The organism is Neorhodopirellula pilleata (assembly GCF_007859915.1).
Classification (GTDB): domain Bacteria; phylum Planctomycetota; class Planctomycetia; order Pirellulales; family Pirellulaceae; genus Rhodopirellula; species Rhodopirellula pilleata.
On the sequence record NZ_SJPM01000026.1, the window covers coordinates 1 to 41,248 of the forward strand.

Sequence of the window (41,248 nt, forward strand, 5' to 3'; positions counted from 1 at the left end):
GTAATCAGCGACGGCAGCGAGCTTGCCGACCACTTTGCGGCTCGCCCAGGAACCCACTACACGCGACAATCCAAGAAAGATAGGCTGCCTGCGATGACCTAGTCACCGATTAGTGTGCCTGCACCCCGAGTTTCGCCAGACGCGTATTCGGTCTTACCTTCAAGCCACTGAATTCGGTAATTACTGAAACCGGATAGCCGGTAAACGAGCGGCCGTCCGTGAAACTCCAACGCAAGGAAGCGTTCGGCTTGGAAACCTCGCAACAGCCAGTCACCGTCCAACGTCCTAAGCGCTGGGACGAACCGATGGACCCGCAGATGAATGATGCGGACGTCCAGTGGCTTCTTGCGCGGATGCCATTTGCGGGTTTGGACGCGGCGGCGTTTCCAAAATCCGTTCCCCTGAACGGCATCCTCAAAAATGATTGCCGGTTGCACCGTTTTGCACCGGGGCAGGTCATCGTCCGCGAGGGCGACTACGCCAACAGCGCGTTCTTGGTCCTCGACGGACACGCCGAACTGATTACTCGGCCGGTGGCTCCCGAAGTACTGGGTCGTCGAGAGGTTTCCAAACGCAGTTGGCCGGAAACCCTCTGGGGATTGTTGCGACCGACTGGCGTCGAAGAAGCCCGCCGGCCCGAAGACGTCACGCCGGGCGTGGAAATCCAGGACCGCGGCGCGGGCCACGCCGGAACTGCCGACCAGGCGAGCCAACCAACTTTGTTCCTACAAGACTTCGCCGGGCTTGTGCGTTCCGGCCAAACCGCACGACTCACCCCCGGCGAGATGTTTGGGGAAGTCGCCGCGATGCTACGCGGTCCACATGGGGCTACCGTGATTGCCGGCGACAATGCCGTCTTGTTGGAGATCCGTTTGCAGGGTCTCAAGATGTTGCAACGCGACGTCGAATTCGCCAAACGAATGGAAGACCACTATCGCAAACATTGGCTCGCGATTCACTTGCGAGAGATTCCGCTATTGCGGTTCGTTCCCGAATCCAATTTGCAAACCATCGTGCAACATACCGAATTGCGATCGTTCGGCCGGTTGGAATGGAACGCCGATTACAGCAAGGCCCGCAAACTTTCTCCGAGCGAGCAGATCGGGTCCGAGCCGGTCGTGGTCGCCGAAGGACGACATGTCACCGAACTGATCGTCGTCCGTAGCGGGTTCGGGCGCGTCTGCCAAAACTATGGTGCGGCCAAACGTACCACCGCCTACCTCGGTAAAGGACATGTCTTCGGACTCGACGAAATCACATTGAGCGTCGTCGGTGAAGGCGGCAGCGTTCCGTTGCAACATTCCTTGCAAGCGGTCGGCTTCTTGGACACGCTGCACATCCCCGTCGAAGTTTTTGCGCGAGAAGTGTTGCCCCACATCCGCCGCGATGAACTGCCGCCGACGGCAAAACGGGCGATGGAACTTTCCATCGCCAAGTCGAGCACCACGTCGCGGCGGGAACGACGCAACATCAAACGAGCCCAAGACGACAAGAAACTCGGGCTCCCTATCATCGCCGATCCATCGGCCCATTCGAAGACTTGGGATACGTTACCCGCCTCGACGGGAACTTCGTTCGAACCGACCGGGCTGCTTGAATTCATCGTCCAGAATCGTTTCAACAACGGTCGTCAAGCGATGATCATTGACTTGCACCGTTGCACCCGTTGCGACGAATGCGTTAAAGCCTGCGCCGATGTTCATGACGGGAACCCTCGGTTTGCCCGGATCGGACCGCGTCACGAGCGGTTGCAGTTCGTCCAGGCGTGCATGCACTGCACCGACCCGGTGTGCATGATCGGTTGCCCGACCGGAGCATTGCACCGCGATGAAGCCTCGGGGCTCGTGAACATCTCCGAAAACATCTGCATCGGTTGCGGCGTGTGTGCCAACGGTTGCCCGTACAACAACATTGAAATGGTCGAAGTCCGCGATCGGAAAGGTCGCCCCTATCTGGATGAGAAAACGAACCGTCCGATTACGAAGTCGACTAAATGCGACATGTGCAACAGCGTCCCGAGTGGTCCCGCATGTGCTGCGGCGTGCCCGCATGACGCGTTGGTGCGCATCGATTTGAATGAATCGCCGCCGTTGGAAGATTGGTTGCGGAGACGAGTATGAGCACGATCGAACGCCGCCGACCGGCCTCAGCGAAGAAACCGTTCCAATGGACCGAACCGCTTCAACGCGGTCTGGAGTGGATGATCGGTGCGGGAACTTCGTATTCGTTCCGACGTCGACGTTTCGTTTCACTGATATCGGTTGGATTATCACTGACCGTGATGTCGGCCATCGTCGCCTATGTCGACGCCATGATGTGGCATCGTGGTGTGATGACCGGATGGACGTTAATGGCGTGTTTGGTAATGTTGACCACGATCGGCGTTCGTCGTCGCGTTCCTGGTTTGCGATTGGGAACGATGAGCACTTGGACCCAAGTTCACATCTACACGGGGCTGTTCTCGATTGGGATGTTCTTGCTGCACACGCCGACGATATGGCGAGGTCGTTTCATTGCCGACGGTTATTTTGAAGGTTCGTTGAGCACGCTGTTTTGGTTCGTTAGCGGATCGGGAATCTATGGCTTGATTGCCAGTCGCCGTTTGCCGGTTCGTCTTTCGACCGTCGGCGAGCAAATCCGGTTTGACCAAATCCAATGGCGGCGACATCAGATCGCGGATCTGGCCACCGAAGAAATCAGCGAGCTGAAAAGCTTTGCCGCCATTACCGTGCTGGGCGAGTTCCACGAAAACTACTTGAATCGATTCTTTCAACGTCCGCCAACGCTGGCCTACCTCGTATTCCCCAATTCGGTCCGCCGTCGGCGGATGATGGCGGGATTGCTCGAACTGAATCGGTATCTCGACGAGGAGGGCAAGATTGCCAGCGGCCGGCTGGCCGGTTTGGTTCGGCATCGCGACGACTTGGACTATCAATACGCGCTGCAATTGCGTTTGCGGATGTGGGTATGGGTTCACGCGACCGCCTCAATTGCTTTGCTCGTAATGGCCATCATCCACGGCATCCTCGCGTTGAGGTTTCTAGGCACATGAGCCGCAACACAATCTCACCGCCGCCGCGCCAGACGATCCGCCTGGAACCTCCGCCGCGAATGGTCCGTCCGATCCGACGACGCCCTTGGATCATCGGGTTGCTGCTGGTGTTTGCAATCACGCTGATGATCGCATTGGGAACTCCGTTGGCACCGCACGTCGTCAAACCGGGGGACTTGTCATTGGCTCACTCGCAAATCCTCGAAGGCACACTCACTCAAGACCGCTGCGCGACATGCCACGATAACGTCTCTGCGGAAACCTGGAGCGGTATGCGAACGAGCGGGCACGCCGGGATTGATCAGGAAACGGCGTCGATGACGGACCGTTGCGTGCAATGCCATCATCAACGGATCGCACCCAAGGTCGCGAGATCCGCCCATAACCTATCCGTCGAGGATCGATTGCGACTGACGCAGCGACTTCATCGTGCGTTTCCCGTTCAAACCGATTCAAATCGCGACCGCCAACCCGATCCGTGGGTGACTCGCGTTTCAAATCAAGTCAGCGTTGTGGGCGGATGGATCGGTTGGGGCACGGAGACTTCGACGAATTCTCAAGACGACGTGGCTTGCAGCGTATGCCATCGCGAACATCATGGAGTCCACGCGAACCTGTCGGCCGTCACCGACGCGCAGTGCCAAACGTGCCACTCACGTCAGTTTGATTCGTTCGCCGACGGCCATCCTGAGTTCGACAACTACCCGGCATCGTCAGCCCGCACGATCGCGTTTGACCATGTTCGCCACGCCAATTTGCACTATCCCAAACAAGCAGAGTCGAACACAAACGCATCCTCTCAGTTTGATTGCCGCACCTGCCATCTCGTTACGACTGCACAAGTTCAATCGTCAAGCCCACTCACCGCATTGACTGCAGCGAGCGATCCGGTCGTCGGCACTTTGCCTTTCGAAACCGCCTGCGCTTCGTGCCACGACGAGAAACTCAAAGTCGCGATCTCGAACGGTCCCGCCCTGATTTCATTGCCCACATTTCCCACCGAAGTCACTCGGCAACTCGAAAGCTGGCCGGAAGCGGCAACCGGTTCACCCGATGGTGAATTATCCGGATGGATGAAACTGTTGCTCACAGCGCAGGACCCTGCGTTGGATTTAGAGGGGCTGACGAATCTCGGACGTGTCGACTGGCGATCACCCGAACGCCTCGATCAAGCTGTCCGTTTGGCTCGCGCGATTCGAACTTTCGCGATCGACTTGTCGGTCCAGGGCCAACCCTGGTTACGTGACCTCGCTGTCCGAGCTGGTGCCCGAGAAGCCGACGCGGTCCGGTTGGCCCGTTCGTTTCAACCGCAGTTAATGCGGGACGCTGTTAAAGAATGGTTCGGACAAGCAAGTACGTCGGCGGTCGATCGATTCTCGGCACGCCCCGAGTCCGACGCAGCTTCCAATGGTTCTCGGTTGATTATGACTGACGACTTGCTATTGGATGATTCAAGCGGCGGCGACGAACTTCTAGGCGATTGGTCCTCGACAGACGATCCACTTGTCGACGAGCCAATTGTCGACGATCCACTCATTGACCAGCCGCGCAAGAGCGATCCACTTGTTGACGATCCGCTGATCGATGATCCGCTGATGCCCGGGCCCCCTTCGGCCGGCGCTTCGCGGGATTGGCAAGCCGAAGTCGACCGTCGATTTGATCCGGCGAAAACCCAATCCTTCGGCGGTTGGTATCGTGACGATTTGACGTTGTCACTGCGGTATCGTGGGACCGGACATGCCGACGAGGTACTGCGGGTTTTGGTCGACTTGTCCCGCGTGGGTGACTTACAATCGCCTCAGGATGCTACGATCGCTTCGTGCATCGAATGTCATCAAAACGGAAGTTGGAAAGCGGAAGGAATCACCGGTTTACGAGACCGTTTGGCTAAGTTTACTCACCGGCCCCACTTGGATATTCGCGGCTTGCAAGATTGCCGGCACTGCCATAGCCTCGCCTCACCTTCGGTTGAGGTGGCTTCGAAGGAACCTTCCCTTTCGATCACTCAGGTCTCCACTCAACCGCGTCCCCATGGTGTAGTTGACTTTGCACCATTGCAAAAGGCGGCTTGTGTGACCTGCCACACGTCCACAGCAGCGGGCGATCATTGCACAACTTGTCACCGCTATCATGTCGGCGAAGTTCCTTAGAGCCCAGTGCTCCGTCAAAATTTAATTTTAGGGTATCAGCAACGTGGCTCGACAGTCCTCCGTCGAGAATCACGGTGGGGACCACCGTGCCACGTTTTTAGCCAACCCTCATTCTAAATCTTGGCGAAGCACTAAGGAACAGATTTCTTTAGCTCCATCGAGGACCAACCGCGACCGTAGGGGTGGTTGGGATCAAGTTGCTCGATTCGGTTGATGCTGAGGAGATTGAAATAATCGGATACGTCTATGCATGACAAACGAAGGCCGTCATTCTCGCGATCCCAATGCAACGCATAATCTGGGCTAAGCTGCCAATCCTCAGCCGTCAGCCCGACTCGACTGAGATCGGTGATGCGTTCGGGCATCTTGCCTTCTTGGATCTGATATTGCCGGACCGCGATCGCGGCGATTGTCCATTTGCGATCAAAAGCCGCTTGCGTGATCTGCTGTGAAATATTGCCGGGATAAAACTGTAGTCCGTTGACCGCATCTTGAGCGATGGCGAACGGAAATCCGAGTGGACTGAAGGAATGATCGGCCTTGCCGGACGTCCAGTCACGCTGCATCGCAATGGCCCTCTTGGAGTGTGCGAGTGTCCCGGCCGGCTGCAGCCTCATCGCGGCTTCGTATTGTTCAAGAACCTGCCAAACATGCGATGGTAGGATACCCAAAAGCGAGCCGTTGTCTTGGAAGTACTGGCGACGACGTTCAATCGCCAGTGAACCGTCCAAACCGTACCGCATGAATGCGCTTTCCATATGCCCTTGAAGTTGATTCTTCCATCGCTTCTGTGCATCGTATGGTTTAGCAACGATGGATCGTAGCTGCGACAATTGCTCGGCGTCCCACGATGGGTACTCGAGCGATTGGCGTAGTAGCGCGATATCCGGAATCTTTTCGTAGAGCTGGAGCGCCCGTCCATAGTCGCCGCTATGATAAGCCTTACGAAACAAACGGTGCTTGATTTCAATGAAAGCCGATGACCAGTATCGGCCTTGATAGTAGTGATCGCTCGAGACAAATAACGAGGGACGCCAAGTACTTTCAACACTATCGGTGATATCGGGAGCAAGATCGACTAAGACTTGATCCTGTCGGATCCGGTAGTCGACATAAGGCTTGGCTTCCCAAGGAACTTCCGGCGGCGCGACTTTATCAACACTGCGGACGTCACGATTCCACCAAGCTCCGAATCTCATGGCGGCTTGCTCGACCGAACGCAGTCGTCCAGACTCGTCGCGAGTATGATCGGACTCATAGTCGTTCAACGCCAACACCGAGTTGGTAATCAAGCCATCCTGTTGCCATCGAGTAACACGTTGATCGATCGCCGACGCGACACGGACTTGTCGCCAAGTTTCGGTCACGAACAAGATCCCCAACGCCGCGATGGGAGCGACCAGCCCGAGCCAGTACAGCGATTCTTTGAATGCGAGGTAGCGTTTCATGGGAGCGTCTGATTGGATGGTGGAGCGGTTTGGTTCTGAAGTTTGATCGCATCTTGTTCCCAGGCTGCATACCACTGGGAGCCCGGGTACTGGATCACGAAGTGCACATTGGCGGTATCCCGGGGATGGGCGGAGACGCGTAGTCGGTCGGCATAAGGACCGGCTTCAAACATCGCCGTTTTCCCGAAAAAGCACTGGTGTAGCCGCTGCCGCATCGCGAAGGTGGGTTGCCCCGATTCGCCGGCTTCGATCATTCGCAACAATGCATCGGTCACTTCCGATCCGGCCCGAGGGATCACCCACTCGATCTGGTAGACGGGCAGGTAATCAACAACGTCACCCAAGTCGTAGCCTCCCAAATGTGGCTCCTTCGCAATCGGTTTTCCGTTGTCGTTCAGTTCAACCTGACCTTCAACGAAGTATCGATACGACGCCAGCACGGCTCGACGCCGCGCTGCGTTGCGTGAGGTTTGATCAGCGACAAGACGGATGGCACGTTGAGCAAACTCGGTTTCCCAAAGTGACCGCATTTCCGGTTTGGCGTAAGCTTGAATCAGGTAAATCTCCAACGCATCCGCACCGCATTGATCGTTGATCCGGTAGCTCAAACGAAACCGTCCGACCATTTCGACTAGAAAATCTGACCAGATTGCGAAGTGGTTGACCGATTCGGCAGATGAATTGCCTGTGTTCGCGACCGCTTTTAGCCGGTGATACTCGGTCGATCCGATCATGGAATCGATATGATCGGCTCTTAAAGGCACCTCTGGATCGACCGGCAAAATCAAGTAGTCGCTCGGTACATCATCGATCGTCTGCAGGAAATCAACCATTTCTTGACCCGATCGTTTGTCGTCAAGAGAGCGTTCCGACCAATCGAGTTGTTCCACTCCGCGACTGGGAATGGAGCGAGGATGACGCGGCGGCCATGACAACGTCGACGCTGCCTGCAAGACATCGTTTCGCCGTTGAGTCGACATAGCGGGAAACTGTGCTACGTCCCAAGCAAAGTTCGCGATCGGCAGACCGATCATCAACGCGACGAGCCCCGCATGGATCAGCCAGAACCTGAGCGATCGAGTGTCGTCCATGTGCCATCGCATCGTCGACCAAGTCGCGAAGAAAGGAAGGATCGAACCGATCAACAGAAGCCAGGGTGAATTTCCCATCGGCCCGACCGACGCGATGGCGGCTAACACCGTCATGCCCGAGAGCAACGGTGCCAAAAAGGCGGACCCGCCGAGAACGCGAATCAATTGTCCTGTCCACTGCGAGATTCCGTAGACGCACGCCGCGATCGCCCCAATACACGCGACGGAGAACACCGGGCCTGCTCGCTCAAGTCCGTCCACCAAAATCAATCTTTGGGTGGCGTAGTAGGCCAATAAAGCCGCGGCAATCATTGCCGTCGGCACGGCGTGGCGGGTCCACCAAACTCGCGTTGGCGAGACACCACGATCGGCCATGAACCTCAAACGTGAAGTGCTGCCGTCCCCGGCGAACGCGAATACGCCCAACCACGACAGACTGAGCGGGGCCAGCAATGACAACCCTCCCAGCAAACCACCCGCGAATCGGCCGCCTTCTCGAGTAACGATCAACGCGAACGCGACGACACCAATGAGCAGCATCGCAGATAATCCGGCAAGCGTGACGGGGCTGTGGTGGATCGATTGCCATACGAGCGAACTCGCCGATGAGCGATAGGGTTGCTGGCTCGGCATCGCCGCCCGCGGCGGACGCCAAGCGTCGACGTCCGTTGAGGATGGCAAAGAGGGTGGCGCCGGATCGGCGTCAAAAAACCTCGCGGCGGCGCGGTGACCGAGCCAAACCGTGAAGATGATTGCGGGAAACGTCATCCACGTCGTAATTTGAACAACCTGTTCGGGCGACACATACCGGCCCATCTGTTGATAGACCACGCTGGCGGCGAGATTCGCGAGTAAAAATGGGATCGAGGCGATCGGCAACAACGCGATTAATCCGCCAAACGCATTTTCGATTCGCCACGCGGTAAAGAGTCCGGCCGTCAGTAAGAACACCGTGTGAACGATCCAGAACGCTAAATGATTGTTAGACAGCGTGTAACCCATCACCGTGAGAAACACGAACGCAACAATCCACATCAAAACCAGACCGATCGCCGCAGCGAGCAATTTGGATCGAAAAACAGTCGAGAATGAAATCGGCAGCGAGACAACCCACCGCAACGTGCGGGTTTCTTTCTCGTTGCCGACCAAAATCGCTCCGGCTCCGGCGGCCAACAACGATGGCATTGCCAAGGGCAACCAAACGGTCACATTCCCCTCGACTCCGCTCCGGAATATCAAGCCGGCGATCCAAAGCAAGAACGTGACGACGATCAACATCGCCACCAGCGGCAATAGTTGCCGAAGATCTTTCCAAAGCAGCACGCGAATCGGCGGCGTGATCAATGGCAAATTGCTCGAAGACATGACTTCACCTTCCCATCGGCGTGGCTGGAACACGTTTCGTATATGCAATGAAGATCTCTTCGAGCGACATCGCTCGGGTGCGGACACTGGTAACCGAAGTGCTGTTTCGCATCTCTGCGATCATCGACTCGTCGAAATGCTTGACAATCATTTGCCGTTGCCGTCCGTCGATGCTTTCATGAAGCACCTCAGCCGGCTCAGGAGGTACCGGCGTCGTGACCAACGGATCCTCGACATTGATCGTGACCTCGGTCATCGAATTCTTGAGCTGGTCGAGCGGCTCGCAGGTTCGGATTCTACCTTCGTGTAGAATCGCGATCGTGTCGGCAACACGTTCAACCTCCGATATCTGATGACTCGATAAGAACACCGTCCGCCCCGACGCGGCCCGACCGATCATGCTTTCAAGGAATTCGCGACGGACCATCGGGTCGAGTCCCGACGTCGGTTCATCCAAGATCAGTAGCTCAGGATCATGGGCCAAAGCGAGTGACAAAGCGACCTTCGCTCGTTGGCCTTTGGAGAGATGCCTGATCTTGCGATCTTCGGGGATTCCGTAGCGGGCGATCGATTCACGATACGCCTCGAGAAAGCCTTCGGGATAAAACGAAGCGGTGAACCAACCGATTTCACCAACACTCATCCAGTCATACAGCGCCGGCGAGTCGCTGACGTATCCGATCCGCCGACGAATCTCGAGCGGCTGTCGAACCGGATCGAGACCACCAATTTCGCAAGTACCAGCCGATGGTTTTTGAAAGCCGGTCATGATCCGAATCAACGTCGTCTTACCGGCTCCGTTTTCACCCAGCAGAGCGAAGACGGTTCCCGGTTCGACAGTTAGGTCGACACCACGCAGCGCGTCGCAACCGCGAAAGTGCATTTGCAAATCACGGGCGACGATCGCCGGCGAATCGCTCGGTTGAAAACCGGCTGGTTGCACACCCGCTGGTTGCACACCCGCTGGTTGCACACCCGCTGGTTGCACACCCGCTGGTTGCAAACCAGTTTCCGGGGCCACTCGGGATTCCGCCTCCGACGCGAGATCTTGAGCTTCGTTCATCGGGGATCCTTTGCGTGAGCGGGAAGGGACTGAAGTTGAGTTTCGACTAGGTCGCGGACTTCGTCGATCGAAAGTCCGCTGCCGATCGCTTCGTGGATCGCTTCGGCGACACGATCACCGATCAATGTTTTGCGCTGCTTGCGACACGCGGCCGGAGCGGTCTTGGTCACCATCACGCCGCGCCCCCGCAGCGTTTCAATAATGTTTTCGTTTTGCAGGTCCTGGAACGCGCGGGCGACGGTGTTGGGGTTGACGGCCAGCTGCGTGCTCAATTGCCGAACGCTGGGCAAGAGCTGCCCCGGACGCAGCGTTTCATCGGCGATGGCGAACTTCACCTGCCGAACGATCTGGGCATAGATCGGTTGCCCGCCCGCCGGATCGATTTGGAAGAACATGGCTGAGTTCCTGACTGAGCGAAAAAGCCAACCCCGTGTCGGCATCCTGGTGTACCGGTAAATTAATACACCAGTGACGTGCTGCGGTCAAGTCTTTCGTTACAGTTTGTTTTTGAGATTCGCAAGCGTGCGTTCTCTTGCTACGGCAGCGGTGAAGCTTGGGGTATCGACAAGTTGATTCACCTTTCAGGGCAAAACAACGCCTGCAACCCTATGATTGGATTGCTTGGCGTTTAACTCCGGCGCTGTTCAGCTCAATGCTTCACGCAACCGTTCGAGCTGCACGGGAATCTGCTCATAAGGATTTTCGTCTTCGTATTCAAGAATGACGAAACCCTGATATCCGGCCTCTTTGAGAATCTTACCGACCCGATTCAGATCGGCGGGATGCTTGGTGCCGTCGGGCCGCTTGAGGCTAGTTTTTACCTGCACATTGACCGCGTAAGGGACACACCGTTCGATATCGCGATACGGGTCGTCGGTGTGAAAATTGCCGGTGTCGAGGTTGATGCCGACCCACGGCGATTCGATGCGTCGCATCAGTTCCAGCATCTGATCACCGTCGAGTCCGCCGTGATTCTCGACACCCAAGAAAACGCCTTTTTCGGACGCGAGGTCTGCGCATTGCTGCAAGGCATCGATCGCTTCGGTCATTCGCGAAGGTGCGGCGGCGAGTTGAGCTGCCGTCCCTGCGAAGAAGCGAATGTGTGGTGCACCGAGCACGTCCGCTTTCTCAATCCATCGCTTGGCAGCGGCTATTTCCGCGTCCAGCTTAGGACCGGGACCAACGGTGAAGTTATTGCCGATCGCCGTGCCGCTAATCGTGAGTCCTCGATTGAAGGCCGCCCAGCGTAACCGTCGAAGCCTCTCGTCGCTGGGAAAACCGTCTTGATCGGGTTCGATAAAATAGCTAGTCAACTCGGCGGCCTCGACACCTTGGGCAACGCAGTAGTCGAGAAAGTCAAACATGGACAAGCCGTCATCGCCTGCCGATTTTTGAGGCTTGCCCTTCATGAATCGGAAATGAGGACGCAATGAATAGGCAGCCAATCCGATTCGAAATCGCGGCGGGCCTGATCGCAGGATTGGTTCGTTGGCAAGCGACCCACCGGTAACTAAGGACACCGAGGCCACCGAGGAGACCGCTAGAAATGATCGACGTGTCACGCTCATGATAACATCCTTCGGCTCGGCAACGCGAAATGAATGATTGATCTAGCGGCTCTGAGAGGCGGTCTCGGAATCGCTTAACTCGAAAAGCTCGGCTTCTTGGCTTGCCGATTTTGGGCTCGCGGCTCTCTGTTTAGAAGCATTCTTTTGCGAAACTTTTGCATCCGCCTTTACTGCAGATTCGACGGCAGCGATGCGTTTGAGTTCCGCCGCAGCCGCCTCCAAACGCGCCACAACACCTTCGATCTGCGTTTGAAGCTCTCCCGCGTGGTCGAGAAAATCGCGAAGACGCTCTAACGCCGAGTCCGTCGACGCCGCGATGACTTCCAGACGACCGATCGGAACACGCTCGAATCGGTCGCCTGAACCACGCGAAGCAAACAAAGGGATTCGCACGACATTCTGGAATGCTTTCTCAGGCAAGCGGACACTTCGCCAAGTAGCGTGATAGCTTTGGTGCAACCAAGCCATGTTGACGTCGATTTTGACGCTTGCGAGTTCTTCCTTAAGGGCAAAGTCGATCAGCGGCTCCCAAATTTCTTGCCAAGGACCGTCGCCTTGCATCTTGAGCGACCGCTCGTGCTTTTCAACATCACACACGTGCGGTCGCACCAAAAACGATTTCACCAAATGACGCACACGACCTGCAAGCAGTCGGCATTCGGAATAGCCGAACGTACGCGTCCCGACTAAGATGGCTAGCACCACCAAAGCCCCGACGGGCGTCATAAGATCATAGCCCCATGCGATGGACGCGATCGCGGCGGCGGAACTGATCGAACACGCTGCGGCTACTACCCAAAGCGTTCCGGCTCGACCAAAACGGTCATTGAGCAGGTGGTGTAAATGTCCGCGATCCGTTGCGTAAATGCTGCGCCCGGTCAACCATCGCCGCATGATCGCAGCGGTGGAGTCGAACAGCGGAAGAATCAAGATCGCGATCGGAGCGGCGGCGACCACGGTAGTTCCCTTGAGTGAGCACCACATGGCCAACACCCCGACGATCAATCCGATCATCATGCTGCCGGCATCGCCCAAGAAAATGGTCGCCGGCGGACGGTTGAAAACAAGGAATCCCGCCAAGGCACCGCACAGTGCGAACGCGGCGATCGAATTGAGCGAGAGCCCTCCGTTGATCATGCCCATGATCGCAAGGCTGCCGGTCACAAACATGCCCACTGTCGTGGCCATTCCGTCGGCGCCATCGAGCAAGTTCAAGGCGTTGATCGCGATTAACAGCCACAGCACGCTAATTGGAATCGCAAAGACCCCCAAAGGAAGATCGTATCCCAGGATTCCGATTTGTTTCATCACGCTGCCGCTGCCGACGATCACCATCGCGATCAGACATTGAGCGAGGAGCTTTTGCCTACCGCGAAGCGTGAAGGCGTCGTCGATCAAGCCGAGCAAAAGGATTGCGCAAGACGATCCTAGCAAAACCTTCCAACGGTACGTGAACAGTTCGCTGATCCCGCTCAGACTCCACCCGTTCTGGTAGCCGAGCGTGAACACCATCGCGACCAACATGCTCGCGAATACGGCCACGCCCCCCGCTAGAGCGATCGGTCGCGAATGCAACTTTCGTTCCGCATCGGGTTGATCGACCAGATTGATCCGGATGGCAAGGAAACGAACCACCGGTACAAACAGCAGAGCCGATACAAAGGCTGTGATTAGTGTAAACAACAGAAAAGGACTCATGTGGGGACAAGGAGCCTGGTGAGTAAGCCGAACGATCGGAGTACGCCGCGTAGTCTAATTGACGTAGCCCTTTCTAGGAATGATCCGGTCTGAAAAAACGGATCGTCGAAAGGTTCCAATATGAAAAGCTTGTGCCAATAACCTTAGCTGGTCAGTCAGCGAAGAACATGACCTAATCGGATTTTTCAGCCAATCAACCGTTTGATTCATGCTATTTAAGCGTTACAGACCGTCGGTCTTGCATGACCCTCGCTAGCTACCATCCAGAAACAACCCGCAAGCGTCATATGCACCCCCCCACCTCCGTCTTCATGAGCCCGCGGCAAGAATCGATCGGCGGGATCAATCAAACCGATCGAGCCAAGTCGCTGATGCGCAACAGATCAAGCCAAAACTTAATCTTGGACACACCGTCGAACACGAGCGGCCGACAGGGAAATTGAAGTGAACCGTGTCGGTTTAGGATTAGGCGACTTTCTTACCGCCAGGGGCTCGCAGGTCGAACAAACCGAAGATTTCGTCCCTAGTTAGCCCGGCGGTTCGCGTCAGCGGGCTATTGCTGGCCGGTTTGATCCCGACTTCGTTGCTCGTTTGCGGCGCAAAGAGCGCGTCGAACATTTCTCGCTTTTGATCGAGCACCGCAGCGATGCGTTGCTCGATCGTGCCCGCCGCCATCATCCGTGTGACCGTCACACTGCCTGCCGCTCCGATGCGGTGCGCGCGATTGATCGCTTGGTCTTCGATCGCGGGATTCCACCAACGATCAAACAGGAACACGTATCGACAAAACTGCAGATTCAGCCCAACACTACCGGCACCGTAACTCATCAAGATGATGCGAGAGTCGGGATCGTTCTTGAATCGGTCGATGACCTGTTCGCGTTGTTTGTGCGGGATCTTGCCGTGATATTCCAGCGGGTTGAATCTCGCGAGAGCCGGCTTCATCTTGTCAATGGTTTTTGTCCATTGGCTGAACAGGATCGCTTTGTGACCGCTCGCGGCGACCTCTTCCATGTCCGCTTCGAGTCGCTGCAACTTGGCACTGGCTCCGGTAACAGGATCGAAGTTGCAGATCTGTTTCAGCCGCAAGACGAGTTCGAAGACGTGTTGAATTGTTAACGACTCCTCGAGTTCTTCCAAGTGCACGATGCCTTCGCTCTCGGCCTCTTCGTAACGTTGCCATTGTTCCGGGGTCAAGTCAACATCGGCATCGCGGAACAACTTAGGCGGCATGTCGTCGAGAACCATGTCTTTGGTTCGACGCAGAATGTAATCGCCAGCCGCCTTGGCCATCTGAGGCATCGGCATCCCGGCGGTCAAATACCCGGGCGAGAGGAAATCGAAGATACCGACCAAATCATCGGGCGAATTTTCGACGGGCGTTCCGGTCAATGCCCACGAGCGGGTACGAGGGATCGCTTTGACGATCTCGCTGGTCGTGTTGTTGGAATTTTTGATCCGCTGTGCTTCATCAAGGGCGACCAAGTCGAAATGCAATCCGCCCTCCAAAACGATCTCTTTGTCCCGCATCAACAATTCATAGTTGGCGATCTTAACGGGAAACTCCGGTGCACGCCATTGGAACTCGCGTTTGGCCGCGTTTCCCTCAATCGCCGAGACCGGAATTTCAGGAGCCCAGACGCTGAACTCACGGATCCAGTTACTAACCAGCGGTTTCGGGCACACGAGCAGAATACTGCGTAGCTCACCGCTGCAAAGTAGCATTCGCATCGTGCTGATCGCCTGCATCGTCTTACCCAATCCCATCTCGTCGGCGAGCACGCAAGCGTAACGCGGGAACAGAAACGCGATCCCGTCGAGCTGGTAGGGAAACGGTTCGAATGGAAAACTCAACTGGCCACTGCCGACGAGCAAATCCAAAGGCGGTTGCAACAAGTAATACAATCGGTCTTGCAACTTAACGATGTCGTTGGGCGGCTTGATCCGCGCGTGCTTGCCGATTCGTCGCTTGGGCTTATTCACTTTCGATACGCCGTCGGCTTCACCGATTCGCCCGGCAACTGCGGGCCTCACGCTCGCATCGACCTTCGGTAACCAAGAGGCGGATTCGGGAAACAGAAAACCGTTGGCGGTCGCCCGCAGGGGTGGAACTTTGATCGGCACGCGAGTCGTTTGAAGTGGAGACAACGATAGCGTACAAGTCTCCAATTTCAGATCCGAGCACAACGACCAGCTCATCGTCGGATCAATCTCGCACGTCAATGACGTCGCCGAAGCCCGATTCGTGTTGGCGGGCGTTGACTCAGCTTGTGAACGAAACCACATTCAAGCAGCCCTCGCCATTTGGCTTTGGGCTTCACGGATCGCTTCGGTAATGCGCTCGAATGGCTCCATCGCATCGACCAGTTCGTTCAACTTGCCAATGGCTTCTTGGGCTTCGACGAGTCGCTCCATCGCGACCAGCAACGTGGCACTGCCCAACGACAGCGACTCGTAACCTGACAGATCGATTCGGCGGCCGGACAACGCATCCTCTTCGTTGCGAATGAATCCGACGACCGTAACGCCATTGAGATTACCGGTTGTGCCAGTTGCGCCGATGATGCCCGACGGACCGGTTGTTCCGGATGATGTGGTCGCGGGACTTGGAGGGTTAGGCAGGTTGTCTTGCAGAGCCAACCCTTCGATCTGCTGGCAGCACAACAGCGAGATCGGCGTGCGAGATTTTTGCAACAAGGTCGGCCCGATGACTTCACTGATGAGATGTTCACGCAGACTGTCGCCGAACAGGATCTCATGGGCGCGACTGGGCCGGATCGGTAGCGTGCATTGAAACTCCAGCGGGCGTCCGGAGCCGTTGAGGATCAGGAGTCCGCCCGTCCAACCGGTGCGATCCGATTGCACGGCGGTGAAGTATCCGATGGTCGCTGCGTCCTTGCTCGATGCCATTGACGTTTAGTTATCCCCGGTCGTGAAAATCGCTCTGATGAGAATCCGTTCTCATCGATACTCAACCCATTTCGGCTTCACTTTCGGCATAACTTGAACGCAGATTGCCAAATCAAATGTCCACAAAAAACGCGATGAAAGTCATGTTTTTCGCGAATCCAGGCAGTCGCAACGGGCGTAGTTCGAACAGTCTGCGCTACCGGCAAACTCCCCGCTCGCCTGCCGCGTCTGTGGTTGAGCATCCGATAACGCTAGAATCGGTGGGCGAACCACTTGCGAACCAATTTTCAAGATTTTTGTGAAATATGAAGGAGCATCCATGACCCATCCCCCCGACTCGCCGCAGGCCAACGAGAACCTACCCAATGAAGCGATCGGGGAAGATGAACTGTTTCGCCCCCAACCGGCCGATGAGCCGATTTCGCGGATCGATTCCCAGGACCTTTATCAGGTCATGCGCCACACGATCGATCGGCTGGAAAAGAACGACACCGCTCGCGGTGATTTGAAGATTCTGTCGCGGACGTTGAGAGAACTGCGGTACGCGTTTGAAGTCTTTCGTCCCTACCGAAAGCGGCGAAAGGTGACGATCTTTGGTTCCGCCCGAACCGCGCCGGACCAACCGGACTATCAAAGTGCGGTGGACCTGGGCAGACGCATGGCCGCGCACGGATGGATGGTCATCACCGGTGCCGGCGGCGGCATCATGGAGGCCGGACACAAGGGCGCCGGACGCGATGCGTCGATGGGGCTAAACATCATGTTACCGTTCGAACAGGGGGCCAACGAATACATCGATAATGATCCCAAACTGGTCACACTGAAGTACTTCTTCACTCGCAAATTGATGTTTGTCAAAGAATGCAGTGGCGTCGTATGTTTGCCCGGTGGATTCGGCACGCTCGATGAAGCCCTTGAAACGCTCACGCTGTTGCAGACGGGCAAGCAAACGATGATCCCGTTGGTGTTCCTGGACCATCCCGAGGGAAGCTACTGGAGCGACCTGGGAGAATTCTTCAAAAACCAGTTGCTCAAGAACGGGATGATCAGTCCCGAGGATGCCGCGTTATACAAGATCACCAACTCGGTCGACGAAGCGGTTGATGAACTGTTGCAGTTCTACGATGTGTATCACTCACTGCGATACGTGCGAGACAAGCTGGTGCTGCGTATGCGTAAACCACTTTCGCAGGAAGTGCTCGATAAGATTCAAGATGATTTCGTTGACATCGTATCAAAGGGTAAGTTCGAGCAAACCAGCGCGTTACCCGAAGAGGCCAGCGAAACCGAGTTGGCTCACATGCCGCGTTTGGTGTTTTACTTTAACCGCCGGGCACTGGGCAGACTGAGAATGCTGATCAATCAGATCAACGGGCATCCGTTGACTACCATTCCATCCACGACTCCGATTCTGTCCGAAAAATGAATGTGCCCGCTCACCCCAATGGGATACTGTTGCGATTGCCGCCGCTGGCAATTTTGGATCTCGACGGCAATGACGCGACTGCGATCCTGCATAATCTAACGACGAATCAAGTCAAAACTCTCGACCTTGAATCGGAAGATAATCCCGGCGTTGGTATCGAAACGTTTATCACAAATGTGAAAGGCAAATGTTTAGGGCACGTGCTGGCGTTTCGAACGTCGACCGGATTTCGATTGATAGGGGCTGGACCGTCCGGTGATAGCCCCAGCAATGACGACCCCGTCAGGGCAAGTCAATCCGAAACGATCGCCGGCCACGCGGATCGCTACACGATTCGCGAAGACGCGGTTCCGACGATCATGGATGGTCGATATCAAGGTTGGTTGATGGCTGGGGTTTCGCAACCGTCTACTGCACCGGAGCTATCTCGCCGCTCGGTCGTCGTCGAAGGCGTAGAAGTGAGCAGCTATGTCGTTCCCTGGGCGAAATCCGCCGACGGACAACTCGCGCGCTTACTGTTGATACCGATCGAAGCAAAGGTGCACATGGACGCGATCTTGGACGCCTTTGCACAGGCGGGCGTGATTGCCGATGCGGACAACGTACGATTGATCAATGGCGAATCAGCCGTCGCGATCTTTCACGCGTTGCGGGTCGCCGCTGGTTTCCCCTGGTACGGAATCGACCTGGACGATTCGCATCTGCCTCAGGAAGTCGGACGGGAGCGACAAACGATTTCATTCACGAAAGGGTGTTATTTGGGCCAAGAAACGGTTGCCCGATTGGACGCACTCGGTCAGGTGCAAAAAATGCTTATGGCCTGGTCGATCGATCTTCCCCCCGACGCTCCTCTTCCACAGCCGGATGCGAAACTATTCGCCGGGGGCGAGAAACCGGTAGGCCGTCTGACCAGCATCGCTCGATTCGATGATTCCTTGCGAAACTTGCTGCCGCCGTCGCTGGTACCTGAGGGCATCGCGGGCGGCGCTGCGGCCCTGGCCCTCGGTTACGCCCGGCGGAGCCATTTTGCCCCGGGTTCGATGGCCACCGGGATCGTGGGTGATGTTGAATTTAATGCGACGATCGTACCGCTAGCCACTGACCAAGGAGTTTAACGCGATGGACTTGTCGCTAGAACAGTTCGCCGAAATGCTCGAAAAGGTTCGTGACGGAGACGACGAAGCGACGGCCATTTTGTGGGAGCGGTACTTTCAGCCGCTCGTGCGGCTCGCCGGGACTCGGCTGCCCAAGAACCTCAAGCGAACTGCGGACGAAGAAGACATCGCATTGTCAGCCTTTCATAGTTTCATTGCCGGTATCCAACGCAATCAATTTCCCGACTTGGAAGGCCCGGATAATTTGTGGGGTTTGCTGATCACGTTGACCAGTCGAAAGGTGAACGCTCACTTGAGAAAACAAACCCGCCAAAAACGGGGTGGGGGGAATGTTCGTGGTGAATCTGTATTCCTAGACAGCACCGGCTCGGCAAACCAAGCAGGTTTGGAACAACTCGGCGGCTCTCATCGGGCAGGCGGGCGGGAAGTGATCCGTCCCGACCTGCAGGCGGAGCTCGCCGAAGCATGCGAGAGTCTGCTAGACGAACTTCCCGACGCACAATTACGCGAGATTGCAGTGATGAGAATGGACGGATACCTAGTCGACGAAATTGCGGATCGGTTGCAACTAAGTAAACGCGCCGTCGAGCGACGATTGCAATTGATTCGCAAAACGTGGTCCGAACGCCGCGATGCCGAGGAAGGCGACGATGAAACTGAGTGATCTGCCAGCTCGGGAACTTGCCCGACTCGATGCGGTTTGCCTAGATTTCGAATCGAAGCTTCGCGATTCGTTGCAATCAAGTCGTGCCTCAACGGATCCGACCGGTTCAGCCGACCCGACGCCGCGTTTGGACGCCAAGGCAACCTCCATCGATATCGATTCATTGGTCAATCGGTACGGCGGCGAGCACGCCGCTTTGTTGCGAACCGAATTGCAAGCGATCCGCGCGGAAGTCGAAAGCGAATTGGCAGGACGTCACGCCGTGACCGAAGTCATTGCCGCAAGCAGCGAAAACGCCCGCCCTTTGACAACGCCACGAAGTCCCGCGACGGCCGTTTCCGATTCCGAGTTAATCGCTGACGGCTTGCCAGCCTTGGGCACCAAGATGGGGCCCTACTTATTGACGAGCGTCCTGGGACGTGGCGGCATGGGAATCGTCTATCGCGCAACGGATACTCGTTTGGATCGCTCCGTCGCGATCAAGATGCTGTCCATCGGCGGCCATCAATCGACGTCCCTGGTTGAGCGATTTCAACGCGAAGCGAAGGCCGTTGCCGGTTTGTCCCACCCGCACATCGTCGAACTATTCGACGTCGGCGTTTTTGAAGGATTACCTTATGCGGTGATGGAGCATCTTCGCGGCAAAACACTGTTCGAGTACTTGCGAAACAATGCAGCGAGTCGCGGCGAAGGCAATCGCTCCGTCGATCCACAACAGGCTCGTCGATGGGGCTTGCAGTTGGCCCAAGCACTCGCGACGGCGCATCAAAGCGGAGTCATTCACCGCGATTTGAAGCCCGAGAACGTGATGGTAATCGCGACATCGCTTTCCTCGGGTGCGGTCGCCCCGGCTGGCGGCAGCCTGAAACTCTTCGATTTCGGGCTGTCGAGAATCGGCCAAGCGAGAACGGAACCACAATTGACCGAGTTCGAAGGGTTGACCAACCCAGCACGGCCACGATCGATGAGCGAACTGATTGCCGCCGAGCGGGGTAGCGGTGACCAAAGAACATCGGCGAGTTCTTCTCAAGGCGACACCTCCCGATCGCCATCGGTTGACTCGGCTACCCGCGTCGGTGCGATTTTAGGAACGCCCGGGTACATGGCACCCGAACAGGCGCGCGGTGGCTTGATTACGCCGGCAACCGACGTGTTTGCATTGGGATGCGTTCTCTATGAGGTGATGTTTGGTCGACCCGCGTTCGAAGGATCAACGGCAACACAGCGCTTCACGGCGGTCCTGGAAGATGATCCGATCCCGGACCCGATGCGTCGACGCGACGATCCCGAGTTGACCGAATTGATTTTGCGAATGCTCGCTAAGGATCCAACCCGGCGTCCGACGGCACCCGAAGTGGTCAAGTGCTTAACCGTCGACGACGTATCGACCTTCTCAGGTAGGAAGCCCCCCCGATCTGAACGCCGGACCAATGCAACGCGGGGCGAGTTCGTCATCAGTCGACGGAGATTGATCGAAATGGGCGTCGGAGCCATCGTCGGTGGTGGCTTAGGCGTAACGATTTGGCCGCGAGGCTCGGCGGGACAATTGGCCAGGATTCGCTCGATCGGCGTTCTGTCGTTTCAAGAAGCCGGTTCAGTCGCCTCGCGTTCGGGTAGTGTGTCCGATTCCTCCGTCACACCAACGCCCGCGGGCGGCCGCGACTTCGACACAGGCGAGTTACTATCCGGATTGCTAGTGAACGAACTCAGCCGAATCGACGGATTCACCGTGCCAAAGTTTGTACCGATGACCGCCAGTTTACCCGCTGAATTTCAAGCGGCTGCCAAGCTGCTCGAAGTCGACGCGATCGTCACGGGCACTTACACGTTGGCCGCTCCGCCAAACGATTCGACGTCTCCCGAATCGAGATCAATCTTGAAAGTAACCCTGGAAATCGTATCCGGTAAGACTGGAAAGTTGATCGAAGCGCTTACCGTCGCGACGTCGGCAGGCGGAAACTTGATCGAGCAATCGGTGTTGGCGCATCGTTTAGCAGATTTGGTCGGTCAAGAGTTAACGAGCAATCCAGACACCGAGAATCTGAACCAACCCGAGGCTTTCACGTGTTTGATCAAAGGGCGGGTTCGATCCGATCCTGATTCGGTTGAAGGGCTCAGCATGGCGCTGAAATGCTTCGAGCACGCCATTTCCGTCGACTTCAACTACGCCCAAGCCCATGCCGGTTTGGGATTGACCGCAATCACACTGGCTTCACGCGCATCCGGTGCAAGAGTTGGTGAATTGATTGCACTTTCGCAGGACGCAACAGCGAGGGCGCTATCGCTCGATGCCGACAATCCCGATGCGATTTTGTCGCGAGCGATGCTGGACTACCAGGTTCTCGGCGACTTCGGGGTCGCCGACGAGTCGCTTGACCGACTGACTCGTCGATTCCCCAGCCATTGGCAGATCCAGCATCAGGGAGGCTGGATGAAGATGATTCAATTTGCCGAAGCAGAGGGTATTCAATTATTGCGGAGGGCGAGCGGACTGCATCCGGCGTCACGATTCCTGAAGGTAGACGTGGCTCGTGCGGACTGGTTTCGCGGATATCCGAGCCGCGCCCTCCAGGCGGCGATGGAAATGCTAAGAAGTGAGACATCACAAAGTGGCCAGACATTCGCAAGAGGTCTGTTGATCGATCTCTATGAACAGAGCGAAGACTTCGCAGCCGCAGCCAAGATCGACCCTGATTTGCCTTGGCGTTCAAATGACGAGCCGTCCGGATACTATGCCGCGCGTGAGACCCGCTTGCATGATCTTCCTTACGGACCGTTTGGTGCCGCACTCAACGCTGCCATCCTACAGATTCGCCGAAAGGATCTCACCGTCCGCGAGCCTGCTGATCAGCTCTTGTCGCGTTTAGCGGCCGCTCAATTGCCAATGCTGCCAATTGTTTTGTGCAAACACCCCGCATTGTCGTCGATGACGTTGCTCGAACAGGCTATCGAAAGATTCCCAATGCTACGGATTGGTTGAGCGAACGACGATACAAACCGGATCATCCCCCGGCTTTTTGACATCCCAAGATAAGCATCAAATGCTGGGCTGCTTGCGAAACAATGCAAGCGAAAACGGACGGCCAACCAACTGGCTATCAAATTGGGGTATTTCCGAATCGAGATGATGATCGACTGATTGAATCGTCGATCGATACTGCTGGCCGAATCGGTGGGACCAACGATCACTGGTTGATGCATCGTGAATGCGATCGACGACCGACGTTGCCCACAATTGCAGTGGGAGTTCCTGTTTGTTATTGATTTCGATGTGCAGCCGAGGCTGCTCATCGAGAAGCCGTCGGATCTCCGTGGGCGACAGCCCGCAGTCATTGAATACGCAGTACCTCAACGTGTTCGAACGAGCGATTGCGTCGAGTTTGGCTCCGCTGATTCTCGTTTCTGAAAGATTCAATATCTCGATCGAGCGACTCGGGAGGAATTGGGCAAACGCTTCATCACTCCATTCAGTCTGAACCAAGGAAAGGTCTGATATTTGGATAAGACTAGCAATCGCGGCCTGAGCATTCTCGTCGAGTCTCAAATGATTCAGACTGACCGAGCGAAGGCTTTCCTGAGTGGACAACCAACGGATCGTATCCGCTCCGATCGCGGTATCATCGAAACAAACTCGACGCAGACGTGTAAGTTCGTTCCACGTGGAAACCACCTCATCATCGATCAGGCAGCCGGGCACTTCCAATGAAGTGAGCTGCTTCATTGCACCGATCCGCTTGAGTTTGTCTCGCGAAATCTGAGGATAGGCGAGCGACAACTGATCCAGTTCACGACACTTCGCAAGCTGATCGATCAGGGAGTCGCGAAGGTTCGTCCCGCCTGCCGCAAACCGCAGGAGACCGTCAACACCTTCAAGTGAATAATCGTTCGGCCAAGGGCACTCTATGATCAGTTCTCGCAACAGCGGAACCGAGTTTAAATGCAATCGTTCGACTTGGTTTTGAATCACAACACCACCGCAATACCTTGGCAGGTCAGTCAATTCGAGCGTCCGCAAATGACGTAATGGGCGGGTCTCTAGACTTTCGATTCGTTTATCTCGAACGATTTGCAACTCTTCGACCTGAGAAAGGTTCGCCCGAATCGTTTTGAGTTGTGGAAGTTTCACCAGATTGGTGAGCCGCTGTTGTGAAATGGGTAATTCGCCAAGGTCAAGTAGCTGCAATGATTCCTTTGTCTCCAATTCGGCCAAATCTGATTCGCTTAATTGAGTGTTGACACAATGCAGTTCGTGCAGATAGGGAATCCGGCAAAGGTTCTTGATGTCGTCTCGATCTAATCGAACGTCCTTGATTCTGACTTCGTTGATCGAATCGAGTTGGCTGATAGCGTTGACAAAAATTTTCCCACAGCGATCCGCATTGGCGCCTTCCTTCAAAACTCCCTCTCGCGATTCTTGCTCTCGCTGGTTCACCTGATTGCTACCTAATGAGATCGATCGCAATTGTGGCATTCCTGATAACCGAATGGACTCCAAATCACCCGCCTGGCATTCAAGTAAAGACAGGCTCGCAAGGTTACTTAGTTCCAATTTTTGCCACCGGGTCATACTCGGTAGAGATTGGTTCGCTTGGCCGCCCAAGACAAATTCAACGGGTTCGTAAATGCTTCGGAACAATGGAAGATTGGTGGCAATCAAGGCATGTTTCTGCCATCGGTCGAGATGTAAACTGGTAAGACTGGGACAATCGGCAAGCTCGAGCGTCAATGTTTCGTCGTTGAGTTGCTGTTCGAAATCCTGAACGCTCAACTCTGTCAATTTGGTCCATCCAACCACCTTGAGGCGATCTGAATTGTTTGATGCCGGACGTGACAACCTCAAGTGCCGGATCGAGTTTGCCCACCCCGGTTGAACAAACTCACTTAGCCGAATCCCAGTTCGCGACAAGTCCGCGCCTTCAAGACACGTTAGGCTGTTCAATGAATTCAAATCGTCGTTATCCAAAGGGCAACCATGCAGCGATAACCATCGAAGCTGGTTCATGCTCGAGATTCGATCAATCGCAAGTGAATCAAACCGACAGTATGAAATCGCTAGATTGGATATCGTTTTCGATCGACTCAGAAAGAGCAAGTTGTTTGCGTTCAGGTCTGCTCGATGGATACGAACCGAACGAAGCGTGTCCACGAACGCTAGTTCTTCAAGAATTGCGTTGTCAGGCCCCACCAACCCCACATCGGTAATCCGCATAAATTTTTCCGATAATGCTTTCGGAATTCGACCTGCCATCCAACTGGGAACTTCAGCGGCCAGAGTACACTGCCCGAAAACAACCAGACGTTTGGCAAAATCGCAATGACGTTTCGATGCTGCTGCCGAAACCAAGAAGATGATGGCGGGCACGGCAAAGCAACACGATGCAGTGGCGAAGTCGTAGAGGCGTCGGATCTGATTGGGATTGGCGGAACGATGGATATGACAATGCCGTGTGCGGGTGAACCACGCCACAAATCCCATCGCTACCAAACCAAATAAACCATTGACGACTAACCGAAACCACGAGAAATACAACGTTTGAGCCGGCGTCTGAGCTTCAGGTGCGTAAGTGCCGTCTGAAGAGAGAAACCGGATCCGATAGGTCATCGGCCAACCGGCCTTCTCGATCGGAGTCGACATGCTCGCTGCGTAAAACTCGTGGGAAATCATCGACGACCCAAGTTCTCGAGAATGAATCCGAACAATTTGGGTCGGAACATTCAACATCAGAATCACGGCTCCGACAGCGGCCGCAAACACAGCACAACACACAATCAATCGGCGAGACTCGACTGACGTTTCCATGGCTTGATACTCGTTGATCTGTCAAAGAAAAGATGCAAGTGAGCTCAGCGGGCCCCCATACGGAGGACAAGTTTAACAGATCCAGGGGGACAGGAACCCATCGCGTTTGCGAATTTTTAACCAAGTCGCGGTACGCGGTGAGGACTCAACCCGAGAAACCTACCTAGGGCAGATAGACATCCTCCACCAACTTTGGTGTACAGTGCGGCAAGTGGACACTACGCAGCCCGGCGTAGCGGCGTCGTTGATTGGAACGTTTGGACACCGCCTAACATTTCCATCGTGCGATCATAAGCACCGCGGTGCAACCGGACGAGTTCTTGAGCATGGCGTCCAAGGGTATCGGCGGAAGGAATGTCGGTGAGGCAGCGGCACACGAAGGTTTCAAGGGCTTCTGCGTTCTGGACTCGCACGGCAGCATCGGCGTCGATGAGTTGGTTGGCGATCAAATCGAAGTTTTTGGTGTTTGGACCGAACGATGTGGCACATCCGTATCCGGCTGGCTCGAGCATATTCTGGCCGCCACGATCGCCGAAACTTCCTCCGACGGTCGCGATCTGAGCAACGCCCCACCAATGGCGAAGTTCACCCACCGTATCGATCAAGATGACTTCGTCATTGTCCCACGTGTCACTGCACTGATCATTGTCGTAACTTCGACGCAAAACACGATCGCCGCGTGCCTGAATCAGGTCGGCAACGGCGTCAAATCTCTCCGGATGCCGTGGCACCAGGATCAACCGCAACTCGGGATGTCGCGGACGCAATCGGTGGTAAACGTCCAACGCGATCTCTTCCTCGCCTGCCTGAGAACTTCCAAAGCACCAAACGCGAAGCCACGGATCAATGCCGGCCCAATCGGAACGTTCGATCACGTCAGGCGTATCTCTCGAATGAGGGGCGTTGTCGAATTTCAGTGATCCGGTCACATGCACTTTATCTGAATCGGCGCCGCACCGCACGAATCGATCCGCAGTGGCGGTGTCTTGGCAACCAACCGCAGTCAAACGCGAGAATGCCGGCGCAAGCCAGCGAGAAAATCTCAGATAACCGGCGGCACTTCTTTCGCTCAATCGCCCGTTGACGACGCACACCGGGATTCGGAGCGAAGCCGCCGTTGCAATGAGGTTGGGCCAAAGCTCCAGTTCGGCCAGAATCAGCTGGTTGCATTTGAGATTCCGGATCGTTCGCTTGACCGCCCATGTGAAATCCAAAGGCGCAAAGAAGACACGGTCGGCACCAAAGTACTGGCAAGCTAGGTCGTATCCCGTATCGGTCGACGTGCTGACGACGATCGATATCTTTCCTGACTGAGATTCGAGCCGTTTGACTAGCTCGAGCAACAAGTTCACTTCACCGACACTGACGGCATGAACCCAGACCGTCTTCCACGCATCTCCACGCAGCGCCGCTCCGCGTGATTTTGAAAGTCCAAAGACTTTTTCGAAGCGACCGCGGCGGTAACGTCCATGTCGAAGTGAGCGATACAGGATGACCGGCGATAAAGCCAACAAGGCCGTCAGGTAAAGGAAATTGAAGAACATCCGTGTTCCGTTTGAATAGGGAAGGTAGTTTCTTGTCGCGTTATCCGGGGACTTACATCCCCGACAATTCATCTGTCGCCCTGTGGTCTATCAAAAAGCAGTGCTACTTACTCGCCGGCAAGTTGATATTATTGACCGTACCGCGTTAGCGGGCTGTTGATTAAATCGTAACCCGATGCGTCAGCGAGGGATTGAACGCCATTCATTATCTATAAAGTATCCCTCGCTCACGCATCGGGTTTCGATGAGGACTAAATCAACAGCCCGTTAGCGGCGGTTAACGAATCACCAACCGGGGCTAACGCCCATCGGCTAATCGATGTAATTCGGTATACGACTCAATCAACACACCGTCGCGCCTCCGCGTTAGACGGTTGCGGCGCAGCCGCGCTACGCCATCTTTCGCATGCAACAGGACTTGTATTTCTTTCCGCTGCCGCAGGGACAGGGTGAATTGCGGCCAATCGCGGGCTCGATTTTTCGGATCGGTTGGACTTTCTCGGCGTCATCACCGCTGCTGGTTTCGCTCCCGCGGGCAGCCCGTTGGGCTTCCGTGTCGGCCGCCATGCGGGCCGCTTGATTGGACTGGCTGGCGTCATCATGAGTTGCCCGCGCATCGACCCACGTGCTGCGAATGAACGCCTCGTTGAATGACTCCATACGGAAGATCAAGTCGGTGACACGTTCGCCGATTGAGCCCCACATGGTTTCGAACAATCGCATACCTTCGCGTTTGTATTCGACCTTGGGGTCCATTTGGGCATAACCCTTCAGTCCGACACTTGATCGCAAATGGTCCATTGTTAGCAAATGGTTCTTCCACGAATCGTCGACGATATTCAACAGAATCTGACGTTCCATACGTCGCATTTCGGGATAGAACCGATCGTCAACAGCGCCTTGAACGGCAAGGGCGAGCTCGGATCGGTTCATCCGCGAGAGATCTTCGACGGCGACTTCGTGTTGGAGACGATCTCCGAGCCAATCGACGAGTGATTCCAGTTTGCCGGTATCGCCACTGGCCAACAGGGCTGTTTGTTCAGGCTTAGCGTCTCTAAAAATCTCGTCAACCTTCGCTGCCGCTTCGGCTTCGACGGCGATTGATTCGCTCGCGGTTTCCTTGCTGTGTTGGATTAATTGTAGTTTCAGCTCTTCGCGGTTGAGCTTGATCTCGTCGATCGTCAGGTCCGTTTTGAAACGGCCCTTGACCCAGGCGATCAATCCCTCTCGGTCGAGTGAAACTTGGGCACCTTGTTTTTCCGTGAACCGTGAGATGCCGGTGAGAACGGGATATTCGGCTTCTTTCTCAACGTAGGCGGCTTCGGCACGTTCGACCAAGATGCGGGCGACGTCGCGACGGTCATCCATGTCTTTGAATTCTTCGGGTGTGGTTTCGATCCCGAATTTGTGTCGCATCCATCCGCACAGAACTCGCAACCCGTAGTCGGCATCGAGTAGCGGTCGGCCTTCGGACAGATCGGTATTCTCGATCAGTTCGTGAGCCTTGGCAATGAACGCGTCGGCCATCTCGTCGCGATCCATGCTGCGAAGTTGATGGTCTTGATAATTGGTTTGCAAACGGGTATTCGCCCATGTCGCCATCGCTTTCCAATTCCACTCATCTTCCATTCCCGAGGGCAGGTTTTCCTCGACGGCTTCATTTACGGTAACTTCGGCGGCCCGTTCGGCTTGATCTTTGGCAAAGTTGTCCGCCATCTCGAAATCCATGTTCTGGAAATCGCGCGGATCGAGTTGGCAATGCAGTTGCGAACCGGCAAAGCTGGCGAACGTGTCGACCCCGTAGTTGGGCTCCAAGAAAGTAGTGACGTGGGTTTCGATCTCAGCTCGGATCAGGCCCAGGATCATATTTCGGGACGAGTGACCGTCGAGCAGATTCTGGCGATAGCGATAGACGCGTTTGCGCTGTTCGTCCATCACTTCATCGTATTCGAGCAAGCTTTTTCGGATTTCGAAGTTACGTTCTTCGACTTTCTTCTGAGCGGCGGCGATGCGGCGGGTGACCAGACTCGATTCGATCGCCTCGCCTTCCTTCATGCCCATCCGCTCCATCATGCTCTTAACGAAATCGCCGGCAAAGATCCGCATCAAGTCGTCTTCGAGCGACAAGAAGAAACGCGATCCGCCGGGATCGCCTTGTCGTCCGCAACGGCCGCGGAGCTGCAAGTCGATCCGCCGTGATTCGTGACGTTCGGTTCCCAAAACGTACAAACCACCGAGATCGCGGACGATGTCGCCTTCGGCGCTCATCTGTTCCCGTTCGTCGATTTCGTCGACGAGCTTTTTCCAAACGTCGTCGGGCACTTCCAAACGGGTTGGGTACTCGTGCTGCAATTGAGCCCAAGCCATCGTCTCGGGGTTACCACCCAGGATGATGTCGGTACCTCGGCCGGCCATGTTGGTTGCGATGGTGACCGCGCCGATACGTCCAGCCTGCGAAACGATCTCCGCCTCGCGGCCGTGTTGTTTCGCATTCAGGACGCTGTGTTTGATCCCGCGACGTTCGAGCATCTCGGACAATCGCTCGCTCTTTTCGATACTCACCGTGCCGACGAGAACAGGTCGCCCGGCCTTTTCGATCTTGACGATCTCGGACCTTTGGACGGCCTCGGCCTGCTTTTCGCCTTTAGGAACGATGCGAACTTCGTTCTCGCTTTCGGATTCGATCTTGCCCCAAATTTCGCTATCGCCTTTGAGGGACAGGACGTCCCATTTGTGGCATCGTTCGACGTCGTCGGCGATCGCACGAAACTTGTCTTTCTCGGTTAGATAGATCAAATCGGGGTGTTCGATGCGTTGCAGACCACGATGTGTCGGGATGGCAACGACGTCGAGCTTGTAGATTTTCCAAAATTCGTCGGCTTCGGTCATCGCCGTACCGGTCATCCCAGAAAGTTTTTTATACATCTTGAAGATGTTCTGCAGCGATGCGGTGGCGAAGGTCTGCGTTTCCTGCTTAATCGGCACACCTTCCTTGGCTTCGACGGCCTGGTGCAGTCCGTCGGACCATTGGCGACCTTCCATCAACCGTCCGGTGAACTCGTCGACGATAACGATCTGTTTATCTTTGATGACGTAGTTCACGTCGATTTTGTAGAGGTAGTGGGCCTTCAGCGCGTTGTCGATCAGGTGCGGCCATTCCATGTTGCCGGCGGTGTAGAAACTTTCCACGCCCGCAAGTTCTTCGGCACGGCGGACGCCGTCATCGGTCAACGTGACGTTGTGTTGTTTTTCATCGACGGTGAAGTGCGTTTCTTTTTGCAACTGCCGCGCGACCCGATCGGCTTCGGCATAACGTCCCAAATCCAGGTCGGCCGGACCGCTGATGATGAGCGGCGTGCGAGCCTCGTCGATCAAAATATTGTCAACTTCGTCGATGATCGCGTAGTTCAGTGGCCCTTGGCATTGTTGGGCTTCTTTGGGGAAGCGATCGTCACCTTTTCCGGCCGGACGCATGTTGTCGCGGAGGTAATCAAAGCCGAACTCGTTGTTCGTTCCGTAGGTGACGTCGCACTGGTAGGCAGCCTGTTTCTCTTGAACCGTCATGCCGGACTGAATCGCATCGATCGTTAAGCCCATGTTCAAGAACAGGGGGGCCATCCATTCCATGTCCCGGCGGGCGAGGTAATCGTTGACCGTGATGACGTGAACGCCCTTGCCCTCGAGCGCGTTGAGGTAGGCCGGAAGCGTCGCAACCAGCGTTTTGCCTTCGCCGGTGACCATTTCGGCGATTGCACCGGAGTGCAACACCATGCCGCCGATTAATTGCACGTCGTAGTGTCGCATGCCGAGGAATCGCTTGGAGGCTTCCCGGCATACCGCAAAGGCTTCGACCAAGATGTCGTCGAGCGTTTCGCCTTCGCGGAGACGTTTGCGAAACAAATCGGTTTGTTTGCGAAGATCTTCGGTCGAGAAAGCTTCGTACTTGGCCTCCAAAGCGTTGATCTTTTCAACCCGTTCTTGCAACTTGGCCACTTGGCGTGCGTTGGCAGAGCCGAAAATATTGGTCGCCATTTGGCCGACGCGTTCAAGAGTTCCGCCAAAAAGGAGGCCGAGGAGGTCCCAGATACGCTCGAGGATGGACATATGTGAAAAGGGGTGTGCGTTGCGGCGGCGGTCGAAAGAGAAAAAAAGCGTTCGGTTTGCGTAAACCGTGCCAAGTTCCAACGTTACGGGTTCTGAGAAACTGGGTCAACTGCGATCGACGCTCATGGGCTGGTCCAGAAACACATCTTTTTCGCGTCGGGAAGCCCAAACTTGGTAATCCTGCGGATCAGGATGCGTCATTTTGGCGGATTTTTGTAGTTCCAGCGGCAGCGAACGCAAACGCCGGGCCAGCTCGTCCATGGCAAACCGTTCGCTATAGTAATGCCCGACCATCCCCAAAGAAATGCCCGTATTTTCCGCTTCCAAGCATGCATGGAAGGTGGCTTCGCCGGTCAGTAACAAGTCGCACCCGGCTCGCATCGCGGCGGATACGAAACTTCCGCCGCTGCCACAGGCAACCCCCACCCGGCGGACCGGGCGGTCCGGCACGCCAGCCAACCGCGGCCGGGTCGCGGCACAAAATCGGACGGCCCGGTCGAGGATCTGCGCCGCGGTCTCGGGAACTGGACCTGTCAATTTCCCCACCCGACCGCTTCCGACTTGAGGATCACTCGGATCGGGAATCATCGGCTTCACGTCGGTCAACCCGAGCGCGGCGGCCCATTGTTCGTTAATGCCACCAGCGGCGGAGTCCATCGCCGTGTGGGCACTGTACAAACTGATCCCCGCCCTCGACAACCGCCACAAGAGTCCGCCCGAGGGCGAGTCGGTCGTGATCTTGTTGACGGCTTTGAAAGGAAACGGATGGTGGGCGATGATCAAATCGACCTTTTCATCTTCGGCTTCGGCAACGACGTCAAGCGTGATCGTCAGACACGTCATCACCCGCCGGGCTGGCGACCACCGATCGCCCAACAGCAATCCCACATTGTCCCAGTCCTCCGCCAATCGCAACGGAGCGATTTGGGCCATCGCTTGACAAACATGTTCAACCAGCAGCGTCATCCGTCCGTTCAATTGAGGACCGGACAAACGTCGAACCACTCGCGTTTTTGTTTTTGCATCCACTCGGACGCCTCGACGGGGCCCCACAATCCCGTTGGATAAATGTGTAGCGGTGGGGCGGCGGGGCTTTTCCAGGCTTCAATGATCGGGTCAATGATGCCCCACGCCAATTCGACTTCATCCCCGCGGGCGAACAAACTCGCGTCGCCTTGGACCGCGTCGAGCAGCAATCGCTGGTAGGCGTCGGGCATCGCATCACCGCCGATGCTGTCTTGAAAATTAAAGTCGAGGTGATTGGTTCGGGTTTTCATTCCCGCGTCGGGCACTTTCGTTTCGAAGTGCAATTGGATGCCTTCGGCCGGTTGGACTTGGATGACCAACCGGTTTCCCATCGGCACGCGAGATTTTTCACCGAACATCATATGCGGAACGTTTTTGAATTGGATGACGATCTGAGTCGTGCGGCACGACATGCCTTTGCCCGATCGCAAGAAGAACGGCACGCCCCGCCAACGCCAATTGTCGCAGTACAGTTTCAACGCCGCATAGGTTTCCGTTTGGCTGCCCTTGGGAACGCCTTCTTCACTCAAGTAGCCTTCGTATTGGCCCCGCATCGTTTGGCTCGCGAAATCGCCACCGGTCATTTTTCGAACCGAGTGCAGAACCTTGACCTTTTCGTCACGCACCATTGTCGATTCATACTTCGCGGGCGGTTCCATCGCGGTGATCATCATCAATTGCAAGAGATGGTTCTGGAACATATCTCGCAAGATGCCGCTGGTGTCGTAATATCCCGCACGACGTCCGATGACGACTTCTTCGGCCACCGTGATCTGGACATGGTCGACGAAGTTGCGGTTCCACAGCGGTTCGAAAATGCTGTTGGCGAAACGCAAGGCAAAGATGTTCTGAACGGTTTCTTTGCCGAGGTAGTGATCGATCCGGTAGATTTGGTCTTCGCTGAACACGCCGTGAATGCGGACGTTGAGTTCCTTGGCGGTCTTCAGATCGGTGCCGAAGGGTTTTTCGATGATGATCCGGCGGGTGCCGTTGTCTTCGGATGCCAAACCGGCTTTGCCGAGTTGAGCAATCGCGGGCTCGTAGAGTTGCGGCATCGTCGAGAGGTAGTAGACCCGTCCGGTCGGTTGCCCCTCCTCGATTTCGCTCAGAAACTTGGCGAGCTGAGCGAAGGAATCGGCGTCTTGTATATCGCCGGGTTGATAATAGATGCGAGGTGCGAAGGTCTCCCAAGCTTCAGCCGAGAAGGATTTGCCGGCAAATTTCGCGGTCGTTTCCCGCAGGCTCTCGCGCCAAGCGTCGTGTTCGTATGGACTCCGGGACACGCCAACGATCCGAGTTTGGTCAGGCAGGCGTCCTTTTTTATGCAGTCGATAAAGTGCCGGAATCAGTTTGCGGCTGGTCAAATCGCCGCTGGCACCAAAAATCACGATCGTGTTGGACATGAAATATCAACTTTTGCGAGGAACCCGACTGAAATCTCCTGACGTACTGTAAAACGTGTCCTAGCGTCCGGCGAGTCCCCTTCTGCCACCCGGTGTGGTTCGTAGTATTCCATCGCAGCTTGGTTTTCGGGTAGAAAAAGGTCTTTAAGCCCCTCTTCCCCCGAGACCACGGACGGTCGAATGTCAAACCGCAAGCTCTATCGTATCAAGCTGACAGACGAAGAACGCGAAACCTTTGCCAAGGTAGCCACCGGTAAACGTGGCAAGCTGAACATCGCCGCCTGGAAAGTGCAACGCGCAAACGCGATGCTCAAGTGCGATGAAGGCCACGACGGTCCAGCGTGGCAAGATCAACAAATTGCTGAAGCCTTTGGTGTGACGACACGATCGTTGGAGAACTGGCGAAAGCAAGCGACCGAGCAAGGGCCGATGAGCCTTTTGGAACGTAAGCAGCGTCAGAGCCCGCCAACGCCTCCCATTCTCGACGGAGAGAAAGAAGCAAAACTAACCAAGATTGCCTGTTCGACTCCTCCAGAAGGACGTTCCCGATGGACTCTCCAACTGCTGGCCGACAAGCTTGTTGAGCTGGAGGTGGTTGAATCGATCTCGGCCGATACGGTCGGACGTGTCCAAAAAAAAACGAGTTGAAGCCGTGGCAGCGTTCGATGTGGTGCATTCCACCTGAGCAAGACGCAGCGTTTGTCGCTGCCATGGAACAGGTATTGAGCGTTTATCATCGTCCTTACGACCCCCTGCGTCCGGTAGTCAATATGGACGAACAGCCGATTCAGTTGGTTTCGCATTCGCGGGCGCCGTTGCCAATGCGTCCTGGGGATTCGGCTAAGATTGATTACGAATACGTTCGCGAAGGCATGTGTAACGCATTCATGTTTGTCCAGCCCCTTGCCGGTTGGCGTGAGGTTCACGTCAGCACAACGAAGACGGCTTTGGATTGGGCCCACTTTATCAAGTGGCTCGTTGACCATCCTCGCTTTGCGAGCGCCGAGCGAATCACGTTGGTATGCGACAATTTAAATACTCACTGCGCCGGTTCGCTGTATGCGGCCTTTGCACCGGAGGAAGCATCTCGCATTCTCAGTAAGCTGGAGATCGTTTTCACACCCAAGCACGGCAGTTGGCTGAACATGGCCGAGCCTGAGCTAAGCGTGATGACGCGACAGTGCTTCTCTGACCGCGTCGGAAGCCAAGCTGAGGCAAACGAGCGAATTACCAAGTGGTATGCCGCGCGAAACGAGCGTCAAACGGGAATCGATTGGCAGTTCACGACCGCAGACGCTCGGATCAAATTAAGACGCCTCTACCCGAAAATTGAGCTGCGATAGACTACTAGCGAGAGATCGTCTCGTCGGCCGAGCCGGAAACGAGGCGAATGACGGGTTTGTTTTCTTGATCCGGTGTCCCTTTGGCGGGCAAATCCAGTAAGAGTTCCATCATTTCCTCAGCCGCACCTCCGGCCACGCGGCGGATCGTTTCGCGGTCGGTTTCGTCGCCGAACTCGTACGTGACAGCCGTCACGCCGAGCGTTCGATCGACCCACGCTTTGCTCGTGCTTCGGTGTGCATTGTGGTTGGCATCGACACTCACGTCGTAACCCGGAAAGCGTTTCTGAATCGATGCAAACCATCGCTGCGTGAAACCGGCCGGAAAGATCTGGGGGTTGTGCGCGGGGATATAGAACACGTCTTCGTATGTGCTATGAAAATCAACAAACAAACACAAACGATTTTCACCGGCGCGGCGACACTGGAGCACTTGGTCGCGAACTGCGCGTGTTTCCGGTTGAGTGAAGTGTGACCAATCTCGGTTCAGGTCCACGCCATTGGCATTGCACCGCCAGTGGCCGTGATGCACGCCATCGGGATTGACCGTCGGGATGACAACGGCCGCAAATCGTTTGCGAAATTTTTTGGCCAAGGGCGTGTCGGAGGCGACCGCGTCGACGAAATGCAGCATTCCGATCGCGCCGGTAACCTCCGGTGGATGCTGGCGAGCGATCAAAAAAATGTAGTCGGGGTCGTCGCACTCGGTGATCGTCAGTTGCTCGACCGATCTGCCTTGAACCGATCGTCCGATTGGTTTCTTGTCGACGTGCGGCAAGCGAGTCAGTTGATTGGACCACTGCGAGATTTCATCGGTCGAGAGGAGTTCCTGACCCGCGATCCACAAAGGTTTTTCATCGGCGTGGACTAGCAATTCGACGTCTTGCAGCGTGTTGCTGGTTCGAGTGACCAAGTGGGCGGCCGACTGCCAACGTTCGCCATCGCGGCTGATTTTCGGGTCGTAACGATGGGATCCACCGACGTAATGCAAAAGGACTCGAACCGATTTCGGTCGGCTCGATTGAATCCGAAACGCGTACCAAGCGCTGTCGTTGATCGGATCAGATTCGGGTTCGATCGTGATCGCAAAGGCGTCGGAGCTGATCTGTTGGCATTGACTCATCCGTCCGCCGGGAAAGTCGCTGGTGATCGTCACTCCACCGTCACGACTGGCGAAATCCGCTCCGCCATTTGGCAGGATCCCGTCCGCCGTTGCGGTGGAAGCTAACCATCCGATCACCCCAAAAGGGATGATCCAACAAAGTAAGGTGCAAAACGGAGGAACGGGAGCGTCGAATCTCATTAGGGGCACTCCATGCCAATGAACTCGGGCCACTTCGGCTTGCCAAGGTGGAGCCGACCGCGGCGGGGCCAGCCACGTCAGGCTGGGGTGGGTCGGCAAGAACGTCGGGAGTTTAGAACAACCACCCGATCCGCGGCAATATCAACCCAAAGTGCTCGTTTCGATCGCTTCGGGGGGAGTTTCGTCTTCCGTGGCGGTGACCCCGTCGAGACGTTCGTCGTCGGTGACACGGCGGACAACCCACCACAAGGCGAACGTAACGAACAAAATCGAAGCGATCGACGCTAAACCTTCCTGGAACAATGATTTCCGCAATTGACCGACCGGTCCCAGGACCTCCGATAACCGATACTGGACAAGCACCAGTAAGTCTGTCTCTCGGTCCCGGCGTTCGGCCGCCTGGGCATCGGTTGGGGCATGGGTGGGGGCATCGTCCTGAGCGTATTGCGATTCGGGCAGGGTGATCGGTTGCATCGCCGCTAACCAATCGCCGGCGAACTCGCTGCCGTCTTTCGCTTGCGCCATCGGGTCGTGATAGACGGCGTCGTCCCCAGCGACCAAACGGTTCAACAGCGGCTCGGGAACTTGGTAGCGTTTTTCAGAAAGTGTTTCGCCTTCGGTCCGTTCACTATCCATCAGTGGGTGCTGCAAAACGAGGCCCCGCAACGGTCCCTGGCGGGCTTCGATCAAAACCGCCACTTGGCTGGCTTCACGACGGCTCTGCAATAATCGAAAGTCGCCGAGGTTGATCGTCATCACAAACACGGCGTCCACATCCGATGAACCGGATTGCGAATCACCGGGCAGGCGAATCGGGGTGCTGATAGCGACCTTCCACAGACCCGTCGCGGTGCTCTGGAACGCCGACGACAAATGGGTGGCCTTCAGCGGTGTGATTTCATCGAGCGGCGTGGTCTTGGACAGGTCATCTCGCAGACCGTTGTAGTAGGTCCGGTAGGCGAAGTTTCGGCCCGCGCTGTCATCTTCCCGCTTCACCGGTTTGCCATACGCGATCGCGAGGATCGTGCCCTTGGCATCGCAAACGAACAACGACGCGAGTCGTTGGCGGGTTTTTCTTCGGCTTTCGTCTTCGGGCAAAGATGCGTCAGGAGTGTACAACGCCAGACGATCTTCAAGGTATTGATTCAGCTTGAGCCGTTGTTGGGAATCCAACAGCGTGTCTCGGGCGTCGGTTTGTTTCAACGCTTGTTCCGATGATTCAGATTCACCGATCGCTTGCAATGCGGTTTCGATCGCGGGTTCCTCAAGCGTCGCTTGAAGCAGCGTTTGAAAGGATTTGCGGGAGGCTTCTTGGTTGCACAATTCGAAGTACGAATGAATCTCGGTCTCGAGCGTTTGAGCAGCGAATCGTGCGGCCAATTGGTTGCTACCGAACGCTTCGGTGCGAAGTGCGTTGGTCGCCGATTCGGTCGCCCGATCGATGCTGCGAAACGCGAACACGCACGTGGCCAACAACAACAACAACGGGCCGACGATACCGAGCAACATCAGCGGCTGACGCGTCCGCGCGGCGTCGCGACGAGCCAAGTCGTCGATCACCTGTTGCATGTTCGCATAACGATTCTTGGGATCGACCTCCAAGCATTTTTGCAAGATCCGTCGCAACGGCCGGTCGATCGAGCGTCGTGGCAATTGATCAACGGCCGGAGGCGAATTCGCAATCGCTTCTCGGTACCGTGCCAATCGTCCGGGCAGGGAACCGGCGGTATCCAATTGCGACAACAACGACGCCTCGCGATGCGGCGCGTTGCCCGAGAGCATCCGATAGAGCAGTGCCCCGGCGGCGTAAACATCCCACCGGCTGTCGGGCGTCGAATTGAGATCGGCTTGCTCGGGTGCCATGTAAAACAAGGTGCCCATTGCCGGCGTTTGGTCATGGGACATGCGGCTTTGACCAAAGTCCGCCAACCGTGGTTCGTTGTCCGCCGCCAAAAGAACATTGGCCGGTTTGACGTCGCAGTGCAAAACGCCTTTGCCGTGACAATGATTCAAGCCCGTGCAGATTTTTGAAAACAGGTCGACGGCTTCGCCAACGGGCAACCGGCCGCGTCGCTGCAACATTTCTTCGAGCGAACCGCCTTCAATTAGCTCCATCACGTAATACGGAGGGTCGGCGTCCCATCCGACTTCGAGAACCTGAACGACGTGTCGGTCGGCGGACAATTGGACTAGGTTTTTGACCTCCCGTGAGAGCAACGACCAATTCACACCGCCACGGTGCAGGTAAAACTTCACCGCCACGCCACGGCCGGTATTCAAATCCCGGCCGACCCAAACTTGGCCGAACGCCCCCGCCCCGAGGAATCGTTCGACTCGCACGCCGGGGACGTCGGCCGGCGGAACGGTCGCCTGCAACGACATCCGCCGCGCCGCCGCTTGACCACCGACGCTTTGGGCTTCGGTCATCTCGGGGGTGAGGGACGATTGTTCGTTGCGGTCGTCATTGGGAAGAGAATTCGGCATCTCACCATCATCGGATGTTTGGCCATCGGACCGCAACCGGGCGACGAAAGCGAACCGGTCAGTTAGACTGTCGCGGTAGCCAAACACTCGTTTATCCTCATCCTCTTTTCTTCGGTCGCGATGTCGATTCAAGTCACCTGTCCGAGTTGCCTGAAACGGTTCCAAGTTAGCGATAAATTCGCGGGGAAAACGGGTCCGTGTCCGGCATGCAAGAAACCGATCAGGGTTCCCGACAAGGACGAACAGGTTGTTGTCCACGCCCCCGACGACGGGGCACCGAAGGATTCCAAGGGTCGCAGCGTCCTGAAGCCGATCACGATGAAGGATCCGGAGTTGACCAACCGGATGTTGATGATCGCCGGCGGATGCGTCTTCGGCGTCGTCGCGTTAGCGCTCGGATTTCGGCTTTCCGGCGGCACTCCGCTGTGGGCCCAATTGCTCGGCACCGTGTTGATGGCTCCGCCGCTGGTGCGGATCGGTTACGGCTTCGTTCACGATCGTGAATTAGCACCCTACACAGGCATCGAGCTTCGCAACCGTGTTCTGATCTGCTCGGCGCTGCTTGTGGCGACTTGGATCGTTTACCTCTTTGTTCCCGCCTATGTCATGGAACTCGAAAGCCCCAAGGAAATGTCATGGACGGTCGCCGGCATCACCTTTTGCGTGATGGGCATCTTGGGGGCATTCGCCTCGGTCGCCTGTTTCGAATTGGAATTCCTATCTGGTTTGATCCACGCGTCGTTTTATTATGCGGTCGTCATCATCACCGCCCTGATCGCCGGCGTGACGCTTGCCGGTGAAGAGCCGCTTGATCAATTCGCATGGCTCGCATTGCGCGTGTTGACTGGATCTTAAAACAACCGATGGTCGCTTCACTCCCTGAATTGCGGTCGGGCAACCTCGAGGTTTCCCGCGTTCGAATTCCGCCAACGATGGACGTGCCGATCACGCCCCGCGTTCGGCGACTGCTTGATTCCGCTCCGATGCGACGTCTCGCGTCGCTCAGCCAACTCGGATTGGTGTCGTTGGTCTATCCCGGAGCCACGCATAGCCGATTGGAACATTCCCTCGGTGTGTATGCCAACGCGGTTTCACTGTTGCGACGACTTCAAGATCAGGGCCGCCAATCCGAGGTAGCCGATCCGGTCGCACAGCAAGCGTTCTTGGTAGCCGCATTGGTTCACGATGCCGGGCACTGGCCGTTTTGTCACCCGATCGAAGACATGGGCAATGCGCTAGACTACTGTGACGAGGGGCCCATCATGAAACATGAAGCTCGAGTCGACGCCATGTTGACCGATGGGCCGTTGGCGAGTTGTTTGGCCAAGGATTGGGATTGTAGCGCCGATGACGTAAGCGCGATCTTGTGCCCCAATACGATCGGGCGACGCCGCCGTTTACAAATCTCGCCGTCGAGCATCTCGTTTTATGCGAGCTGCCTGAGTGGCCCGATCGACATCGATAAACTCGACTATTTGCAGCGTGATAGCCTGCACGCGGGAGTTCCTTACGGACGCAATTTCGACGCCGAACGCTTAATCGGTTCGCTCGTCCAACATCCCCACGAACCCCGACTCGCGATCAACGAAAAAGGCCGTACCGCCGCCGAAATGATGGTCTTTGGGCGGTATGTGATGTTCAGCGAAGTGTACTGGCACCACACCGTGCGAGCGGCGACGGCGATGTTGCAACGGGTGATATTTGAATTGCACTATGCCGGACACCATGAACACGCGGTGCAGGGCAAGTCCATCGATGTGCGACATTGGGCCAATGACGACGATCAACAATGGATCGAGCGACTGCGAACCGCCGCACGCGAGAGCCAAGACGTCACCATGATTCAGTTGGTCGAAGGTTTGTTCGGTCCGACGCGTCAATTGCTCAAACGAGTCGCCCAATTCAATGCCGAGTCGGGTGATTCGATTCACTCGATGTTAGCTAGAAAACCTTACAATTGGTTGGTCGGATGTTCGAACTACCTGACCAATCGTATGAACGACGTTTTGACCAAGCCCCTTCCGTCTTCGCTGGTGTTAATCGACGCGCCGCCGGTCAAACTCGAGGTGGATATCAACATCGATGTGATCGATCGCAGTGACCGCTCGATGAAGTTGGGTGACGTATCGCCCGTCGCTTCGGTATTGGCCAATCGTCAATTCGACAATCACGTCAAACGCGTCCGAGTGTTTGTGCCCGAATCCGTCCGATCGGAGTTGCGACGTTCCACCGATGACCTCAACGGTTTAATTAGCCGCTGGTTACTCGAAGTCGTCAACGACGACTTTGGTTCGATGGAGTTCTAAGGTCGCGTGACGAGCTGCCACTCAGTCATCAGCCGCAACGCAATCGCGTTACCGCTGATGACAACAATTAGCCGATGGGCGTTAGCCCCGGTTGGCGTCCGATTAACCGCCGCTAACGCGGTACGGCTAAATAAATCAACAGCCCGCAGACAGGATCCTTGGAACCAGCCTTTCTCGTCGTCCTCAACGTGGGGTGCCTGAGAGGAACACGACGTCATCCAGGTCACTAGCGGGTTTTGGTTTACTGGCGGATACGCCCTTAACCCGCATTATTCACCAAGGACGAAATCGGTTCTGCGTTTTGAGGTTTGGCCATTGCGAAACGCAGCGAAGCGGATTGCGAGTCTGATTTTGACCGACCGCGCACAACGCCCCCCTCCCCCAGAAT

Annotated in this window: 26 protein-coding genes; 11 read left to right on the forward strand and 15 right to left on the reverse strand. The window is 56.0% G+C overall.

Annotated features, from left to right (window positions below; all coding sequences use genetic code 11):
- The first annotated feature begins 305 nt into the window (after nucleotides 1–305).
- The 3 genes from Pla100_RS28230 to Pla100_RS31320 are packed head-to-tail and all read left to right on the forward strand — an operon-like array spanning nucleotide 306 to nucleotide 5,202.
- Nucleotides 306–2,120: a 4Fe-4S dicluster domain-containing protein gene (locus Pla100_RS28230; protein WP_146582422.1), complete on the forward strand. Its 1,815-nt coding sequence runs from the start codon at nucleotides 306–308 to the stop codon at nucleotides 2,118–2,120.
- Nucleotides 2,117–3,052: a hypothetical protein gene (locus Pla100_RS28235; RefSeq protein ID WP_146582382.1), complete on the forward strand. Its 936-nt coding sequence runs from the start codon at nucleotides 2,117–2,119 to the stop codon at nucleotides 3,050–3,052. Before Pla100_RS28230 ends, Pla100_RS28235 begins: the two co-directional genes overlap by 4 nt.
- On the forward strand, nucleotides 3,049–5,202 hold the full coding sequence (locus Pla100_RS31320; protein ID WP_197168304.1) for a cytochrome c3 family protein: 2,154 nt from the start codon (nucleotides 3,049–3,051) through the stop codon (nucleotides 5,200–5,202). Before Pla100_RS28235 ends, Pla100_RS31320 begins: the two co-directional genes overlap by 4 nt.
- Nucleotides 5,203–5,333: 131 nt before the next feature.
- On the opposite strand, the gene Pla100_RS28245 is transcribed toward Pla100_RS31320, so the two are convergent.
- The 8 genes from Pla100_RS28245 to Pla100_RS28280 all read right to left on the reverse strand — a co-directional run bounded on the left by Pla100_RS28245 (nucleotide 5,334) and on the right by Pla100_RS28280 (nucleotide 16,345).
- Entirely contained in the window at nucleotides 5,334–6,650 is a 1,317-nt protein-coding gene (locus Pla100_RS28245; protein ID WP_146582384.1) for a hypothetical protein, read from the reverse strand.
- Nucleotides 6,647–9,106, reverse strand: a complete 2,460-nt coding sequence (locus Pla100_RS28250) for an ABC transporter permease (RefSeq protein WP_146582386.1) — start codon at nucleotides 9,104–9,106, stop codon at nucleotides 6,647–6,649. Before Pla100_RS28250 ends, Pla100_RS28245 begins: the two co-directional genes overlap by 4 nt.
- A 4-nt stretch (nucleotides 9,107–9,110) precedes the next feature.
- Entirely contained in the window at nucleotides 9,111–9,989 is an 879-nt protein-coding gene (locus Pla100_RS28255; protein WP_146582424.1) for an ABC transporter ATP-binding protein, read from the reverse strand.
- Between the two features lie 176 nt (nucleotides 9,990–10,165).
- Nucleotides 10,166–10,564: a GntR family transcriptional regulator gene (locus Pla100_RS28260; protein ID WP_146582388.1), complete on the reverse strand. Its 399-nt coding sequence runs from the start codon at nucleotides 10,562–10,564 to the stop codon at nucleotides 10,166–10,168.
- A gap of 249 nt (nucleotides 10,565–10,813) precedes the next feature.
- A complete protein-coding gene (locus tag Pla100_RS28265) occupies nucleotides 10,814–11,737 on the reverse strand; it encodes a sugar phosphate isomerase/epimerase family protein (protein ID WP_146582390.1) in 924 nt (307 codons plus the stop codon).
- A gap of 42 nt (nucleotides 11,738–11,779) precedes the next feature.
- Nucleotides 11,780–13,420 (reverse strand): MraY family glycosyltransferase, encoded by a 1,641-nt coding sequence (locus tag Pla100_RS28270; RefSeq protein ID WP_231603728.1) that lies wholly within the window; start codon nucleotides 13,418–13,420, stop codon nucleotides 11,780–11,782.
- A gap of 480 nt (nucleotides 13,421–13,900) precedes the next feature.
- A complete protein-coding gene (locus Pla100_RS28275; RefSeq protein WP_146582394.1) occupies nucleotides 13,901–15,721 on the reverse strand; it encodes a DEAD/DEAH box helicase in 1,821 nt (606 codons plus the stop codon).
- On the reverse strand, nucleotides 15,722–16,345 hold the full coding sequence (locus Pla100_RS28280) for a hypothetical protein (RefSeq protein ID WP_146582396.1): 624 nt from the start codon (nucleotides 16,343–16,345) through the stop codon (nucleotides 15,722–15,724).
- A 319-nt stretch (nucleotides 16,346–16,664) separates the two neighbouring features.
- Here Pla100_RS28280 and Pla100_RS28285 point away from each other — a divergent pair, with 319 nt between their 5' ends.
- Genes Pla100_RS28285 through Pla100_RS28300 form a run of 4 tightly spaced genes read left to right on the forward strand, consistent with a single transcriptional unit; the run spans nucleotide 16,665 to nucleotide 22,530 of the window.
- Nucleotides 16,665–17,771 (forward strand): LOG family protein, encoded by a 1,107-nt coding sequence (locus tag Pla100_RS28285; protein ID WP_146582398.1) that lies wholly within the window; start codon nucleotides 16,665–16,667, stop codon nucleotides 17,769–17,771.
- Nucleotides 17,772–17,773: 2 nt separating this feature from the next.
- Entirely contained in the window at nucleotides 17,774–18,886 is a 1,113-nt protein-coding gene (ygfZ, locus tag Pla100_RS28290) for a CAF17-like 4Fe-4S cluster assembly/insertion protein YgfZ (protein WP_231603729.1), read from the forward strand.
- A gap of 4 nt (nucleotides 18,887–18,890) precedes the next feature.
- A complete protein-coding gene (locus Pla100_RS28295; protein ID WP_146582402.1) occupies nucleotides 18,891–19,550 on the forward strand; it encodes an ECF-type sigma factor in 660 nt (219 codons plus the stop codon).
- Complete coding sequence (locus Pla100_RS28300; RefSeq protein WP_146582404.1) at nucleotides 19,537–22,530, forward strand: protein kinase domain-containing protein; 2,994 nt, start codon at nucleotides 19,537–19,539, stop codon at nucleotides 22,528–22,530. The genes Pla100_RS28295 and Pla100_RS28300 overlap by 14 nt, the downstream gene beginning before the upstream one ends.
- Nucleotides 22,531–22,587: 57 nt before the next feature.
- On the opposite strand, the gene Pla100_RS28305 is transcribed toward Pla100_RS28300, so the two are convergent.
- From Pla100_RS28305 to zwf, 5 genes are all read right to left on the reverse strand, one after another.
- Entirely contained in the window at nucleotides 22,588–25,350 is a 2,763-nt protein-coding gene (locus Pla100_RS28305) for a leucine-rich repeat domain-containing protein (RefSeq protein WP_146582406.1), read from the reverse strand.
- A 218-nt stretch (nucleotides 25,351–25,568) separates the two neighbouring features.
- Nucleotides 25,569–26,894 carry a 3-deoxy-D-manno-octulosonic acid transferase gene (locus Pla100_RS28310; RefSeq protein ID WP_146582408.1) on the reverse strand — a complete coding sequence of 442 codons (1,326 nt, stop codon included), beginning with the start codon at nucleotides 26,892–26,894 and terminating at the stop codon, nucleotides 25,569–25,571.
- 390 nt (nucleotides 26,895–27,284) lie between these two features.
- Nucleotides 27,285–30,998 carry a preprotein translocase subunit SecA gene (secA, locus tag Pla100_RS32315; protein WP_146582411.1) on the reverse strand — a complete coding sequence of 1,238 codons (3,714 nt, stop codon included), beginning with the start codon at nucleotides 30,996–30,998 and terminating at the stop codon, nucleotides 27,285–27,287.
- A gap of 105 nt (nucleotides 30,999–31,103) precedes the next feature.
- Entirely contained in the window at nucleotides 31,104–31,964 is an 861-nt protein-coding gene (locus tag Pla100_RS28325; RefSeq protein ID WP_146582427.1) for a Nif3-like dinuclear metal center hexameric protein, read from the reverse strand.
- Between the two features lie 8 nt (nucleotides 31,965–31,972).
- Nucleotides 31,973–33,427, reverse strand: a complete 1,455-nt coding sequence (gene zwf / locus Pla100_RS28330; RefSeq protein ID WP_146582412.1) for a glucose-6-phosphate dehydrogenase — start codon at nucleotides 33,425–33,427, stop codon at nucleotides 31,973–31,975.
- A 180-nt stretch (nucleotides 33,428–33,607) separates the two neighbouring features.
- Between zwf and Pla100_RS28335 the strand changes: the two genes are divergently transcribed.
- The gene (locus Pla100_RS28335; RefSeq protein ID WP_146582414.1) at nucleotides 33,608–34,075 is read left to right on the forward strand and encodes a helix-turn-helix domain-containing protein; all 468 of its coding nucleotides are present in this window, start codon (nucleotides 33,608–33,610) and stop codon (nucleotides 34,073–34,075) included.
- Nucleotides 34,076–34,092: 17 nt separating this feature from the next.
- Nucleotides 34,093–34,770 carry an IS630 family transposase gene (locus Pla100_RS28340; RefSeq protein WP_146582416.1) on the forward strand — a complete coding sequence of 226 codons (678 nt, stop codon included), beginning with the start codon at nucleotides 34,093–34,095 and terminating at the stop codon, nucleotides 34,768–34,770.
- A 4-nt stretch (nucleotides 34,771–34,774) separates the two neighbouring features.
- Here the strand turns inward: Pla100_RS28340 and Pla100_RS28345 are convergent, their stop codons facing one another.
- Both Pla100_RS28345 and Pla100_RS28350 read right to left on the reverse strand, forming a co-directional pair.
- Nucleotides 34,775–36,070, reverse strand: coding sequence for a M14 family zinc carboxypeptidase (locus tag Pla100_RS28345; RefSeq protein WP_146582418.1), 1,296 nt, complete (start codon nucleotides 36,068–36,070; stop codon nucleotides 34,775–34,777).
- Between the two features lie 141 nt (nucleotides 36,071–36,211).
- Nucleotides 36,212–38,686, reverse strand: coding sequence for a protein kinase domain-containing protein (locus tag Pla100_RS28350; RefSeq protein ID WP_231603730.1), 2,475 nt, complete (start codon nucleotides 38,684–38,686; stop codon nucleotides 36,212–36,214).
- Between Pla100_RS28350 and Pla100_RS28355 the strand changes: the two genes are divergently transcribed.
- Nucleotides 38,675–39,409: a hypothetical protein gene (locus tag Pla100_RS28355; RefSeq protein WP_146582420.1), complete on the forward strand. Its 735-nt coding sequence runs from the start codon at nucleotides 38,675–38,677 to the stop codon at nucleotides 39,407–39,409. The two genes, Pla100_RS28350 and Pla100_RS28355, sit on opposite strands and share 12 nt — an antisense overlap.
- Nucleotides 39,376–40,860, forward strand: coding sequence for an HD domain-containing protein (locus Pla100_RS28360; protein WP_231603731.1), 1,485 nt, complete (start codon nucleotides 39,376–39,378; stop codon nucleotides 40,858–40,860). Before Pla100_RS28355 ends, Pla100_RS28360 begins: the two co-directional genes overlap by 34 nt.
- The last annotated feature ends 388 nt before the right edge of the window (nucleotides 40,861–41,248 follow it).

Excerpts from the sequence above, each read along its gene's own strand:
- Pla100_RS28325 (WP_146582427.1), bottom strand. The coding sequence starts at position 31,964 with ATGACGCTGCTGGTTGAACATGTTTGTCAAGCGATGGCCCAAATCGCT.
- zwf (WP_146582412.1), bottom strand. The coding sequence starts at position 33,427 with ATGTCCAACACGATCGTGATTTTTGGTGCCAGCGGCGATTTGACCAGC.
- Pla100_RS28300 (WP_146582404.1), top strand. The coding sequence starts at position 19,537 with ATGAAACTGAGTGATCTGCCAGCTCGGGAACTTGCCCGACTCGATGCG.
- Pla100_RS28295 (WP_146582402.1), top strand. The coding sequence starts at position 18,891 with ATGGACTTGTCGCTAGAACAGTTCGCCGAAATGCTCGAAAAGGTTCGT.
- Pla100_RS28245 (WP_146582384.1), bottom strand. The coding sequence starts at position 6,650 with ATGAAACGCTACCTCGCATTCAAAGAATCGCTGTACTGGCTCGGGCTG.
- Pla100_RS28340 (WP_146582416.1), top strand. The coding sequence starts at position 34,093 with ATGTGGTGCATTCCACCTGAGCAAGACGCAGCGTTTGTCGCTGCCATG.
- Pla100_RS28235 (WP_146582382.1), top strand. The coding sequence starts at position 2,117 with ATGAGCACGATCGAACGCCGCCGACCGGCCTCAGCGAAGAAACCGTTC.
- Pla100_RS28275 (WP_146582394.1), bottom strand. The coding sequence starts at position 15,721 with ATGTGGTTTCGTTCACAAGCTGAGTCAACGCCCGCCAACACGAATCGG.
- Pla100_RS28260 (WP_146582388.1), bottom strand. The coding sequence starts at position 10,564 with ATGTTCTTCCAAATCGATCCGGCGGGCGGGCAACCGATCTATGCCCAG.
- Pla100_RS28345 (WP_146582418.1), bottom strand. The coding sequence starts at position 36,070 with ATGAGATTCGACGCTCCCGTTCCTCCGTTTTGCACCTTACTTTGTTGG.
- Pla100_RS28335 (WP_146582414.1), top strand. The coding sequence starts at position 33,608 with ATGTCAAACCGCAAGCTCTATCGTATCAAGCTGACAGACGAAGAACGC.
- Pla100_RS28255 (WP_146582424.1), bottom strand. The coding sequence starts at position 9,989 with ATGCACTTTCGCGGTTGCGACGCGCTGCGTGGTGTCGACCTAACTGTC.
- secA (WP_146582411.1), bottom strand. The coding sequence starts at position 30,998 with ATGTCCATCCTCGAGCGTATCTGGGACCTCCTCGGCCTCCTTTTTGGC.
- Pla100_RS28355 (WP_146582420.1), top strand. The coding sequence starts at position 38,675 with ATGTCGATTCAAGTCACCTGTCCGAGTTGCCTGAAACGGTTCCAAGTT.
- Pla100_RS28280 (WP_146582396.1), bottom strand. The coding sequence starts at position 16,345 with ATGGCATCGAGCAAGGACGCAGCGACCATCGGATACTTCACCGCCGTG.
- Pla100_RS31320 (WP_197168304.1), top strand. The coding sequence starts at position 3,049 with ATGAGCCGCAACACAATCTCACCGCCGCCGCGCCAGACGATCCGCCTG.
- Pla100_RS28265 (WP_146582390.1), bottom strand. The coding sequence starts at position 11,737 with ATGAGCGTGACACGTCGATCATTTCTAGCGGTCTCCTCGGTGGCCTCG.
- Pla100_RS28305 (WP_146582406.1), bottom strand. The coding sequence starts at position 25,350 with ATGGAAACGTCAGTCGAGTCTCGCCGATTGATTGTGTGTTGTGCTGTG.
- Pla100_RS28360 (WP_231603731.1), top strand. The coding sequence starts at position 39,376 with ATGGCTCGCATTGCGCGTGTTGACTGGATCTTAAAACAACCGATGGTC.
- Pla100_RS28310 (WP_146582408.1), bottom strand. The coding sequence starts at position 26,894 with ATGTTCTTCAATTTCCTTTACCTGACGGCCTTGTTGGCTTTATCGCCG.
- Pla100_RS28285 (WP_146582398.1), top strand. The coding sequence starts at position 16,665 with ATGACCCATCCCCCCGACTCGCCGCAGGCCAACGAGAACCTACCCAAT.
- Pla100_RS28250 (WP_146582386.1), bottom strand. The coding sequence starts at position 9,106 with ATGTCTTCGAGCAATTTGCCATTGATCACGCCGCCGATTCGCGTGCTG.
- Pla100_RS28230 (WP_146582422.1), top strand. The coding sequence starts at position 306 with ATGGACCCGCAGATGAATGATGCGGACGTCCAGTGGCTTCTTGCGCGG.